This window comes from Acinetobacter lwoffii, assembly GCF_024129355.1.
Classification (GTDB): domain Bacteria; phylum Pseudomonadota; class Gammaproteobacteria; order Pseudomonadales; family Moraxellaceae; genus Acinetobacter; species Acinetobacter lwoffii_I.
Genome location: NZ_JAMXXP010000023.1, coordinates 1 through 49,471, shown reverse-complemented (window position 1 = coordinate 49,471; position 49,471 = coordinate 1). Strand labels below are relative to the sequence as shown.

50 protein-coding genes and 2 tRNA genes are annotated in these 49,471 nt (G+C 42.3%); 24 read left to right on the top strand and 28 right to left on the bottom strand.

The genetic code is table 11. From position 1 onward, the window contains the following. Nucleotides 1-215 precede the first annotated feature (215 nt). The 6 genes from NI468_RS11325 to NI468_RS11300 form a co-directional block, all read right to left on the bottom strand. Entirely contained in the window at nucleotides 216-1,133 is a 918-nt protein-coding gene (locus NI468_RS11325) for a hypothetical protein (RefSeq protein ID WP_253101936.1), read from the bottom strand. Nucleotides 1,134-1,170: 37 nt separating this feature from the next. Then, complete coding sequence (locus tag NI468_RS11320) at nucleotides 1,171-2,304, bottom strand: toxic anion resistance protein (protein ID WP_129716469.1); 1,134 nt, start codon at nucleotides 2,302-2,304, stop codon at nucleotides 1,171-1,173. Between the two features lie 16 nt (nucleotides 2,305-2,320). Beyond that, on the bottom strand, nucleotides 2,321-3,112 hold the full coding sequence (locus NI468_RS11315; RefSeq protein ID WP_004279021.1) for a hypothetical protein: 792 nt from the start codon (nucleotides 3,110-3,112) through the stop codon (nucleotides 2,321-2,323). 341 nt (nucleotides 3,113-3,453) lie between these two features. Continuing rightward, nucleotides 3,454-3,858 carry a nucleoside diphosphate kinase regulator gene (gene rnk, locus NI468_RS11310; protein WP_004279022.1) on the bottom strand — a complete coding sequence of 135 codons (405 nt, stop codon included), beginning with the start codon at nucleotides 3,856-3,858 and terminating at the stop codon, nucleotides 3,454-3,456. A gap of 505 nt (nucleotides 3,859-4,363) precedes the next feature. Further along, nucleotides 4,364-5,614, bottom strand: a complete 1,251-nt coding sequence (glyA, locus tag NI468_RS11305) for a serine hydroxymethyltransferase (protein ID WP_005103619.1) — start codon at nucleotides 5,612-5,614, stop codon at nucleotides 4,364-4,366. Nucleotides 5,615-5,768: 154 nt separating this feature from the next. Further along, on the bottom strand, nucleotides 5,769-7,016 hold the full coding sequence (locus NI468_RS11300; protein ID WP_253101933.1) for an alpha/beta hydrolase: 1,248 nt from the start codon (nucleotides 7,014-7,016) through the stop codon (nucleotides 5,769-5,771). A 335-nt stretch (nucleotides 7,017-7,351) separates the two neighbouring features. On the opposite strand from NI468_RS11300, the gene NI468_RS11295 reads away from it, so the two are divergent. From NI468_RS11295 to NI468_RS11285, 3 genes are all read left to right on the top strand, one after another. Further along, complete coding sequence (locus NI468_RS11295) at nucleotides 7,352-8,050, top strand: DUF3820 family protein (protein ID WP_004645595.1); 699 nt, start codon at nucleotides 7,352-7,354, stop codon at nucleotides 8,048-8,050. Nucleotides 8,051-8,151: 101 nt separating this feature from the next. Further along, complete coding sequence (locus tag NI468_RS11290) at nucleotides 8,152-8,817, top strand: hypothetical protein (RefSeq protein WP_243474642.1); 666 nt, start codon at nucleotides 8,152-8,154, stop codon at nucleotides 8,815-8,817. 200 nt (nucleotides 8,818-9,017) lie between these two features. Beyond that, on the top strand, nucleotides 9,018-9,368 hold the full coding sequence (locus NI468_RS11285) for a hypothetical protein (RefSeq protein WP_164543105.1): 351 nt from the start codon (nucleotides 9,018-9,020) through the stop codon (nucleotides 9,366-9,368). Between the two features lie 252 nt (nucleotides 9,369-9,620). Here NI468_RS11285 and NI468_RS11280 read toward each other — a convergent pair whose 3' ends face one another. Beyond that, the gene (locus tag NI468_RS11280; protein WP_180038768.1) at nucleotides 9,621-9,839 is read right to left on the bottom strand and encodes a hypothetical protein; all 219 of its coding nucleotides are present in this window, start codon (nucleotides 9,837-9,839) and stop codon (nucleotides 9,621-9,623) included. 987 nt (nucleotides 9,840-10,826) lie between these two features. Between NI468_RS11280 and NI468_RS11275 the strand changes: the two genes are divergently transcribed. Continuing rightward, the gene (locus NI468_RS11275) at nucleotides 10,827-12,398 is read left to right on the top strand and encodes a sensor domain-containing diguanylate cyclase (protein WP_253101929.1); all 1,572 of its coding nucleotides are present in this window, start codon (nucleotides 10,827-10,829) and stop codon (nucleotides 12,396-12,398) included. 35 nt (nucleotides 12,399-12,433) lie between these two features. Here the strand turns inward: NI468_RS11275 and NI468_RS11270 are convergent. Then, nucleotides 12,434-12,509: transfer RNA gene (locus NI468_RS11270), tRNA-Arg, on the bottom strand. Between the two features lie 190 nt (nucleotides 12,510-12,699). On the opposite strand from NI468_RS11270, the gene NI468_RS11265 reads away from it, so the two are divergent. From NI468_RS11265 to NI468_RS11235, 7 genes are all read left to right on the top strand, one after another. Further along, nucleotides 12,700-13,635 (top strand): ABC transporter ATP-binding protein, encoded by a 936-nt coding sequence (locus NI468_RS11265; protein ID WP_253101927.1) that lies wholly within the window; start codon nucleotides 12,700-12,702, stop codon nucleotides 13,633-13,635. Then, nucleotides 13,632-14,405 carry an ABC transporter permease gene (locus tag NI468_RS11260; RefSeq protein ID WP_253101924.1) on the top strand — a complete coding sequence of 258 codons (774 nt, stop codon included), beginning with the start codon at nucleotides 13,632-13,634 and terminating at the stop codon, nucleotides 14,403-14,405. Before NI468_RS11265 ends, NI468_RS11260 begins: the two co-directional genes overlap by 4 nt. Beyond that, nucleotides 14,405-15,220 (top strand): NADPH-dependent 7-cyano-7-deazaguanine reductase QueF, encoded by an 816-nt coding sequence (queF, locus tag NI468_RS11255; protein WP_253101921.1) that lies wholly within the window; start codon nucleotides 14,405-14,407, stop codon nucleotides 15,218-15,220. Before NI468_RS11260 ends, queF begins: the two co-directional genes overlap by 1 nt. Before the next feature lie 19 nt (nucleotides 15,221-15,239). Then, entirely contained in the window at nucleotides 15,240-15,893 is a 654-nt protein-coding gene (locus NI468_RS11250; RefSeq protein ID WP_253101918.1) for a hypothetical protein, read from the top strand. 305 nt (nucleotides 15,894-16,198) lie between these two features. Beyond that, nucleotides 16,199-17,200, top strand: a complete 1,002-nt coding sequence (mltB, locus tag NI468_RS11245; RefSeq protein ID WP_004731648.1) for a lytic murein transglycosylase B — start codon at nucleotides 16,199-16,201, stop codon at nucleotides 17,198-17,200. Nucleotides 17,201-17,488: 288 nt separating this feature from the next. After that, nucleotides 17,489-18,103, top strand: a complete 615-nt coding sequence (locus NI468_RS11240; RefSeq protein ID WP_004279046.1) for a septal ring lytic transglycosylase RlpA family protein — start codon at nucleotides 17,489-17,491, stop codon at nucleotides 18,101-18,103. Between the two features lie 241 nt (nucleotides 18,104-18,344). After that, nucleotides 18,345-18,800 carry an Mpo1 family 2-hydroxy fatty acid dioxygenase gene (locus NI468_RS11235; protein WP_005106461.1) on the top strand — a complete coding sequence of 152 codons (456 nt, stop codon included), beginning with the start codon at nucleotides 18,345-18,347 and terminating at the stop codon, nucleotides 18,798-18,800. Nucleotides 18,801-18,833: 33 nt separating this feature from the next. Here NI468_RS11235 and NI468_RS11230 read toward each other — a convergent pair whose 3' ends face one another. The 3 genes from NI468_RS11230 to rpsB all read right to left on the bottom strand — a co-directional run bounded on the left by NI468_RS11230 (nucleotide 18,834) and on the right by rpsB (nucleotide 21,245). Further along, nucleotides 18,834-19,334: a DUF3465 domain-containing protein gene (locus tag NI468_RS11230; protein WP_253101913.1), complete on the bottom strand. Its 501-nt coding sequence runs from the start codon at nucleotides 19,332-19,334 to the stop codon at nucleotides 18,834-18,836. A 146-nt stretch (nucleotides 19,335-19,480) separates the two neighbouring features. Then, on the bottom strand, nucleotides 19,481-20,356 hold the full coding sequence (gene tsf / locus NI468_RS11225) for a translation elongation factor Ts (protein WP_004645608.1): 876 nt from the start codon (nucleotides 20,354-20,356) through the stop codon (nucleotides 19,481-19,483). 142 nt (nucleotides 20,357-20,498) lie between these two features. After that, entirely contained in the window at nucleotides 20,499-21,245 is a 747-nt protein-coding gene (gene rpsB / locus NI468_RS11220; protein ID WP_004279050.1) for a 30S ribosomal protein S2, read from the bottom strand. A 207-nt stretch (nucleotides 21,246-21,452) separates the two neighbouring features. Here rpsB and map point away from each other — a divergent pair, with 207 nt between their 5' ends. Both map and NI468_RS11210 read left to right on the top strand, forming a co-directional pair. Next, nucleotides 21,453-22,280: a type I methionyl aminopeptidase gene (gene map, locus NI468_RS11215; RefSeq protein ID WP_004279051.1), complete on the top strand. Its 828-nt coding sequence runs from the start codon at nucleotides 21,453-21,455 to the stop codon at nucleotides 22,278-22,280. Between the two features lie 254 nt (nucleotides 22,281-22,534). Beyond that, nucleotides 22,535-23,770: a pyridoxal phosphate-dependent aminotransferase gene (locus tag NI468_RS11210; RefSeq protein WP_005103791.1), complete on the top strand. Its 1,236-nt coding sequence runs from the start codon at nucleotides 22,535-22,537 to the stop codon at nucleotides 23,768-23,770. Between the two features lie 63 nt (nucleotides 23,771-23,833). Here NI468_RS11210 and NI468_RS11205 read toward each other — a convergent pair whose 3' ends face one another. After that, the gene (locus tag NI468_RS11205) at nucleotides 23,834-25,180 is read right to left on the bottom strand and encodes an MATE family efflux transporter (protein WP_253101910.1); all 1,347 of its coding nucleotides are present in this window, start codon (nucleotides 25,178-25,180) and stop codon (nucleotides 23,834-23,836) included. A 264-nt stretch (nucleotides 25,181-25,444) separates the two neighbouring features. Here NI468_RS11205 and NI468_RS11200 point away from each other — a divergent pair, with 264 nt between their 5' ends. Then, nucleotides 25,445-25,882, top strand: a complete 438-nt coding sequence (locus NI468_RS11200; RefSeq protein ID WP_253101907.1) for a PaaI family thioesterase — start codon at nucleotides 25,445-25,447, stop codon at nucleotides 25,880-25,882. A 35-nt stretch (nucleotides 25,883-25,917) separates the two neighbouring features. On the opposite strand, the gene NI468_RS11195 is transcribed toward NI468_RS11200, so the two are convergent. Then, nucleotides 25,918-26,373 (bottom strand): hypothetical protein, encoded by a 456-nt coding sequence (locus tag NI468_RS11195; protein WP_005103793.1) that lies wholly within the window; start codon nucleotides 26,371-26,373, stop codon nucleotides 25,918-25,920. Between the two features lie 236 nt (nucleotides 26,374-26,609). On the opposite strand from NI468_RS11195, the gene NI468_RS11190 reads away from it, so the two are divergent. After that, nucleotides 26,610-26,685 (top strand) — tRNA-Asn (locus tag NI468_RS11190). 195 nt (nucleotides 26,686-26,880) lie between these two features. Here the strand turns inward: NI468_RS11190 and NI468_RS11185 are convergent. From NI468_RS11185 to NI468_RS11135, 11 genes are all read right to left on the bottom strand, one after another. Next, nucleotides 26,881-27,534 carry a MiaE family protein gene (locus NI468_RS11185; protein ID WP_253101905.1) on the bottom strand — a complete coding sequence of 218 codons (654 nt, stop codon included), beginning with the start codon at nucleotides 27,532-27,534 and terminating at the stop codon, nucleotides 26,881-26,883. 13 nt (nucleotides 27,535-27,547) lie between these two features. Beyond that, nucleotides 27,548-28,273, bottom strand: a complete 726-nt coding sequence (gene pdxJ / locus NI468_RS11180) for a pyridoxine 5'-phosphate synthase (RefSeq protein WP_253101902.1) — start codon at nucleotides 28,271-28,273, stop codon at nucleotides 27,548-27,550. Nucleotides 28,274-28,286: 13 nt separating this feature from the next. After that, entirely contained in the window at nucleotides 28,287-28,997 is a 711-nt protein-coding gene (gene recO, locus NI468_RS11175) for a DNA repair protein RecO (protein WP_153566590.1), read from the bottom strand. Between the two features lie 11 nt (nucleotides 28,998-29,008). Further along, a complete protein-coding gene (locus NI468_RS11170) occupies nucleotides 29,009-29,206 on the bottom strand; it encodes an NF038104 family lipoprotein (RefSeq protein WP_004645619.1) in 198 nt (65 codons plus the stop codon). Nucleotides 29,207-29,242: 36 nt separating this feature from the next. Then, on the bottom strand, nucleotides 29,243-30,271 hold the full coding sequence (gene era, locus NI468_RS11165; RefSeq protein WP_004279061.1) for a GTPase Era: 1,029 nt from the start codon (nucleotides 30,269-30,271) through the stop codon (nucleotides 29,243-29,245). Beyond that, on the bottom strand, nucleotides 30,271-30,969 hold the full coding sequence (gene rnc / locus NI468_RS11160; RefSeq protein WP_004279062.1) for a ribonuclease III: 699 nt from the start codon (nucleotides 30,967-30,969) through the stop codon (nucleotides 30,271-30,273). The genes era and rnc overlap by 1 nt, the downstream gene beginning before the upstream one ends. Then, nucleotides 30,941-31,312: a DUF4845 domain-containing protein gene (locus tag NI468_RS11155; protein ID WP_253101899.1), complete on the bottom strand. Its 372-nt coding sequence runs from the start codon at nucleotides 31,310-31,312 to the stop codon at nucleotides 30,941-30,943. The genes rnc and NI468_RS11155 overlap by 29 nt, the downstream gene beginning before the upstream one ends. A gap of 23 nt (nucleotides 31,313-31,335) precedes the next feature. Then, nucleotides 31,336-32,163, bottom strand: coding sequence for a signal peptidase I (lepB, locus tag NI468_RS11150; RefSeq protein WP_253101897.1), 828 nt, complete (start codon nucleotides 32,161-32,163; stop codon nucleotides 31,336-31,338). 20 nt (nucleotides 32,164-32,183) lie between these two features. Next, the gene (gene lepA / locus NI468_RS11145) at nucleotides 32,184-34,001 is read right to left on the bottom strand and encodes a translation elongation factor 4 (RefSeq protein WP_253101894.1); all 1,818 of its coding nucleotides are present in this window, start codon (nucleotides 33,999-34,001) and stop codon (nucleotides 32,184-32,186) included. A gap of 249 nt (nucleotides 34,002-34,250) precedes the next feature. After that, nucleotides 34,251-34,703 carry an acyl-CoA thioesterase gene (locus tag NI468_RS11140; RefSeq protein ID WP_253101891.1) on the bottom strand — a complete coding sequence of 151 codons (453 nt, stop codon included), beginning with the start codon at nucleotides 34,701-34,703 and terminating at the stop codon, nucleotides 34,251-34,253. A gap of 120 nt (nucleotides 34,704-34,823) precedes the next feature. After that, nucleotides 34,824-36,209: a Do family serine endopeptidase gene (locus NI468_RS11135; protein ID WP_005247518.1), complete on the bottom strand. Its 1,386-nt coding sequence runs from the start codon at nucleotides 36,207-36,209 to the stop codon at nucleotides 34,824-34,826. 229 nt (nucleotides 36,210-36,438) lie between these two features. On the opposite strand from NI468_RS11135, the gene nadB reads away from it, so the two are divergent. Beyond that, the gene (gene nadB, locus NI468_RS11130) at nucleotides 36,439-38,073 is read left to right on the top strand and encodes an L-aspartate oxidase (protein ID WP_162131574.1); all 1,635 of its coding nucleotides are present in this window, start codon (nucleotides 36,439-36,441) and stop codon (nucleotides 38,071-38,073) included. Nucleotides 38,074-38,181: 108 nt separating this feature from the next. On the opposite strand, the gene NI468_RS11125 is transcribed toward nadB, so the two are convergent. The 4 genes from NI468_RS11125 to pabC form a co-directional block, all read right to left on the bottom strand. Further along, nucleotides 38,182-38,598 (bottom strand): PaaI family thioesterase, encoded by a 417-nt coding sequence (locus tag NI468_RS11125; RefSeq protein ID WP_004645626.1) that lies wholly within the window; start codon nucleotides 38,596-38,598, stop codon nucleotides 38,182-38,184. Between the two features lie 96 nt (nucleotides 38,599-38,694). Then, nucleotides 38,695-39,294, bottom strand: a complete 600-nt coding sequence (gene tmk / locus NI468_RS11120) for a dTMP kinase (protein WP_004645627.1) — start codon at nucleotides 39,292-39,294, stop codon at nucleotides 38,695-38,697. A 2-nt stretch (nucleotides 39,295-39,296) separates the two neighbouring features. Then, nucleotides 39,297-40,355: an endolytic transglycosylase MltG gene (gene mltG, locus NI468_RS11115; protein ID WP_247143437.1), complete on the bottom strand. Its 1,059-nt coding sequence runs from the start codon at nucleotides 40,353-40,355 to the stop codon at nucleotides 39,297-39,299. Between the two features lies 1 nt (nucleotide 40,356). Next, nucleotides 40,357-41,169 (bottom strand): aminodeoxychorismate lyase, encoded by an 813-nt coding sequence (pabC, locus tag NI468_RS11110; RefSeq protein WP_253101888.1) that lies wholly within the window; start codon nucleotides 41,167-41,169, stop codon nucleotides 40,357-40,359. Nucleotides 41,170-41,328: 159 nt separating this feature from the next. On the opposite strand from pabC, the gene NI468_RS11105 reads away from it, so the two are divergent. The 8 genes from NI468_RS11105 (at nucleotide 41,329) to NI468_RS11070 (ending at nucleotide 49,346) form a co-directional block, all read left to right on the top strand. Then, on the top strand, nucleotides 41,329-42,336 hold the full coding sequence (locus NI468_RS11105; protein ID WP_004645630.1) for a sulfate ABC transporter substrate-binding protein: 1,008 nt from the start codon (nucleotides 41,329-41,331) through the stop codon (nucleotides 42,334-42,336). A gap of 175 nt (nucleotides 42,337-42,511) precedes the next feature. After that, nucleotides 42,512-43,525: a sulfate ABC transporter substrate-binding protein gene (locus NI468_RS11100; protein ID WP_253101885.1), complete on the top strand. Its 1,014-nt coding sequence runs from the start codon at nucleotides 42,512-42,514 to the stop codon at nucleotides 43,523-43,525. Between the two features lie 32 nt (nucleotides 43,526-43,557). Continuing rightward, entirely contained in the window at nucleotides 43,558-44,163 is a 606-nt protein-coding gene (locus NI468_RS11095) for an RBBP9/YdeN family alpha/beta hydrolase (protein ID WP_253101882.1), read from the top strand. Between the two features lie 86 nt (nucleotides 44,164-44,249). Then, nucleotides 44,250-45,083: a sulfate ABC transporter permease subunit CysT gene (cysT, locus tag NI468_RS11090; RefSeq protein WP_004279076.1), complete on the top strand. Its 834-nt coding sequence runs from the start codon at nucleotides 44,250-44,252 to the stop codon at nucleotides 45,081-45,083. After that, on the top strand, nucleotides 45,080-45,973 hold the full coding sequence (gene cysW / locus NI468_RS11085) for a sulfate ABC transporter permease subunit CysW (protein WP_004279077.1): 894 nt from the start codon (nucleotides 45,080-45,082) through the stop codon (nucleotides 45,971-45,973). Before cysT ends, cysW begins: the two co-directional genes overlap by 4 nt. A gap of 11 nt (nucleotides 45,974-45,984) precedes the next feature. Further along, nucleotides 45,985-47,046, top strand: coding sequence for a sulfate/molybdate ABC transporter ATP-binding protein (locus tag NI468_RS11080; RefSeq protein WP_004645633.1), 1,062 nt, complete (start codon nucleotides 45,985-45,987; stop codon nucleotides 47,044-47,046). Nucleotides 47,047-47,099: 53 nt separating this feature from the next. Continuing rightward, a complete protein-coding gene (locus tag NI468_RS11075; protein WP_253101879.1) occupies nucleotides 47,100-48,023 on the top strand; it encodes a CysB family HTH-type transcriptional regulator in 924 nt (307 codons plus the stop codon). 93 nt (nucleotides 48,024-48,116) lie between these two features. Further along, a complete protein-coding gene (locus NI468_RS11070) occupies nucleotides 48,117-49,346 on the top strand; it encodes an outer membrane protein transport protein (protein WP_253101939.1) in 1,230 nt (409 codons plus the stop codon). Nucleotides 49,347-49,471: the final 125 nt, after the last annotated feature.

Here is a 49,471-nt window from a genome sequence, read left to right as displayed (position 1 = left end):
AAATTATCAAAGTTCTGTTGCTTTAGCCTGTATATTTTTATGGCTACCTTTATAGGGTTAATTATGAACAGTAAATGTCAACAGACCCTAAACCTAGTTTTTTTACTGCCTTATTTAAATTTTTGAACTGTGTTAAGCAAGTTGAATAGGTTATCTTAAAAATAGCGTTGAAATTTCATCAAAAAATGCTCCCTATTCAGGAGCATTATGGGAAATTAATGAATCCGCTGTTCGATACGCAGGGAACGACCCTTGATTGAGTTGGCCAAGAAAAACAAGATTAAGCTGAGTAGCGCCGATAAAATAGCGACACCAATAATGACCAGCTTCGTGATCTGACTTAACTGATCCGCCTGTTGTACCTGCGTATTTACACTCTTGGCGACTGGTGTCATGGCTTGACCATAGACCTGTTGCTGCATAGTCCAGATTTGTTCAGGCTTGAAACCATATTGTTCAAATTTAGGATCCTGTTTTTCTGCCTCAACCAAGTTTAAAACATAGGGTTTTGCGGCAGATAAATCCTGCGGCTTATGCAGCAATGCCGTTTGCGCCAGTAAATAAGACTTTACTGGTGCAGCAATCTCTGAATCGGCCAGATAACGGGCAATTTCACTGTCATTGATATTGCTGTCGTAATACACCACTTGCTGATAAGCATCATCCCGATCATTACGTAGATCATGCTGCCAGTAGGTTAATCCCGACCAGATCACGATAAAAGCAATCAGCCAGGCGACAAATTTCAGCACAAAAGACTGAAAGCGCACATAAAAGAAACGCAACTTTTTCAGTAAGCCAATCACAAAAAATGCGCCGATAAAAGAGGCAAAAATTTTAATAATCAGCCAGCCAAACCAGCTCAGTAAACTAAAAAAATAATCCGGACTATCACCAATGCTGGCCAGTGTGGCATCTACACTGACCGGTAAATGCAACTGCTGAACTTCAGTACTCAGGCCAAAAAAGCCATAGACCAGTTCCTGCTGGAAAAATAGGCTAATGATTGAAGCTATAAATATAGTAGAGGTAGTCAAACCCAATAGCATCAAATTGCGTTGACGTTTCTTGAGTGCAACTACCCCCTGCTTGATGTCCTGAGGCTTAACGGCGTATTCATCTAAGGGCGGCAATCTCTACTCCTTCTTTCAGATTTTGGCCCCACCTGATTTAGTTGGGCTTGGATCCACTGGTACTTGATTCAATCACCAAATGATTCAGATTATCCTGCAAAGCTTTCAAACGCACGGTTGCTTCTGTGCGTTTTTGTACACCTTCTTTCTGGATCTGAATCACATCATTTACAGTTTTAATGAGGGTGTTTTGCACATGTTCAAGCGTTTCGATGTCAATCACTGAACGCTGGTTGGCTTTAGCCGTATCAACCGAGTTCTGATGTAACAGGTCAGCATTACGGCGCAGCAGCTCGTTGGTAGCATCATCAATGGTATTGGCCAGCTGTACACTGTTCTTCTGTTCACTCAACGAAATCGCCAGACTGATCTGGTTTTTCCACGCCGGTAAAGTAATGTTTTTAATCGCATAGAACTTGTCGACCAACATCAGGTTATTCGACTGGATAATCCGGATCATTGGCAAGGTCTGCATCGCAGATTGCTGCAATACCTGTAAATCACTGACACGTTTTTCCAGATTATTGGCCAGATGGTTCAGGTCATAAATTTTCTGGGTGGTGCTCTGATCTTGCGGCAAGGCGGTTAAAGCGGAAATTTCCTGTTGCAGCTCCTGTTCGCGTAAACGTCCTGCGGCGATATGCACCCCGAGCTGTTTATATTCATCCTGTACCCCGTCAAACATTTTATCCAGGGTATCAACACGTGCTTTCAAACCGGATTGCGAGGTTTCAATCTCTTTCACCAGTACATCTAACTGCTCTTTAGTGGTATTGAAATGCGCATCAAAGTTATCTTTCGCACCTTTGAATTTACTGATGATATTGCCAAAAAAACCCGAGCTTTTCTTTTTATTGAGAATACTGCTGGTATTTAGCTGCTGCGCCACCTGTACCACCTGATTCAGCTTCTGTCCTGTCGCATCCAGATCTCTATTTTGCACCAGATTCAGTAATTCATCGGTATAGGTCGAAGTTTTGGTCGCAATATTTTTACCATACTCAGCCACGCTGTTATGACTCATGTTCTGCAACTCTTTACGTGCAGCCAGCACCTCCTGAAAGTCAGCAGGCTGCAAGCCCAGTTCTTTCAGGTCCATTTGCTGGAATTTTTGTTCGACCAGTTCATTCGAGCTTTCAACAGGTAAATTTACTAAATCAGACTTGGTCATAGTTCACCTTATATTGTTATGTTTTCGAGGGTTTCTCGAGGGATTTTTTTAACGTTTTAATCAGACTCTCACGGCTATTATCAAGTTTTTCCAGATCACTTGTCGAGTGTTTCGTCTGGCTTTGTTTGACATGATATTGCCAGGCCGGAATCAAGACCTGCTGTGCTTCCTTAAAGCGATCCAGCAGGCTAAAGGAAAGCTGCTGCGAAAGCTGCATCTGGGTAATGGCGATGTCATTACTGCTTTGCAAGGTACGTAAGGTATTAATTTTCTTGGAGAGGCGTTCTGAAAAATTATCCAAGGGATGCTGGTTTTTGACGAATAGCGGATATTCAGACAGAAACTCGTCTGCTGCGACAATGTGCTTGGCCATCTGTTCGCGCAACCCCAAAAGCTGCTGAAAACGTGACTGCGATTTCTGAATTTCAATCTGCAATTTACGGCTTAAGTGATCGGCCTGATCGAGCAAACGGTCTAGCCGTTGATAATATTCCACCTGACTTGAGCCATAATCCAGATCGATGCCTAGCCATTTCTGTAGGGCATTAAATTTACGTTTTTTCAGATATTTTTTAGATTCTGCCAAAGCCTGAATCAATTGCTCAATGGTATGGCTTAACTGTTGGGTCAAGTGCGGGTCTACACCATTCAGTAGAACGGACTGTGCCTGAATCAAAGCATCTGCATAATGATTCAGCCCATATTGATTATCCAGTACAGGCACAAGCTCATTACGCTTAATCGCCAGAATTTCCTCACGATCAAGCATCATGTCAGTCAAGGCAGGTAGAGCTTCAAAGCGCGACATGGTTGAGGCGATATCCTTTAAAAAAAGTGAAACAAAGAAGTCTAGAACATCTTCGAATGTAGCAAAAAAACAGACTGCGTTGTGTATATTTATCCAGAAATTCGTTACATCACTTTAACTAAATCCATGTTTTATCTTTATTTTAATTATGATTTTGGCAAGACAATCCAATTACAGAGATAAATGGCTACGTAGCATCTTGAGAATTGTTTAACTTTAAGCATTTAGAACTTTAAAATGTATTCAATCTGATCTAAATGCTTACAACACCAGGTTTTACTTAAAATCCATATACAAAAAAGCCATATTGCTATGGCTTTCAAGGATGATCCAACGCTGGCTTAAAGATAATCCCCTTCGCTCTCCGGCTGAAACAGCACTTTTTCAATGGTCACTTTCATGGTATTACCATCCGGTTGTGGCCATTCAATGGTTTGACCTTCTGCTAAGCCCAAAATGGCTGCACCTATCGGTGCGATGACATTGACCTGCCCCTTTTCACCTTTAAATTCGTGTGGGTAAACTAGTGTCACCTCAACAGCTTCCGTAGAAGGTGCAATGGTCAACAACACACGGGAATGCATGGTTACGATATTGCTTGCGATCGCTTGCGGCTCGACCACTTCGGCACGTGCCAATTCATCCTCTAAGCGGATCATGGTTTCGCTCAGCTTGCTCTGATTCTCCAGCATCGTTTCCAGACGATGTAAATCTTGCTCAGATAAAATAATGTTGGGTTTAGTCATCCTTATTACCTTGTTTAATGCATAAATGAAAAATTAATCAATCAACCGCCAGCAGCATTTTTAAATACAGGATTTACCCATATTCAAATGATACCGATCCATATAACGTTTAAATAAAAAGAATGATGTCATTCACGGCGCTTATATCAGCACCACCTTACAGTAACATGGGATTCACTCAAGCGCTTCATCTACCATGATCTTCAGCTCAATAACCTATTATTTTTAAAGTGTCAGGTTCTGAAAATAATTCCTGTAAATAATTTCAAGCAAAGCATGCAACGAATGCATTCATTCTTTTAAAGCATTTAAAAATACAAATAGTTGATAAAAGACTTTAAGCCAGATTGAGAAAAACTCAATATGATTTTATTGATGACTCAATCTCTTACGGCATGGAAATTGATCTATATAAGCCCGATCAAGTCTAAACATCTTTTACATCGTTATTTTTACAGCTATAAAAAAAGCTCCCGGTTGGGAGCTCCTTTCCGTTTATAAGCGATTATGCATAAACTGGGAATTTAGCACATACCGCTGCAACTTTCTCTTTCACCGCGTTGATAACAGCTTCATCGCCTTTAGCATCTAGGATGTCAGCGATCCAGCCTGCAAGTTCACGCACTTCAGCTTCGCCAAAACCGCGAGTTGTTACTGCAGGTGTACCGATACGGATACCTGAAGTGACGAACGGAGAGCGTGGATCGTTTGGTACAGAGTTTTTGTTCACAGTAATGTGAGCAGCACCTAACCAAGCGTCAGCTTCTTTACCTGTGATGTCTTGTTTGATTAAAGACAACAAGAACAAGTGGTTTTCAGTACCACCAGAAACTACGTCATAACCACGAGCGATTAATACTTCAGCCATTGCTTTCGCATTCACAACTACTTGTTGCTGATAAGCTTTGTATTCAGGTGCCATTGCTTCTTTGAAGCAGATTGCTTTCGCAGCAATCGCGTGAACCAAAGGACCACCCTGGTTGCCTGGGAATACAGCCGATTGAAGTTTCTTCTCGATTTCTTCGTTTGCTTTCGCAAGGATCAGACCTGAACGTGGACCACGAAGTGTTTTGTGAGTCGTAGTCGTAGTAACGTCAGCGATTTGCACCGGGCTTGGGTAAACGCCAGCGGCAACCAGACCTGCAACGTGAGCCATATCAACAAATAGGTAAGCGCCAACTTTGTCCGCGATGTCACGGAAACGCTGCCAGTCAACGATTTGGCTGTATGCAGAGAAACCAGCAACGATCATGCGTGGCTTGTGCTCAAGCGCCAAACGCTCAACTTCTTCGTAATCGATCTCGCCAGTTTCAGGGTTTAAACCGTACTGAATCGCATTATATGTTTTACCAGAGAAACTTACTTTTGCACCGTGCGTCAAGTGACCACCGTGAGCAAGGCTCATACCCAGAACTGTATCGCCCGGGTTAAGAAGCGCTAAGTAAACTGCTGAGTTTGCTTGTGAACCAGCATGTGGCTGAACGTTAGCATAATCAGCACCAAAGAGTTCTTTAGCACGGTCAATCGCCAATTGTTCGATAACGTCTACATACTCGCAACCGCCATAGTAGCGTTTACCTGGGTAGCCTTCCGCATATTTGTTAGTAAGTTTTGAACCTTGAGCTTCCATAACTGCTGGTGAGCAGTAGTTTTCAGAAGCGATTAGCTCAATATGAGCTTCTTGGCGAGCATCTTCATTCGAGATTGCTTGAGCTAATTCTGGATCAAATTCAGCGATAGAGATATTGGCAAACATTAGCGAGGTCCTATTGATTTAGGGCTTTTAAGCCGTGCTAAGATTGGCGCGTATTGTAGCATGAAGTTTTAAATTTTCGATCATGAACTTTATTCAGTTTGCAATAAAAATGGCTCATGTCTAAAAAAACATGAGCCATTCAGATAAAAATAAGTTATTGAATTGGCATTAGAGATTTTACATCTGAAATAATATTAGGAATATTCAGTGCATAGACACTACCATGATCCCATTTAGTTACATTTGACTCATCCGTAATATAACGTACTGAAGTTTGTTTCTGATTGGCGAGTGCAACTAAAACATCTGTTGCTGCTTTGGGAACGGTACTATCTGCTGAACCCTGATAAATAATCACTGGCGTAGAAACTTTAACAAGTAAAGGCTGAGAATATTTTTCTAAGAAGCTCTTTACGACTGGAATACTCATAAAGTTAGTTTGAGTACGAGGATAATTATTTACTGAGTTATTATTTGATTGTGCATAAGCATACATTGCAGTACCAAATTTCTGGCCTAATACATCATAACAGTCAGTTTCTGCATTTTTTGCGATTTCATCGGTTGGCGTTTTAAAAATCTGACTATATTGCAAATTTGGGTTCGGGTTACGCAAACCAGCAACAATCAGTGCAGTAAAGGTATCTAAAGATGCTAAAGTTCCAATTTTTTTATCCAGATTTGTTTCTTGTCCCGCCTGTTGTTCACCTCCTGTCAAAATCAGATTGAAATTTGAAGCCGGTGCTAAAGCTACCGTACCTTTATAGGTCATCTTAGAAGCACGTGCTGCATATTGCGCAGCGCCTAAAGCTGCTTGGCCACCTTGAGAATGCCCTACTGCAACCCATTGATTAGACGCTTGTGAACCTAAATAGTTTCGTGCAGCCACGACTGCATCAGTAATAGAATAAGCTTCGCTTTTCAGATGCAAGAAAGGATGAAGTTCTTTTCCACTCGGCTCTCCTAAACCTTCATAGTCAGGTGCCACTACAATATAGCCAGCTTGGAGAAACCCGCCAATCATGGCTTTAATATAATCATTCAGCGCTTTTCGACTCGGTGCACACTGATCAGCTACCCCGGTAGTTCCATGTGCCCATGCCACAATTGGCCAGCCTGTAGCTGGAGGTGTTCCCTCGGGTGTGAAAACTAATGCAGTAGCTTGTGTTTCCTTACCATTAATTCCTAACATCTTATAAGTCATGATCACACTTTCGTCAGCGATCCCGGAGAGATCCGTTTGAGTATAGGCTACAGGTGTTGCCACGACTGGATTATCGATATTATTTACTGGAACAGCAGGTTTGGACTCGTAAAAACGATCATTATCACTATCATCGTTACAAGCAGTTAAGGCTACACTTAATGTGAGAAGAGTACAGGTCAATACTTGACGTTTCATCGATCTTATCCTTATCTTATTTATTATCATCTCTAATGAGTTTTTCTGGTTTTATCTTTAACAAACGATAAAACCATATGTAATTTCCCAATTTATCTAAACAATATCAAGAAAAGAATGCGTTATTTTTTTGCTAAATTCGCACTGGTTTAGATTTATTATGAAATCAGCATGCAAACTTAAGAATAGAGAGGTTTCTGTCTCCAGAACTATACAAATAGTCGTCATACGTTAAAAAGCCGGTAATTAATACAGAAATAAAGCAATTCAATTGTCAGTTGCAAAATAATAATGTTAGATTTTACTCTCCTCTCTTTTTCAGGCACATTTCCGACATGCAGGCCATTATTCTTGATACCGAAACGCATACTTTAAATGGTCAACCCATCGAAATTGCTTATGCGCCTGTCGAAATTGTAGAACATAAAATAAGTCTGGATAAAAGTCGCCTGTTTGATCAGCTCTACTCATGTGACGAAGCCATTTCTTTTGCTGCCATGGCCGTGCATCATATTCTGGAATCCGATCTGGAAGGTCAGCCGCATTACAGTACCTTTCGCCTGCCTGATGAAACCGTCTACATGATCGGCCATAATATTGATTATGACGTCCGTGCCATCGAAAAATGTGGTGTAGATACTTCAAAAATCAAGGCGATTTGTACACTGGCTTTAGCACGTCGGGTCTGGCCAGATGCGGAAGCACACAATATTTCTGCCCTGATTTATATGATCACCAAAGGCAGCGAAAGAGCGCGTGAAATGATCCGTAAAGCGCATCGTGCCGATATGGATATTATTTTAACGGCCAATATTTTAATGCATATTGTGCATCATTTAAAAATCAACAGTATGCAGGAATTATTCGATGCTTCTGAAGATGCCCGAATTCCACGTACGATTAATTTTGGTAAACATCGCGGCACCGCTATTGCAGAGCTACCTGCTGACTATGTGCAATGGTTGTTGCGTCAAGATGAGCTAGATCCTTATTTACGTAAGGCACTTGAAAATACGGCGATCACGACATTATAGTTTTTATCAAAATAAACCTCTGTATTTTAATAAATACTTCATATTAATGTAATTTTCACAGACTATGCTCTAGCTGAATTTAAGCAACCATCTATTCAGTTATGATGCATTTTTATAAAACTCAACGTGGGATCGAGGTGCTACAGGATCGCTCCATCCCACTGACCGCACGCCAACGCCGCTTATTGGTTCTGATCGGCAGCCAGGATTTCAACTTATTAAATGATGGCTTAAAGCAGCAGCTTGCTCCTGCCGAACTCTTAGATCAACTTTATGCCATGGATCTAATCGTTCCGGCTGAAACTGGCGAGGTAGCCTTCAGTCAAAAGCAAGCAGACGCGAGAACAGATACAAAAGTTGACCTGGCACACTCCGAGATTCACCGTTCGTTGAATTCCTCGATAGCAGCGGATTCTGCAACAAAAGATTTCACCCCCGAGATGGAGCCCATAAAAATATTGCAGAACACTCCATCTGCTGAAACAGATTCAAGCCATGAACAAAAGCTGCCTGAACTCAAACTCATGTCTTTTGAAGACCTCAAATATATGATGATGGAAAGCTTACAAAAATATTGTGGCTTGATGGCCAAACAGCAAATTCACCATATTTTACAGGCACCGGATGTGCGCAGTTTGAAACTTTGTCAAATGCAATGGATCACATCACTTCAGGAAAGTCGCATTGCGCCTCAAAAATTGAATCACATTCTAAAGCAGATTAATTTTGCTTTAGACCACTTGCAGCAAAATGAAGCGCCTGAATAAGAATATCTTAGTCTTTTAAACTCTTAAATAAGCGAGTTTAACAATGAGGCAGCTTTAATTATTTAAGATAACTAATTGGTTATTTGGTATATTTATATTTAAGCGAAATTTAAAGCTCGAAATATCCGACTTAATCGTGATAGAAAAAGAATTACAATCCCGCCATATAGTGAGCATAGACATCCGATTGGATCATGTATATGTCACATTATTTAGAATTCGATGCGTTCGATAATCCCATGCAACTGAGTAAAGTTGGCAACTGGGTGATCACCTTTTTAAGTCCGGTTGAAGAACTGCAATTTGTGCAACTGGCGATTACCTATGTGCTTCCCCGCCAGATCAGTGACAGCTTGCAACCGCGCCGTGTGTTGATTCAAAAAAGTCCCATTGAGCATCATTGGCTGATCCAGGCCATTGAATGTTTTGACAGCACGACTCGTCAGGAAATTTCTTTAAGCCCTGAGCATACAATCGCACAGCAAACTTTAGTGCAGATTCTAAAAGATTTTGAAAAATATGATGTGAATGTGCAGCTTAAACAGATTTAAATATTTGCTCACTCCAGCGAGCTTTTTTATTGTTATGGGATATTCCTTCGGCCAATTAAAGCCCATTATCACGTTGTCTTCTCTTAGATATTGAATCAGAAGCTGATTATAGCTGCATACAGTAGTATCCAAGCTAGCAAACACCAAAGTATAAAAAACTCACCTAAATGGTGAGTTTTTTAACTGCTGAATCGGTGATTTCGGATAAATAAGTTCAATTTTTTTCTACCTATCTGAAGTTCACTGATTAAATTATTCGACAACGCGATAAATATTTGAAGATTGTTGGCTTTCAAATAATAGCTCAATACTCGGCAGAATCGTTTCACCATCTACCACGATATGTTCAATTTTTTTGACCAACTCAGCTGCATGATGAATGTTGTGCTCTGCAAAGGAACGCAGCATCGCTTTCGCTTCAGTCACTTGACTAAATTGATCTTTTACCTTGATATCAATCATTTTTGACATTTTTCCTTCCTCTCTCATTATCCAATTTGCAGTTTTTTATACCATAATTAGCCAAGCGATTAGTCTTCAAGATGTTAGCGAATTTGGCAGTGTAAACTTTTTTATCTGGATGGATTATAAGAAAAAGAATATTAAACTGAATGAATTGCGCAGACATTAAAAAAGCTCGCATTTCTGCGAGCTCTGTGTTGGATGGCTAGTGCTAGATTTATTGTCTGGTAATAAACATCAAACTCAACTAACTGTCATTGATCCGTCCAACTTATCGGTAGCGTCTTATTGGTTTTACGACCTACCATGAGTTGAATATAACAGTATTTTTTTAACCGACAATACTCTTTTACACTTCTAAAAGAAGACTTATACAAGATTTTAATTGTCATTTTTTTAAAGCAGATTAGAATATTTCTGGCTTGTCTTACGAAGAATTTTGCATTCATATCGTCTTTATTTAATTCATTGATTTCTAGAAAAATACCTTATTAAGGCATACAACTTCCGGTTAAATAGCGGCTCATCTCGTTCATAACATCAATAAGCGCTTCAAAATTTAAACTGGAATATGATTTTTTATAAAAAATACTTCCGGGAAAGTAGCAATATTCAAAGAAACTACTGTCATAGAATCTATACTACTAATTTTCAAAAGGTTATCTTTAAAAAATTAACGACAATTTAATCTCCCATTAAGTTCAATTAACCATATTTTTGTCTGAGTACTTCATCATTTGGATGGACAGATCGAAATTATTGAATAGATTTTCTGAACGTTAAATACCATATTTTTATTTGTAGCATAATCAAATATTCAGAACCTTACTCAGCTTTTCAAAGCTACCCTATTTACAGCCAAGCGATCTATAAACTCTAAATTTGATCGAAATAAAAACTCCCACTTAATGGAAATTTAATTTTATAGCAACCTTAAACATTGAATATAAATGCAATACAATGCTCATAAATACATCGAGATATATATAACTTTTTATGTCAGCTAATAATTTTAGGAAACACCTTGATCTCAATTTAAGGCAGTTAATACTTTTATTAGCTATTTTCAGTGTGTCTAGCCTTTTTATTATTTCTCTCATTATTAGCTATCAGATCGTAAAAAATCAGTTAATCGACAATTCTCTTGCCTTAAATGCTGACCATACCCATAAAATTGCATTAAGTACAGACAACCATTTTAGAAATATGCTTCTTGAACTGGACTATAGTGCCAAAATATTAAGTCAAGACTTTAACAACAATGAACTTAGAGAAGCCGAGGTCAATAAATTAAAATATCAGTCTGAACACTATAACAGTGTCGTGATCAGTGATACCCAAGGCAGACTAATAAACTTTTCGCCTAATATTTTGCATATTGATAAAAGCAAAATACAACATACTCAAGGGATTATTGACTCTCTCCATAAAAAATCGACTTATATATCTTCACCCTATTTTTCTGTACAAAAAAATATGATCGTGTTTATTTCTCAACCTATTTTTGACAAGTCAAATCACTATCAGGGCTTCATCGGTGCAGCGATTTATTTAAAAGAAAAAAATGTAATTAATCAGCTTCTAACCACTTATAAAAATTATAAGAATAGTTATATGTATGTGATTAACAATGAAAATAAAATTATTTTTCATCCGGATCGTGAAAGAATTGGGCAATGGGCCAGCAATAATACTGGTCTGAAATATATGCATGCGCATAAAAATGGTCAAATTCGTTTAATCAACAGCCAGGGCGTTGATAATCTGGCAGGTTTTTCTCATATTCCGACTTCAAACTGGATCGTGGTTTCCCAGCAACCTACCCATGATTTACTTAAACAGGCAAATTCTATCCTTTATAAATTAGCCGCAGGATTCTTTTTATTTTATCTGCTTGTTTTTTATATTGTATGGCGGCTGTCTGATTCTATCTCGGCCCCGTTGAACCAACTGGCAGATATGGCGAGTTTACTGAATCAGGCAGAAATTGGCTCAAAAATTAAGAATATCCAGCCCTGGTACTATGAGGTCACAAAATTCAAGTTAGCTCTACTGCTTAGTGTTCGCAAATTTTCACAACAAATGAGCAAAATGGATCATCATATTAATACAGATCCTTTAACCGGCTTGATGAATCGTCGTGGTTTGAATTATGTCATGACTCAAAACATGAAAATGAACATCCCTTTTTCAGTGCTTCTGATGGATGTGGATCATTTTAAAAACATTAATGACAATTACGGTCATGATCAAGGTGATGTTGTCTTAAAGCATATTGCCAAGACGATGCAGCAAAAATTTCGTAAAGATGATATTTGCTGCCGCTACGGTGGTGAAGAATTTATCATTATTATACCGAATAGCAATCTTACTGAAGTGTATGAAAGTGCAGAAAGGTTTAGAAAAGAGATTGCAGGGAAAGAGATTCAGGACATAGGTCACATTAGCATTTCGATTGGTATTGCTTCTTGGCCAGACAGTTCTAAAAATATTCTAGACGTTTTGAAAATTGCCGATAACAATCTTTATCGGGCGAAAGATGATGGCCGCAACTGTGTGCGTTACTAATTTGATTTATTTTTCAGTTTTATAGCTTAAATAAATGGTGCGCTCAGCGGGACTCGAACCCACGCCACAGGCTTCGGAGACCTGTACTCTATCCAGTTGAGCTATGAGCGCATCTTTTTTGGATCGCGCACATCATAACAAAAAAAAGCATAAGGTAAAGCAACTATCTCTAACTTCATCATTTTTATGCTTAAGCTTTATACAATGTTCCAAAACAGCAACACAGAATTGCGTGTGAATCACTTGGCTTATTTTGCGAGATCACTCACAATATCTCAACTTTTCACCATTTGAGATATTCATGACTGATGCACTGATCTTAAGGGATGTGTCAAAGACCTATCGCAATGGCTTTCAGGCATTGAAAGGAATTAACTTAAATGTACCAGAAGGTGAATTTTATGCGCTATTGGGTCCTAATGGCGCAGGAAAATCTACTACCATCGGTATTATCAGCTCATTAACAAAAAAAACCTCCGGTACAGTCGAAATTTTTGGTCATAATCTGGATACCCACCCCTCTCAGGCCAAACAGTGCCTAGGCGTAGTGCCTCAGGAATTCAACTTTGCCCAGTTTGAAAAAACCTTTGATATTTTGGTGACTCAGGCAGGCTATTACGGCATTCCTAAAAAAATTGCACAGGAACGGGCGGAGCTTTATCTGACCAAACTGGGTTTATGGGAAAAACGTTCCACTCAGGCCCGCATGTTATCCGGCGGGATGAAACGTCGCCTGATGATTGCGCGCGCCATGATGCACGAACCGAAACTGCTAATTCTGGATGAACCGACGGCAGGCGTTGATATCGAGTTGCGTCGTTCGATGTGGGAATTTTTAAACGAGATGAATGAAAAAGGCACCTCTATCATTCTGACCACGCATTATCTAGAAGAAGCGGAAATGCTGTGTCGCCGCATTGCGATTATCGATCGCGGTGTGATTAAAGAAGACACCACCATGAAAAGCTTCCTAAGTCAGCTCAATGAAGAATCGTTTATTTTTGATCTGGCCGAACCGATTGAACCCTTGCATCTGGAGATTATCGGGGTACGTTTTAATTTAATCGACCCGATGACCCTGGAAATTACCATGGATAAGGCACACAGTATGAATGATCTGTTCCAGTTGCTGGAATCGCAGAATATTCAGGTGCGCAGTATGCGTAACAAGTCCAATCGCCTGGAAGAACTTTTTGTGAAAATGGTCGAGAAAAATCTGGATGGAGCTGCGCAATGAACATTAATCAACTCGGCGTTGCTTTATATACCATCGTTTATAAAGAAGTGCGTCGTTTTATGCGCATCTGGCCACAGACCCTGTTGCCACCTGCCATTACCATGAGCCTGTACTTTGTGATCTTCGGTAATCTGATCGGTTCACGGATTGGAGAAATGGGCGGCTATAGTTATATGGAGTTCATTGTGCCCGGTCTGATTATGATGGCTGTGATCACCAACAGCTATGCCAACGTCTCATCTAGTTTCTTCAGCTCAAAATTTCAAAAAAGCATTGAAGAACTGATTATGAGTCCTGTACCGATGCATGCCATTTTATGGGGTCATGTATTGGGTGGTGTGATTCGTGGCATATTAGTTGCGATTATTGTCAGTGCCGTGAGCTTATTTTTTGCCGATTTATACATCACCAACTGGTTTGTGACTATATATACAGTCTTGATTACTTCCCTGCTGTTTTCCTTGGGTGGTTTTATCAATGCCGTCTATGCCAAATCTTTCGATGATATCTCGATCATCCCGACTTTTGTTTTAACACCACTGACCTATTTAGGTGGTGTGTTTTATGCTATTTCGAGCTTAAGCCCATTCTGGCAAAATTTATCTTTAATTAATCCTGTCGTGTATATGGTCAATGCGTTCCGCTATGGCATTTTAGGACATAGCGATGTCAATGTTGCCATTTCACTGACAGTGATTACCTTATGTTGCGCCGTGCTGTATGCAGTGGCCTATCATTTACTCTCCCGTGGTTCAGGAATGCGTGAATAATGAGTGTAGAACAATCTCTCCTTGGTAAAGACACCAATTACCCGACAGAATATCAGCCTGATGTTCTGTTTCCGATTTCGCGCGCGCCTGCCCGTGAACAATACGCACATGTCGAAGCGATTCAGCAAGGTGCAGACTGGTGGCATGTATTTGAAATTTCCTGGTTAAATTCAACCGGTGTGCCGCAAGTGGCTATTGGCCGCATTAGCTTGCCAGCGTCTTCGCCGAATCTGATTGAATCCAAATCCTTAAAACTGTATTTCAATAGCCTGAATTTTGCCAAGTTTGAATCTCAAGATGCCTTTATCACGACGGTCGAAAAAGATTTATCTGCTGCGGCTGAAGCTGAAGTTAAACTGCAACTGTTTCAGATCGATGAGCTAGAGATTAGCAAGCCGGAAGGTATCTGTATTGATGAGCTTACACCTGAGCGTCTGGAAAATCATCCAGATGCCAGTTTATTGGCTTTGGATGCGGATGATGTAGCAGAAGGCGAAATCCAGTTATATTCACATTTACTCAGAAGTAACTGCCCAGTCACTGGCCAGCCAGACTGGGGAACAGTTTTTATACGTTATCAGGGTAAAAAACCTTGTTATAAGAGTATTTTAGCTTATATTATTTCCTACCGTCAGCATAATGGTTTCCACGAACAATGTGTGGAGCAGATGTTTGCCGATATCTGGCAGCAACTGAAACCAGAAAAGCTGATGGTCTACGCAACCTATACACGCCGTGGTGGATTGGATATCAACCCTTGCCGTGTATCGGATTTAACATGGATGCCTCGCCCTATTCGTTTAGCGCGACAATAAAAAACATTGAGGTTGAACAATGCCATTTTTTGGGTTTATTCCTTCTGCAGAGCTTTTAAATACAATTCAGACTGCACAAAAAAACAAAAATTCAAGTGAGCCGCTTTACCCATTGCGTGATAAAACCGCATTGATGATTAATGATGAAATTATTGATGCGATTCTCACCGAGCTGGTGCGTCGCTTTCCTGCCAGCGATAAACGTGATACTGCGGAAAAACTGGCTGGCTATATCAAGTCGACTGTTGCGGTTTTGCTGAAGCAGTTATTGAGTAAAGCTCCGAACGATGTGGTCAGAGAGTCAATTGCATTCTCTGAGCGCAGTCTGTTTAAAGATCCTGATGGAAATTTCCGCATTGGTGAGTCACTGGATGCCAATTTGGTGACGAATTTAAAACATCATTATGCAGAACTTAAAGCCGGTCAGACTATTGATAAACAAGCGTTCAGTAACCTGTACAAACAATTTGGTGAAGCAACAGTCCGACATTTTATGGTCGACTTTAATAAAACCCTGGATCTTGGCATGATCAAACGTAAGGCAGCAGATATTGGCGCATCTGCAGTGATCAAGGCCATCAATATGGCAGCAGATAAAATCATTCTGAATTTGAATAAAGATGAGCTGCGTGCCATGGCTGAATATCACGATACTTTGTTCTATACAGAATAGTTTTGGATAGCATGGTTTCAAGATTTTCTACAAATCTTGAGGAATTAGCCTGACTTCGGTCAGGCTTTTTTATGATCAGTGAAATAGCTTGTTACAGATAAGCGACTCTATAAGACAAACTGCCGTAAAAATAGCCAATCCATCGCTATTTTTGTATAAGCGGCTAGGTCTCTTATTCATCCGAATGTTATCTTTAATCTGGCACTTTAAGCCTCACGATTGAAAAAATTTTATCAATCTTTTTCATGGCATGATTCAAATGACATCGCCAGCAACTCATCAAAAAAACTGGAAATCGTAGCAAGATGTTGAAATCGGATTTTTATAAAAAGTTTAAGCAGCTTTCAATCGCACTTACCGCATTTGGTCTCAGCAGTTTGAGTCTGGCCAACGATTTCCAATATCACCCTTCTTATGCCGCTTTTAAGCAGAATGCCATGCAGAGCTATGGGCTAAGTGCCCAGCAAGTAGATTCCGCCATGAGCGGGACGCGTAACCTGCCCAATATCATCAATATCATGAATCGCCCAGGCGAAAGTAAGCCGTGGTATTCATATAAGACTAACTTTCTGGCTGAATCTACCATTCAGCGTGGCGTACGCTTTAAACAGCAATATGCAGAGACGCTTAACCGTGCTGAACAGCAGTTTGGTGTGCCACAGGCGATCATTCTGGGCATTTTAGGCGTAGAAACCGGTTTTGGCAGCAACAAGGGCTCTTTTGTCACCCGTGATGCTCTGGCAACCTTAGGGTTTGGCTATGAACGTCGTGCCCAGTATTTTCAGGATGAACTGGCTGCTTTAATTGCCTGGTCGTATAGAGATGGTGTTGCCACCTCTTCTGTGGTGGGTTCGTATGCCGGCGCTGTTGGCTATCCGCAGTTTATGCCGAGCAACATTCCAAAATTCGGCGTGGACTACGATGGCAATGGTCATATTGACCTGCGTAACTCAGCGGTAGATGCGATTGGTTCGATTGCCAACTATCTGGCACAGCATGGCTGGCAGCGTAATCAGCCAATTGCCTTTCCGGCACGTTATACCGGTTCAAATCCAGATACCGTGATTGCCAAGGATCTGACTCAACCTACCCCCTATGGTGTGTTAAAAACGCAAGGCATCAGCCCAATGAATCCAATCGTAAAAATTGACGATCTGGATCTGGTTAATGTAATTCAATTACAAGAAAATTATGGCTCGATTTACTACATCACTTATCCAAATTTTCAAGTGATTACCACCTATAATCGCAGCCGTATGTATGCCACTGCTTTGTGGTTATTAGGTACCGAAATTACCAGCCGTTAACACTAAAAATTAATACAAATTATGAAAGTCAACATTTTTATGGGTTAATTTGTGCGTATTTTAAGCAATTTTAATATTATGTTACAATATTGGTTATTTTTTGATCAATCATTGTTTATTTTGCGTTCTTTTTTTAACTATTTTAATTAAATACTAGACAGGGTATTGCCGGCATGAATATTATCCATTTCGTTAAATGTAGTTGCATAAGTTAAATATCAGGCATGTTTACATGGTTTTTCAGCCATTTATGAACAACCAATAGATATGCTGTTAGGAGTTGATTCGATGCATTCTTCAATTTTGAAGTCTTTTATGGCCATTGCCACGATCGTCACGCTGACGCAATCGCAGGCAGATATGGTTCCGTCATCTTCATTCACCAATGAAAATGACAATTCGCGTCTTGCCACGCGAGTACTCAATAAAGAAGCTCAAAGCTTCAATTCAAATTTCACAAATTTGAACAGCCTTTCAATCACTGAGCGTTCTGGCGATAAAGTTCGCCGTGAAACCATTGCAGCGAAAATTGAACTTCCTGCAGAAGAGCCTTCAGTGATTGAAAAACTGAATACAGTGGCTTCTAATACTGTACGTAAATTCAGTCAGACAGGTACAGCGTCTTGGTATGGTCGTCAATTCCACGGCCGTAAAACTGCAAGCGGTGAAACCTTTGACATGAACGCAATGACAGCTGCTCATCGTAGCCTGCCATTGAACTGCTATATTCGCGTAACCAACCGTAATAACGGCAAGAGCGTCGTGGTTAAAGTAAATGACCGCGGTCCTTTCCATGGTAACCGTGTTGTTGATTTATCTTACGGTGCTGCGAAACAGTTAGGTATTACCAGTGCTGGTACTGCAAAAGTCAGTATTGAACGTGTCGCTGGTCCAAATTCTTAAGATTTGACCTGCAACACATTTAACAAAGGCCACAGCAATGTGGCTTTTTTATTGTGCTCATTTTTCCAGAAGAATATAAACGCCCCTGCTCAGCACTATCTTAAAGTTCTTTCAATAAAATTTTGGTAGGCTCATCCTGCCTAATAAAATCCCTTCACCTGCATGATTAACTTTTGACCATATCCGGATTCTGCTTTATATTTCCACATAAGCAAAACATGTTCATGGAATGGAGCGAAGAATGAAAACAATATCTGAATGGTTCGATGAATATAGTGACAGCCATCAAAATAAAACCAATAAGCTGATTCACTGGGTCTGCGTACCAACCATCTATTTTTCGATTATTGGCATTCTGGCGCATTTCAGCGCTTTGCTAACTACCCTGCTACTGGTTTTGGCTTTTATCTTCTATGCACGTCTGGATCTTGTTTTGGCAGTAGCGATGGCTGTATTAACGTTGGTGATGGCTTGGCTCATCTGGATTCTGCCAGTTGGTACCGGTTTCTTTATTGCACTGTTTGTTTTAGCCTGGATTGGCCAATTTTATGGGCACAAAGTGGAAGGTAAAAAGCCTTCATTCTTCAAAGACCTCCAATTCCTCCTCATTGGCCCAATTTGGTGCATGGATGCCTATTTAGGTAAAATCCTACCGAACTGGAAATCACGCCATAACAGCGCAATTATGAGCGTTTAAACGCTATATTCGATTTATTCAATTAGAAGAACCTTATTGATAGGTTCTTCCTTGATGTTTTAACCACCCATCAACATGTTTTCGCGCCGGGTCATGATGCGTCCAGTGAATCACCCCTCCCTTGTCACTGTATTCATATTCTCCATAAAACTCGACCTGATCCTGTTTTTGAATACTCTGAATACGCGGTGCCAGATCGATATTATGTGCAACCAGTACAGTTTGGCCATTTGGTAATTCGAGGATAAACTTTTGATGGCGCGATCCTTCATGATCATCTGGCAAAACGGCAATCACCTGCCCGCTTGAACGTACTTGTAGATCACTCTGGCGCTGTTGAAACGCCCGTGCAATTCGGTCCAGATCATCAGTGGCTTGAGAAGGTTCTAAGTTAGGCTCTGAATGAAGCGTTTCAGTTGTAGTATCAGATGCGGATGGAATAAGTGGTTGGGATTGCTGTTGATCCAGGCCCAGATAAGCAGCAATCAACAATGCAATGACTGCACCGATGCCCAGATTGGTTTTATTTGGCATTTTTTATAACTTTTTTATTAAATGATGAATACATGATCTAAGCTCTATCACTAGACCCAAATCCTGCTCTTGAATTGCTGATGAAGAATAGACCAGCATAAAAAAGCCCCATCAATCAGATAGGGCTTTTTCTAATTCCTAAGGAATTATTTTGCAGCAGCTTGAGCAGCAGCAACTTCTTCAGCGAAGCTCATTTCTGCTTTTTTCTCAATGCCTTCACCAACTTCGAAACGAACGAAGTTTGCAACTGTAGTACCAGTTGCTTTAAGAACGTCTGCAACTTTCTTGTCGTTGTCGATTACGTACATTTGACGCTCAAGCACAACTTCATTCAAGTATTTCTCAACAGAACCTACAACCATCTTCTCAACGATGTTTGCTGGCTTGCCAGATTCAAGTGCTTTCGCTTCAGCAATTTCTTTCTCTTTCGCGATAAGCTCAGCAGAAACGCCTTCAGCATTTACAGCAACTGGGTTGAACGCAGCAACGTGCATTGCCAAGCCTTTACCTGTAGCTTCATCACCAGTGTAAGAAACAACAACACCGATTTTAAGACCGTGTTTGTAAACTGCAAGGTTTTCGCCTTCAACAATTTTCGCACGACGTACTTGGATGTTTTCACCGATTTTTTGAACAAGAGCGATACGCGCTTCTTCAACAGTCGTACCATCTTCTAGTTTCAATTCAGCGATTTGAGCAGGATCAGTTACGTTTGCAGCAAGTGCAGCAGCAGCAACTTTCGCAGAGAAACCAGCAAAGTTTTCGTCTTTTGCAACGAAGTCAGTTTGACAGTTAACTTCTAGAAGAAGTGCTTTGTTGCCGTCTTGAGCAATTGTGATCGCGCCGTCAGCAGCAATGTTACCTGCTTTTTTAGCAGCTTTAGCTTGACCAGATTTACGTAGGTTGTCGATCGCCAGTTCAACGTCGCCGCCCGCTTCTGTCAAAGCTTTTTTACATTCCATCATTGCAAGACCAGTACGATCGCGCAATTCTTTAACCATGCTTGCTGTAACTGCAGTCATGTTTATCTCCTAAATTCGGTAGAAAATGAATTCTTTTTAGAACAGAAACGGCCCAGAGGAGTTCTCATGGGCCGCCTGCATACATAACGCTTACTTTGCCACCATCACATGTCGCAAAAATGACAAGCTAGCGTCAAACGCATTAAGCCTCAGAAGCTGGAGCTTCTTCTGCTTTAGCTTGTGCATTTGCTTGTGATTGAGCATATTCTTTACCAGCAAGAATCGCATCAGCCATAGCAGAAGCATAAAGTGTTACTGCACGGATCGCATCATCGTTACCCGGGATAACGTAGTCTACGTTGTCTGGGTTAGAGTTTGTATCAACGATACCGATTACAGGAATACCAAGGTTCTTAGCTTCTTTGATTGCAATCGCTTCGTGATCAACGTCGATTACGAATAATGCGTCAGGTAAACCACCCATGTTTTTAACGCCGCCTAAGCCACGCTCAAGTTTTTCCATCTCACGAGTACGCTCTAGAGCTTCACGTTTAGTCAGCTTAGCAAAAGTACCGTCTTGAGATTGAGTTTGAAGGTCTTTTAAACGGTTGATAGATTGGCGAAGTGTTTTCCAGTTCGTCAACATACCACCTAACCAGCGGTGATCTACATATGGTTGACCAGCGCGTTGAGCTTGTTCACGGATGATCGCAGAAGCTGCACGTTTAGTACCAACGAACAAAACTTTGTTCTTTTTGCTAGCCAAGTTGTTAGCAAAGTTCAAAGCATCATTTAACGCAGGAACAGTGTGCTCAAGGTTGATGATGTGAATTTTGTTACGCGCACCAAAGATGTAATCACGCATCTTTGGATTCCAGAAACGAGTTTGGTGACCAAAGTGCGCGCCAGCTTGAAGAAGGTCGCGCATGCTTACGTTGTAATCTGCCATTTTCTTTACCTTAAAGTTTGGGTTAGGCCTCCATATACCCGCATTCTCCACCCTAAAGGGCACCCAGAGTAATGTGTCGATATATGTGCGGATTTTTTTGCCTCATCGCACAAAGCCCGTGAAATTTATTCACGAAAAAGCATTTGATAAAATGGGCGGCTATTTATACCATAGTCACACACAAATTTCCAAAAGTTTTTAGAGATCATGAACAACACTTATCAAGCTCCACGTCGACTCATCAAAACCCCTGACGAAATTGAAAAAATGCGTGTGGCAGGGCGACTGGCGGCAGAAGTTTTGGATATGATCAAACCGCATATTGTTCCAGGTGTCACCACTCTGGAACTTGATACGATTTGTCATGACTATATTGTCAATCAACAACAGGCAATTCCTGCATGCTTAGGCTATGGCGCTGCACCGGGTCGACCTGCCTTCCAACATACTATTTGTACTTCTGTAAACCATGTGGTGTGTCACGGCATTCCATCAGACAGTAAAAAATTGAAAAAAGGCGACATCCTGAACATTGATGTGACCGTGATTAAAGATGGCTACCATGGTGACACCAACATGATGTATATCGTGGGTGGTGAAACTTCAATTCTTGCCAACCGTCTATGTAAGGTAGCGCAAGAAGCCATGTACCGGGGTATTGAAACTGTAAAACCGGGTTCAACTATTGGCGATATTGGTCATGCCATTCAGCAGTATGTTGAATCTGAGCGTTTTGGCGTGGTACGTGAATATTGTGGTCACGGTATTGGTACGACTTTCCATGACGAACCGCAAGTGCTGCATTATGGTCAACCAGATACTGGCATGGTGCTTGAAGAAGGCATGACCTTTACCATTGAGCCAATGGTCAATGGCGGCGACTGGAAAACCAAATTACTCGGTGATAAATGGACAGTGGTCACCAAAGATCACTCATTGTCGGCACAATATGAACATACAATTCTGGTGACTAAAACCGGCGCGGAAATTTTAACAGCACGCCCGGACGAAGATTTGTCACGCTTTAGTGCGTAACCACAACATCAACAACACAAAATGGTCACTTTAAAGTGGCCATTTTTATTTTATATTTCATGCATCAATATGCATGACCGAGATGTAAAAAGTCTCCCCTTGCCTGCTTCCAGCGCATCGAAATTCAAGATAAAGTTCGGCCAATACACCATTTTTTCCTTAAAGTTTTCCAAATTCTTTTGCCCTATCTGCACCATTTTAGGCTAAGATAATGTGCTTTTTATTTTTTAATCCCTATAAGAAGGAATACTGCCGTGGACGTACGTCTCTCTGATCGTGTGAATGCCATCAAACCGTCCCCTACGCTTGCTGTGACCAACAAAGCTGCTGAATTAAAAGCTGCAGGTCACAACGTGATTGGTTTGGGCGCAGGTGAACCAGATTTTGATACCCCTCAACACATCAAAGATGCAGCAATTGCAGCGATTAACAACGGTTTCACCAAATACACCGCTGTTGACGGTACGCCAGGTCTTAAAAAAGCCATTATTGCTAAATTCAAACGCGACAATAACCTAGACTATGCAGCAAACCAGATTCTGGTTTCTTGTGGTGGTAAGCAATCATTCTTTAACTTGGCCCTTGCTTTGTTAAACAAAGGTGATGAAGTCATCATCCCTGCACCATTCTGGGTAAGCTACCCGGATATGGTGATCATCGCTGAAGGTGTTCCTGTTATTGTGAAATGTGGTGAAGAACAACGTTTCAAAATCACCCCTGAACAATTAGAAGCTGCAATCACTGACAAAACACGTCTAGTAGTATTAAACAGCCCGTCTAACCCAACAGGCATGATCTACACTAAAGCTGAGCTTGAAGCGCTCGCTGACGTACTGCGTAAATACCCAGAAGTATTTATCGCATCTGATGACATGTACGAACCAATCCGTTGGGATGACGAGTTCTACAACATCGCAACAGTTGCACCAGACCTTTATGACCGTACGATTGTGTTAAACGGTGTGTCTAAAGCTTATGCAATGACTGGCTGGCGTATCGGCTACGCAGCGGGCCCTGCTAAACTGATTGGTGCAATGAAAAAGATCCAATCTCAATCGACTTCAAACCCAACTTCTATTTCGCAAGTTGCTGCTGAAGCTGCATTGAATGGTCCTCAAGACGTTCTTGAGCCAATGATTGAAGCATTCAAACGTCGCCATGACTTGGTTGTGAAAGGCTTGAATGATATTCACGGTATTTCTTGCCTGCCTGCTGATGGTGCATTCTATGCATATGCCAACATCAAACCGTTGATTCGTGCCAAAGGTCTTAAATCTTGCACAGAATTCTCTGCATGGTTACTGGAAGAAACTGGTGTTGCAGTGGTTCCGGGTGATGCCTTCGGTTTAGGTGGTTTCATGCGTATCTCTTACGCAACGGCTGACGAAGTACTTGTTGATGCACTTGCACGTATCAAAAAAGCTGCTGATTCTATCGAAGGCGTTGATGCTGCGATTGCTTCAATCGAAGCTGAAAAAGCTGCAAAATAATCTAGCTTGCTAGATAAAAAAACCCGCGAATTTCGCGGGTTTTTTTATGTTCTTCAACATGTATTAAACAATGAGCCGTATTCGCTTATAGCTCAAGTATTTCATGAGTAAACAAACAAAACATAGACTTGCTGCAATCGTGTACGCAATACTCAACATCCACCAAAAACCATGAATCCCCAATGCATTGCTTTGCCAATTGAACAGTGTCATTGGATGATACGCCACATACCAACCACCACCTAAGCCCACGACCAGCACCGTACTGATAAAAATAAACATTGGTCTGACAATTTCTCGCCAGCAACGTAGCATTGCCAAACTAATCACCAGTAGCGCATCAAAGATATGCATCCAACACATTAACAAGATCAATGCCAAGGCTAATGCAATCACCTGCGCATCATTGCTAAATAACCCCACAATCCAACTATCTAAGCCCCAAATAGTCAACACGACAACGATAGCTATTAGCATCACAGCCATCAGTGCCCGCTTACTGAGTTGCCATGCAGCATCAATCTGCTCCGCACCGATTTTAGTCGACACCAAAATACCGAAGGCGGATGCCATCGACATCGGCAACATAAACATCAGGCCCAATAAACCAAGCATCACCTGATGTGCATTCACTACAATGTCACCCGAAGGCAAGATCAGCAAAGCAATCGCGCTGATGGCAAATACATCCACAAAAGTCACCACCGCATTGGGCAATCCAATTTTTAAAATTTTCCACAAAGTCTGCCAGTGAAAGAAAACACCAGACCACTGGATCTTTAACTTCCGCTCAAGGAAGAAAAAATAGTAAACAAACAACAGTACCCACTGCACAATCAAATGTGCCATGAATGCACCTTCAACCCCATAGCTTGTAACATAACCTTCAATGCCATAAATCAAGACATAAGCCAAAGCCACTTTGAGCAGTAAATAGATCATATTGGCGTAGAACACGCGCTTAGCCTGCCCACAGGCTTGGGTTAAAATATATAAAATGCGCAACAATAAATGCGCTGGAATCGTCCAAGCCAACAGCCACAGACATGACACAATCAATGCCTGTAAGGCCGCATCTGCCTTTAAAAAATGAAGTAAAGGAGTTGCATGATTAAGCAGGTACATCGCAACAGCAGAAATCACCAGTACAATCAAAATACTTTGCTTCACAATACGCTGTATATCCGCATAATCCTGACGTCCATTGGCTTCTGCCAGCTCTTGCATCATGCCCTGTAACACCCCAATACCCGTTACAAAGCACAAAGAATAAACAGACAAACAGACTGCCAATGCAGCCACATGCTGAGGTGAAAAATGTGATAGAAAAATCACGTCGAACAAACTACTGAGCATAATAATGGCATTACTGAGAAAAATAGGCACCCAAAGATGCAGAAACTGTTTCATTACCCTATCACTCGATTTTTAATTCTTTTATAAGATTCGTTTTTTGTCAGATTATTTAGATCTGAGATATTTCATTAGAAATGTATACCAGTATCGTGCCATAAATTATTCTATTTCTTATTTTTTATAAAAATGACTTTACTCAGGTGCAGGCAATGCACTTCTTACAAAATAATCCGCCATTCCTATACCAGATTGCTATTATCGATGTCACAATTTTGAATTAAACCTCAACCACTCAAGAATAATGACAGGAAAAGCATAATGAACCTAAAAGAAATGAGCGGTTTAGCATTATTGGAAGCGATGCGTGATGGAAAAATCCCGACCCCGAGTATTAGTGAAACCATGTCGATGCAACCAGCAGTGATTGAAAGCGGACGTGTAGAATTTAAGGTCAAAGCTGATCATCGACATTTAAATCCGCTTGGTGGCGTCCATGGTGGTTTTGCTGCAACTGTTTTGGATACCGTGACAGGCTGCGCGATTCATACTTTACTTGAAGCAGGTGTCGGTTATGGCACCATTGATCTGAATGTAAAGATGTGCCGCCCTATACCTCAGAATGAGCCACTGAAAGCCGTAGGAAAATCAATTAATCTCAGTAAAAATTTAGGTATTTCTGAAGGTCAGATTCTGGATGAAGAAGGTCGCCTGTATGCTCATGCCACTGCGATCTGTATGATTATTCGGACTGAATGAAATTGCTAGCCTGCACAACTCATCAGGTAATTCATTTAAATAATACTGCTTTTCGCCTGCCCCGCTTCAACAAATGACAAGCGTGGTCGAGTTAAGCCTTGAAACTCAAAATAATGCTTGGAAACATTGGCTAATTCCACATCTTGTGTTTGTGTTATTGAGGCTTGCCACGCTTTAGACTGATTGGTTCCCGTCAAAAGATTCCCAGAAATGGCATAGATATAAAGATCTTTGTCTTGCTCTTTCAGATAGTCTGCATTCAGGAAAACTTCAAAGTTAAATTGACGTTCAGTTTCTACCAACCATTTTTCTGCAAACCATAATTGCAGCAAATCACCTAAATAAAGTGATTTTTGCGCCAAGGGCCATAGCGTGATATGAGCGTCTTTAACCGGGATATAATACTGTGCAGGATCAGCAATAATTTGCAGATAGTTTTCTTGATAATAAGCCAGTTGAGAGAAAATTTGAGGGATGCTGAGCGTATTCATTCGCTGTCTCCGGTTTAGCCATTTTTGTGCTGGCAAGTAGGTTTAAATCCACACTGTTTGACCATTTGGTCAAACGACTTTATGGTTTTAATCTAGCAAGTGAAATTTATTCTGACAAGTATTTTTCGTGAAATTTATGCAATTGCCTAAATTAAAAACAGACAAGCTGTATTTATAATAAATATGATAATTTTTGCTTGACCCCTGTCAAAATCTCTCTATAATCGCTTTCAGATTCTCCAATAGCTCAGTCGGTAGAGCGACGGACTGTTAATCCGCAGGTCCCTGGTTCGAGCCCAGGTTGGAGAGCCAAATTCAAGAAAGCCCACTCATCATGAAGTGGGCTTTTTTATTACTTAAAATTTGACGGCTTGTTATTTTCAACTATTTAAAATGAATAATTATTTTCAATCCCTCATAAAACTCGATATATAAATACCCCTCTTTTAAAATTTCGAGATATAAAAAATCCCCCATAGATGGAGGATTTTTAAGCTGTCACCGAGATTAAGCCGCTTGAGCCGGAACACCGCTATGAAAACGGAAAGTTTCATCAGGCGTGAGAATTAGCTGTTTTTCAACTTCACGAATATGCAGGATTCGCTCCTGAAGATCCTCTTTCGGATTTTTCAGTTTCGCTGTGGTAGCCACATCCATCGCCAAAGCCAGATAGTCTTCAAAATGGCGAGATTCGGACTTGAGCAGGTAGCGGTAGTAACGTGCCAATTCATCATCAACACGCGAAGCAAGCGCGTAAAAACGCTCACAGGAACGCGCTTCTACAAAGGCACCAATCACCAAGACATCAATCAAGGCTTCAGGTTCAAAAGTCCGGATTTCCTTACGCAAACCACCGGCATAACGCCCTGCACTCAAGTTTTGCCAAGCCTGACCGCGCTTGTTCATCAATTCAAGCACTTGCTCATAATGCAGCATTTCTTCACGCACCAGCTGTGCAAGCTTCACCTGTAGATCAACAAAATAGCTATAGCGAAACATCAGGTTCATGGCCGTGCTGGCTGCTTTTTTTTCACAGTTGGCATGATCTTGCATCAAGATTTCAAGATTTTCGACCGCCATATCCAGCCATGCTTGCGGTGTTTCACAACCGAGGAAAGCAATCACCGGCTGCATCAGTTCATCATAATTAATATTCGACATAATTACTCTAATCTTAACGCGCTGACTTAATCACGGCTTTCATTTGCTGAACCGCTTGTGCCAGACCAACAAATACCGCATCCGCAATTAAAGAATGACCGATATTGAGCTCATGAATCTGTGGAATCGCAGCAATCGGCGTCACGTTATCCAAATTTAAGCCATGGCCCGCATTTACCACCAAACCTTTAGATGCAGCATATTCAGCACCTTTCACAATGCGTTCCAGTTCCGCTTGTTGCGCTTCTGGAGTTTCTGCATCGGCATAGGCGCCTGTGTGAATCTCAATCGTCGGTGCACCACAAGCAACTGCTGCATCAATTTGTGCAAAATCGGCATCAATAAATAAAGATATATCACAACCAATGGCTTCCAGCTCTTGAGTCGCGGCTTTTACAGCATCAAAATTACCCACGACATCCAGACCACCTTCAGTGGTCACTTCCTGACGTTTTTCAGGAACAAAACAAACATGCTGTGGCTTGATTTCCTTGGCAAAGGCGATCATTTCATCTGTTACCGCCAACTCAAGGTTCATACGGGTTTTTAACGCAGGACGCATACGACGCACATCGTCATCCTGAATGTGACGACGGTCTTCACGCAAGTGCAAGGTAATGCCTTCTGCCCCTGCCTGTTCGCAGATCAATGCAGCATTGACTGGGTCTGGGTACGTCGTACCACGTGCTTGTCTTAATGTTGCGACATGGTCAATATTGACACCAAGTAATGCAGCCATAATCTTTTCCTAACTACGATTGAGATTGAGAGTTTTGAATCCAGAGTTGTCGACTTTTTAATGGTCGATCACCAAGCAAGGCCGTGATCGCCTGTCGATACAGTTTCGTCAGTAATTGTAACTGTTCCGGATTAAAATCCCCACCATTTTCATACGTCAACATGCTTAAAATCTGTTGACCGGATAGGGTGGAGCGTAAGGCTTTGGCCGATGGCATAAAGCCGGCATTGAGCTGAAAATAATAGTGCTGTTGTGGATCAATCTGCGCCTGATTGGCATCTACCGAAAAATCCAGACCATAACCGAGTTCTTCCAGCAAAACATGCTCAAACTGGCGCAAGATCTGTTTTAAATATAAATTTGGATTAGATTGTACGGATAATTGCTGTAATGCAGTTAAGGTCTCAGCATATTTGGCAAAAGTTTGCGGCATTTCGACTTCTAAAGGACATAACCGCAACAGGATTTCATTCAGATAAAAACCCGAAAAAAAGGCATCGCCAAAAAAGAAAATCGGCTGATTGACAATTTCCAGTTTAGTAAAATTTTTGAGTTCGGATTTACCTGAAGCTTGCAAACGAATGGGCTGATATTGCGGTGGTGGCATTTGCCTGAGAATGCCGTCTACCCTGCCATATTCTTGGGTAAATAAATGCACAATATGACTGCGTTCACGGTACTTACGATGATGAATCAGATAGCCATGCAGTACTTCGTTACGCATAAGCGGGTACTTTAATCCTTATCTTTTTTTGATTTTTTATCATCTTCTTCGTCATCCCCATCCGGGATCACTGCGCCCACAACAGCCGCTGTACCTTTCACTGCGACTTTTGTGGTTTTATAAGCCACCTTGACAGGAACCGTGACCACTTTATGAATACAGCCTTGCAGAAATAAAACACATGCAACCACTGCCAACACTTTCATCATCACAGATTCCTCGAAGGGTCTTATCAAGTTTATCGCTTAGATATCACTATAACCTAAGCTTTTTAATGCACGTTCATCATCAGACCAGCCACCTTTGACTTTCACCCAAAGGGTTAACATGATTTTTTGCTCGAACATTTTTTCCATGTCGAGACGCGCATCCATACCGATTTTCTTCAGTTTGACACCTTTCTCGCCAATCACAATGGCTTTTTGGCTCGGACGATCGACAAAAATCGTGGCATCAATATAGGTACAGGCAGCTTTCATACGACCCGTTTTTTCATTCAAGACCGGCTCTTCAGTTTTGAATGATTCGATCTGAACGGTCAAATCGTATGGAAGCTCTTCACCCAGCTGACGCATGATCTTTTCACGGATAATTTCAGACGCCAGGAAACGCTCTGAACGATCGGTCAGTTGATCCAGTGAGTATAGTGGTGGCTGGAACGGAAGATACTTGGCAATCGTGTCACGTAAATGTTCAAGATTGGCACCACGAAGCGCAGATACCGGTACGATTTCCGCAAAGTTCATCAGCTTTTCGCGTTCACGAATCAGCGGCAAAGCTTCGTTCTTGTTTTCAAAAGTATCGAGCTTGTTGATCACCAGAATCACTGGCATTTCAGCATTTTTCAGCTTTTCCAGAACCAGGTCATCATTTGGCGTCCACTTTTGTGCATCCACTACGAATAAAACCAGGTTCACATCGCGTAAAGCCGAATGTGCCGCACGGTTCATCATTTTATTGATGGCACGGACTTCTTTTTTATGCATCCCCGGTGTATCGACAAATACCGCCTGAGATTTTTCACGTGAATCAATCCCCACGATTTTATGACGTGTAGTTTGTGGTTTACGTGAGGTAATCGAAAGTTTTTGACCCAGAATATGGTTCATTAAGGTAGATTTACCCACATTCGGGCGACCTACAATGGCAACAAAACCACTACGATAATCCGATGGGATCTCGGTGCCTTGTGCACTAAAAAATTGACTAATAAGGTCGTGACTGTCGCTTTGCGACTCGTGATCAGCATCAATGTGATCGGAATGAGTAGTCATTAAGACTTATGCTCCAAAAGTTTCAAAATATCCGCCGCAACGGCTTGTTCAGCAAAACGCCGGCTCGCGCCTTCGCCTTGCATGGTCGGCAATCCCGCAATCTGGCATTCCACTTTAAAATGCTGATTGGGTGCATCACCTTGAATATCTACAACCTCGTAAACTGGGAGAGGTTTCTTACGTGCTTGTAAATACTCTTGTAAGCGAGATTTAGGATCTTTAAGCTGATCTGTCGGCTCAATATGATCTAAATAGGGCTCGTACCATTTTAACACAATCGGTTCTAGCACAGTGAGATCACCGCAGTCGACATAGATTGCGCCAATAATGGCTTCTACTGTATCTGCCAGTATAGACTCACGATGATGACCACCAGATTTCAATTCACCGGTACTGAGAATTAAATTCTGGCTCAGTTTTAAATCATTGGCGATTTTTCCTAATGCTTCCTGACGAACCAGGGTTGCACGCATACGCGTTAACCGGCCTTCATTTTCGCTTGGATAGGCATTAAAAAGATAATTCGCAATGATCATCCCTAAAAGAGAATCGCCCAGAAATTCCAGGCGCTCGTAGTTGTGTTTATGACTGACTGAACGATGAGTCAATGCCAGTTTCAGCAAATCAGCCTGTTTAAACTGATAGCCGATCCGTTTGGCAAGACGTTCATCATTTAGCTTTGACTGTGCTTTGATCAAACTCTTTCTCAAACTTCATCACTAAATCGATATTCATTATGAAATTTTTACGAATTTCATAATTCTTGTGCACCTGTAAACCATCGGTATTGGTAACTTTGGCAATTTCGTCAAAATTTAGATCACGAATATTATTCATGTCTAAACGCTGACTCATCTGTTGACGGAATTTTTCTGGCGTTATATTGGCTGGAGCGCTTTTTAACAGCGCCTCAATCTCACCATCTACCATACGATCATCAAAGTATGGCCCCCACACCACAATCGCCACTTTTGCAAGAAATGCAAAGCCCACGATTGCAAATAAAACCCCAATATAAGAAGCACCTTGTTGATGTCTCATTTTTATTTTCCTGATTGAAACAATTAATCGATTGTTCCGTTTCGACCAAACGATGGCAATTTAAAGCCAGGTTCTTTATGCATCCAGATATAGAAGGCACGACCTGTTAAGTTTTCTTCCGGAATAAGCCCCCAGAAACGACTGTCAGCACTCTGATCGCGATTATCCCCCATCGCAAAGTAATGACCTTCTGGCACTTTCACTTCCCAATATAAACCATTTTCACCTGAATATTTACCATTTTCCAAATAGTTAATAAAAGGTGCCTGACGAGCGACATTCACGCCTTCCAGCTCACGCATGGTAAAGGTATGCTCACCCAGGGTTTCTTTATGATAAATAGCATTCGGGGTATCTAAGCGGTCTTTTTCGCGGCTAAATTCTACTGGAACTTTCGCTACTTTTTCACCATTAATGCTCAACTGGCCATGATCATAAACAATATGATCGCCTGGCAAGCCGACAATACGCTTGATATAACTGATGGTCGGTTGCGGTGGATAACGGAATACCGCCACATCACCACGTTCCGGACTGCCGGTATCAATAATTTTGGTATTGACCATAGGCAGTTTGATGCCATAGTCAAATTTATTCACCAGAATAAAATCACCAGTTTCCAGCGTCGGCACCATCGAATCGGATGGAATATTAAAAGGTTCATATAAAAACGAACGCAGTACCAGCACAATGGTCAGTACCGGCCAAAAGTCATAAGCCCAGGTGATAATGAAATTCTCATGGCCCTTACCTCGGGTTTGTCTTTGTTTCAAGACAAACTTGTCTAGCAACCACACTGCGACAAAAAACAGGGTCGCAGGCACAAGAATCAAATTAAAATCAAAATCCATGGGCTTATATCCTTATTATTTTAGCGTTCGACTTTTAATACGGCTAAGAACGCTTCTTGCGGGATTTCTACGCTACCCACCTGTTTCATGCGTTTCTTACCTTCTTTCTGTTTAGACAGAAGTTTTTTCTTACGTGACACGTCACCACCATAACACTTCGCCAATACGTTTTTACGCATCGCTTTCACAGTCGAACGTGCAATGATTTGCGCACCAATTGCCGCCTGAATCGCGACATCAAACATTTGACGTGGAATCAGGTCTTTCATTTTTTCAACCAGTGCAATACCACGATGACGTGCATCATTACGGTGACAGACCATCGCCAAGGCATCGACTTTTTCCCCATTGATCAAGACATCTACTTTGACTAAAGATGAGCTTTCAAAACGGACAAAGTTATAGTCCAGTGATGCAAAACCACGTGAACAAGACTTCAATTTATCAAAGAAGTCCATGACCACTTCGGCCATTGGAATTTCGAAAGTAATAGAAACCTGATTCGCCATAAACTTCATGTCTTTTTGCACACCACGGCGCTCAACACACAATGTCATGACGTTACCCAGGTATTCTTGCGGCACAAGAATATGACATTCAGCAATCGGTTCACGCAGATCTTCAACGGTTGAACCATCCGGCATTTTGGATGGACTGTCGATATAAATCGTCTGACCATTCTTCATCACCGCTTCATAAATTACAGTTGGCGCAGAAGAAATCAGGTCAAGATCGTATTCGCGTTCCAGACGTTCTTGTACGATCTCCATGTGCAGCATGCCCAAGAAGCCACAGCGGAAACCAAACCCGAGTGCATCTGAACTTTCAGGTTCAAAGAACAAGGCCGAGTCATTAATTTGTAGCTTATGCAATGCTTCACGGAAAGGTTCAAAATCGCTGGCATCAATTGGGAATAAACCGGCATAAACCTGCGGTTTCACCTTTTTAAAGCCCGGTAATGTTGCCACTTCAGGTGTCGCTGCCAGAGTAATCGTATCACCGACCGGTGCACCGAAAATATCTTTAATACCTGCAATCACAAAGCCAACTTCACCCGCTTCCAGCATACCGGTTTCAGTATGTTTCGGGTTAAAGATACCCACAGAAGTAATGATGTGCGTTTGACCTGTTGATTTAATCAACATTTTGTCGCCTTTACGCACACGACCTTGCTTGACCCGAACCAGAGAAACCACACCCAGGTAGTTATCAAACCAAGAATCCACAATCAGCGCTTGTAACGGCGCTTCGCGATCCCCCTCAGGTGCAGGAATTACATTGACCAGTGTTTCAAGCACACCTTCAATACCTAAACCTGTTTTTGCAGAACAGGTCGGCGCTTCTGTGGCTTCAATCCCGATGATGTCTTCAATTTCCTGAATCACACGTTCAGGTTCGGCTTGCGGCAAGTCAATCTTGTTTAGTACCGGAAGTACTTCCAGACCTTGTTCAATTGCGGTATAGCAATTGGCAACAGACTGTGCTTCTACGCCCTGCGCTGCATCTACCACCAGCAAGGCACCTTCACAGGCAGCAAGCGAGCGTGATACTTCATACGAGAAGTCGACGTGTCCCGGCGTATCAATAAAGTTCAATTGATACTCTTGACCATTGGGATGAGTATAGTACAAGGTTACCGAAGTGGCTTTAATGGTAATCCCACGTTCGCGCTCAAGCTCCATTGAGTCAAGGACTTGAGCCTGCATTTCACGATCTTGCAAACCGCCACAAGTTTGAATAAAGCGATCCGCTAGGGTCGATTTACCGTGATCAATGTGCGCAATAATCGAGAAGTTACGAATGTTTTTAATATCAACAGATTTTTTAGCTTGCGCCATGGGTTACCTTGAGAAAAACGCGCTATGTAATTTAAAAATATTACATAACAAAAGCCGAATAGAAATTGCGAAGGATTATAGCAGAATGGTGATCTAGAAAAAGAATTATATTTTTTCCTTTATCCTTGGTGTCGCGTACACGTCAGTCAGATGGAATCTGGGTTACTACGAGTAGAAGATAACTCTCAAATCACATTTCTTCCTCAATATTATCCAGATGTACTGAACAAACTGGAAAATATTGTCTCATTAATCCAGATATAAAATGGAAAAATCAAAAGGATTTACATGCTCTGAAAGTGGCTGATAAGCTTGAGTAAAAGTTGGTGACATGCGTTTTGGGCGCCCTGTGGCCATTTCAATACAGGCCCATTGCGTACTTCCGGTAAATAACACGGTCTGATCCTGTGGTCGATAAAATGCGTATTGTCTAAAGGAATACAGGGCATTGATATCATTCAGCCAGGTGCGCAGAATAATCTCGTCCCCCTCAAAAGCTGCCTTGCGATATTGCACCTGATGCTCAACCGCGACCATGGCATGTTTCAGTTCCACATATTGCTTGAGCCCCAGGCCCAGTTTTTCAATATGAGCTGATGCGACATCCTGCATCCATTGCATATAGACCACATTGTTCACATGACCCAAACCATCAATATGTTTGGCTTGTACCTTTAAAGAAAGATCAAAAATACCACTCACTTTGCTGTTATCCTTTCCATGATTTTAAGGCTATAGAGTCTACCGAATTTATCGCTGGGGTAAATTGCAAAAAATAAAAAACCGCTTATACAAGCGGTCTTTCACAAAAATCTAGCAATTTTATGAGATACGCATCCCGACCACCGCAAGCTGCCCCTGACGAATCAAGGTCACGCGCGCGATGCTACCCTTTTTCAGTTCAGACACCTCCTGCACAAACTGATTTGAATTCAGTACTGTCTGGTTATTAATTTGAGTGATCACATCATTCGGCATGATTCGTGCCTGTGCTGCAATACCACCCGGACGTACATCCTGAATCACCACACCGCCTTTGATTTCCAGACTCGCCAACTCTGCTGGACTTAAGTCACGAATTGAAACCCCGATCACTGGTCCTTTGTTTGGTTGAGCCTGTGTGCCTGCTTTTGCCGGGGTATCATCTGGTGCCGCACTTAAAGTCGCTGCAATACTACGACGTTTATCATCACGCAAGATTTCAAGTTGTACCTGCTGCTGAGGTGCAGTACGGTTCAGATAGTTCAACAGTTCACTGGTACGTGAAATTGGGGTACCGTTGTATTTCAAGATGACATCACTGGCACGCAGACCTGCACGTGCAGCCGGAGAGTTTGGTGCAACCTGAGTTACCAGAGAACCTTCTGGTTTAGGCAGGTTATAAGATTCGGCCAGGTTACGGTCGATATCCTGTAAACTTACGCCCAGATAAGAGCGGGTCACTTTACCATTCTTCTTCAGTTGATCTGCAACTTCCATTGCCACATCAATCGGAATCGAGAAGGACAAACCCATATACCCACCGGTTCCACTAAAGATCCGTGAGTTCACTCCAACCACTTCACCACGCTGGTTAAACAGAGGGCCACCGGAATTACCTGGGTTTAGAGCCACATCGGTCTGGATAAAAGGGACTGCAGTTTCACCCATCATGTTGCGCATTTTGGCACTGACAATTCCAGCAGAAGCAGAATAATCAAAGCCAAATGGCGAACCAATGGCAAGAACAGGCTCACCAACACGTAAGCGTCCGACATCTCCTGTGCGTAATTCTGGAAAATTCGAGCCATTAACTTTAAGCAAAGCTACGTCAGTTCGTGCATCACTCCCTACAACAGTGGCATCAATTTCACGACGGTCATTCAGGGTAATGGTAACTTTGGAAGCATCCTCAACCACATGATGATTGGTCAGCAGATAACCATCCTTGCTGATAAAAAATGCACTACCATAACCCGTCTTTTCCTGTGGCATACGCTGCTGCGGAATAATCACCTGATTGCCAAAAAAGCGACGCAGAATTTCCGGGACTTGTTGTTGTAAGAGCTCTTCTTCGCTCATTTTTTTAACGACATTGACACTGACTACAGCAGGACTGACCTGCTCAACCAGATTTGAAAAATCAACCGGCGTGACCGCCTGCAACTGTGCAGCACTCATGGTCAGGGTCGCTGCAAATAATCCTTTTTTTAAGTCTAGAATTTTCATATAAATTATTCACTCAAATTATTGATAAATTTATGTAAATAGGTTTTATCACAAACACTGTAAAGTTTAAGTAATAATATGTTTCAATACTTTATTCTGGGCAATATCTCATTATTAAAGCATTAAGTTAAGGCTTTGATTAATTTTTTTCATCAATAAATGAGCACTTCAACGCTTGCCTTTTGTACAAAAAAGCGCTGTTATTACCAAACTTTTTTAAAATTAGCTGATGGACATGTCTAATTTATCCCTTACCCATCAATTTGACGTCATTATTGTGGGCAGTGGCGGTGCTGGTTTAAGTTTAGCCTTATCGCTCCCAGATCATTTTAATATTGCAGTCTTAGCGAAATCCACCCTGACAGATGCCAGTACCTTTTATGCTCAAGGCGGCGTGGCCGCAGTATTGGATGAAATGGACTCAATTGAACAGCATATTGATGACACGATGATTGCAGGCGCACAGCTATGTGAAATGGATGCGGTTAAACAGACGGTAGAAGGTGGCAAACCTTCAGTTGATTTCCTGCTGAAACACGGCGTGCAATTTACTCTGGATGAACAGGAACAGTTACATCTCACCCGTGAAGGTGGTCATTCACAGCGCCGAATTATTCATGCGGCCGATGCGACTGGTCGTGCCATTTCCACCACCTTGGTACAACGGGCCCAAGAAAAACAGAATATTAAAATCTTTGAAAATTATATTGCGATTGACCTGATCTGTTCACAAAAGCTCGGTTTAGACGGCGATAATCGTGCGCTGGGTTTATATGCCCTGGATGAAACAACTGAAAAAGTGCATACCTTCTTGGCTCCATTTACCGCCCTTGCCTGTGGCGGTGCTATGAAAGCTTATCTTTACACCTCAAATCCCGACATTGCCACGGGTGATGGTATTGCCATGGCTTATCGTGCCGGCTGCCGGGTCGCCAACATGGAATTTAACCAGTTTCACCCGACCTGCCTTTATCATCCACAAGCACGTTCTTTCCTAATTACTGAAGCAATGCGTGGCGAAGGCGCTTATCTGCGCCTGCCTGATGGTGAACGCTTTATGCTGCGTTTTGACGAACGCGCCGAACTCGCACCGCGTGATATTGTGGCACGTGCCATCGACTATGAAATCAAGCGTCTCGGTATTCGTCATGTCTGGCTGGACATTACCCATAAAGATGAAAGCTTTGTCAAAGAGCATTTCCCGACTCTGTATGCCCGTTTGCTTGAACTAGGGATCGATATTACCAAAGACATGATTCCAGTCGTTCCGGCAGCCCATTACACTTGCGGTGGCGTCGTGGTCGATGAAAACAGTCAGACTGATATTGCTGGACTCTATGCAATTGGGGAAACCTCTTATACTGGCCTGCATGGTGCTAACCGTATGGCCAGTAACTCACTTTTAGAATGTTTTGTCTATGGAATGAGTGCAGCCAAGCACATTCAGGAAAATTTCAAGGCCGATCAGCCAGCTCCTGCAGTCCCAGCTTGGGATGATTCTCAGGTGACCAACCCGGATGAGGATGTGGTGATTCTGCAAAACTGGGATGAACTGCGTCAAACCATGTGGAACTATGTCGGAATCGTACGCACGACGAAGCGTCTGGAACGTGCATTACATCGTATTGAAATGCTGAAAAAAGAAATTACCGAGTATTATCAGGATTACCAGGTCAGCAAAAATCTGATTGAGTTACGTAATCTGGTGCTGGTGTCCGAGATGATTGTACGCTGTGCCATGCACCGCAAAGAATCTCGCGGTCTGCATTTCACCCTGGATTATCCAGAGCTGCTACCAGAACTACGCAAAACAGTCCTCGTCCCACCAAATTTTGAAGTGGAAACACCTTTGGTGAATTGTTAAAAGTCGATGGAGATAACATCCTTGGATGATATCTCCTTTTCTTTTTAGATTTTTATTTGCTCAAAGTCAGCTTAGGCTATTTATAGCCAGTCTTCTAATTTCAAATATTTAACGTTGTGGTGGAATTGAATATGTTCCGGTCACATGCGCCACAGGTTCTTCATGATCTATCGAATAAATCCAGACTTCTCCCACGATCAGTGCCTTGCCGACCTTGATCAGCTTACATTCTCCCCGTATATCCGTTCCACCAGAAGGTTTACGTAAGAAGTTGATATTCAGATTGGTCGTGACAGCCAAACCGACCAATCCAATTTCACCCAGAATGGCGACATAAAGAGCAAAATCCGCCAAGGTCATCATGGTTGGGCCAGAAACTGTGCCGCCTGGACGCAATTCCTCTGATCTCACCTGATAAAGCAGAGTGGCTCCACGCGGCGAAACCTCCTCAATTCGGCACTTCTCCAGGCTTTGTGGAAATTCTTGTTGTAAAAATTGTTCTATCTCTGTTTTGGTCGTTTTCATCTTATTAAAAAAATCTTCTATATCAGCCTTAATATAGAAGATTCTTCATAGATAAACCTAGAGAAAAATTAAATAAAAAGTATTTTAATTCCAAGCTTATTTTAAATAACTTAAGGCCTGCTCAAATACCTGCTCAGGCGTTTGAGTTGCATCCAGACGTTTGATCCGTTCAGGATGACGTTGCCATAAAGTTTCATATCCCGCTCTCACTTTCTCAAAGAAAGTGACTTTTTCCTGTTCAAAGCGATCCAGCGCACCACGTTCACGTGCTCGGTTCATCCCCAATTCAATAGGCGCTTCTAACCAGAAAGTAATGTCCGGCATGCGTGCGACAAAGTGGTCATTGAGTAATTGCAACTTTGTTTCACTGAGACCCCGACCTGCACATTGATAGGCAAAGCTGGCATCGCTAAAACGGTCACACAGGACAATTTTCCCGGCTGCTAATGCAGGCAGAATCACTTGTGCCAGATGCTGGGCACGCGCTGCATACATCAATAACAGCTCGGTATCATGCGCCATGGCTTCTTCATGGTTTACAGCCAGCAACAGCGAGCGAATCTGCTCGGCCATTGGTGTTCCCCCCGGTTCGCGAGTCAAAATAACATCTTTGCCCTGGGCGATAAAATCTTCATAGATCGAACGAATGAGCGTGGTTTTACCTACACCTTCTGTGCCTTCAAAGCTAATAAACATACTCATTCCTTATTTTTCGAGCGTAAAATCGTCAGATATTCCTGTACGGCTTTATTGTGGTCATTCAGATTGCTCGTGAATTTATGTCCACCATTGCCGGTAGCAACAAAATACAGATTGTCAGAATTATCTGGATGCATGGCTGCTTCAATGGCTTTCTTGCTTGGCAAGGCAATTGGCGTTGGCGGCAAACCTGAAATGGTATAGGTGTTATACGGCGTCGGTGTGCGTAAATCCTTGCGGGTAATATTGCCGTTATAGCTGTCACCCATTCCATAAATCACTGTTGGATCGGTCTGTAAACGCATGCCAATTTTTAAACGGCGTACAAATACCCCAGAAACCTGTTCCAATTCACGATCTACACTGGTCTCTTTTTCAATAATCGATGCCATAATCAGCGCGTCATATTTATTCTGATATGGCAGATCAGTTGCACGTTTCGCCCACGCCTCATCCAGTGCTTTCATCTGTCGCTGATAAAGATTGGTCAGAATTTTACGGTCAGTTTCACCTTTGGCAAAGAAATAAGTATCCGGTGCAAACAGCCCTTCAGGATGTGAAAACGGAATATTCAGTTCTTTGAGTAATTGCTCAGTAGGCAGATGCAGCACTTCTTTGGTGACCAGATCATTTTTCTTCAGGGCATCAATCAGTTGCTTAAAAGTCGTTCCTTCAATCACCAGAATCCGGCTCATCTGGGCATTGTCTGCATCGGAAATCATCTCCAAGACCTGACGGATGCTCATGCCCTGGCGCACTTCATACACGCCCGCTTTCATGCTGTCATGAATCATGATGCGCTGATACAGCTTGAGAATGATCGGAAAACTCACCTGATTTTCTTTGGCCAGACGATCAATAAAACCGGAATAGGTTTGACCAGATTCAATCGCGAGCAGCTGTTTTTTTCCTTCGACAGGATACTCCTTCCACAAACTGCTTTTCAGGATCAACGCCAAGATCAAAGCAATCCCCATCAGGACCAAGGCAATTCCTTTGAAAGATGAGGAGAATCTCGCTTTATTTTTCTTTTTGGCTTTAGGTTTGGAAGCTGACATATTAAGACATCTGGTTCAATCGAAGACGGTTAAAAATTTCAATACAAGCATCGCCATCCAAGGTTCGCTGCTCAAATTGCGTGACAATTTTCATCGGGCTGAGTGCATTGCAGAAAAACAGGCTTTGAATATGGTTGATTTCATCCATATCAATACAGCGTTGCTGACAGCTAATTCCCTGATCTTGCATACGTTGTAGAATTTCTGCACGCATGACACCGAAGACGCCATTATAACGAAGTTCCGGCGTAATCCATGTATTGTTTATACGAATAAAACAATTACTGCTTACCCCTTCGACAACACCGCCCTGTACATCTGTCACCAGGGCCTCAGGCCAGCCGCTTTGATCTGCTTCCTGTTTCAGCAAAACCTGCTCTAGACGGTTTAAGGTTTTTAGCCCTACCAGACTCGGCATCGTCAGTCCTAATGCCTGCTGTAAAATGCCACTTTGAATCTGCTCAAACTTAAAATCCTGTACGGTTTGAGGATAATAAAATAGCCAGAGATCTGCGGGATGATCCGGCAAACTATAACCGCGCTGACCCACTCCACGACTGAGCACAATCTTTAATGTCCCGTTCAGCTTACCCTCTGATTCCCCGAGAAGCTGTAAACTTTCCGTGATCAGATCGAGATTGGCATTCAGGCTTAAGCTCTGATTGCTGTTTTGCAAACGTGTCAAATGACGATCATACAATTCAATCCGGTTATGTCGAATCCGGGCCGTAGTAAAACAACCATCACCATAATGAAAGCCACGATCCAGCACCTCTATATGACTGACACGTTGGGCATTTTTTAAATACAGCATATTTTTACGGTCTCTAAAATATAAATTGAACAGTAATATCCAGGCTTCACCTATATATCTCTTTTACTCACATCCAATTCTTTTTTAATTATTTTTTATGCAAAAAAACTCAAGCTATTCTTGCCTCATCTAACAAAAGCTAAAAAACTTGAGGAAAAAATGAGCATTCGTAAATTAAAAATTGGGGTATTGGCAGCACTGGTATCAGCAAGCGCTTTTAGTGTCTCTGCAAAAGATTTCCTAAACGTTTCATATGACCCGACTCGTGAATTATATGACAATTTCAATAAGGAATTCAGCGCATACTGGAAAAAAACCACCGGTCAGGATATTAACTATAAACAGTCACATGGCGGTTCAGGCAAACAGGCACGTGCCGTGATTGACGGACTGGATGCCGATGTTGTAACACTGGCACTGGCAGCAGATATTGATGAAATTGCAGAACGTGGTTTGCTGCCTAAAGACTGGCAAAAGAAATTCCCGCAGAATTCGACACCCTATACTTCAACCATCGTTTTTCTTGTACGTAAAGGCAATCCAAAAGGAATCAAAGACTGGGGAGATCTGGTTAAACCAGGCGTAGACATTATTACCCCGAACCCAAAAACTTCAGGTGGTGCACGCTGGAATTATCTGGCTGCCTGGGCGTGGGCCAAACACCAGAAAGGTGGCAATGATGCCAAAGCACAAGACTTTGTCCGTCAAATCTACAAACAAACCAAAGTACTGGATTCGGGTGCACGTGGTGCTACCACGACTTTCGCTGAACGCGGGATTGGGGATGTATTACTGGCTTGGGAAAATGAAGCACATTTGGCCGTCCGCGAACAGCCGGGAAAATTTGAAATCATTACTCCTTCTCTGTCTATTCTGGCTGAACCACCCGTGGCAATCGTAGAAAAAAATGCCAAGAAAGATGGTAATGAACATCTGGCCAAAGCCTATTTAAATTACCTCTATTCACCTGCTGGACAGACTGTGGCGGCGAAAAACTTTTACCGTCCACGTAATGCGAATGTATTAAAGCAATACAGTACCGTATTCAAGTCCTTAAAACTGGTCACCATTGATAAAGAATTTGGTGGCTGGACCAAGGTTCAGAAACAGCATTTTGACAATGGCGGTGTGTTTGATCAGATTGTCAAAGCCAATCACGCAAAATAATACTTTAAATGCAGTTCATTATGGCCTTTATTCATAAGGCCATTCTTATTTCAAACACTTAAGAGCTTATTTATCTCTTTTTTTCATATAAAATTCATTTTTAATTATTTTTTATGCATAAAGAATAAGTTTATTCTGCGCTTATGTTACAGAACATATCAGAGATTCAGTCCAGATGAGCATTTCAAACACATTAAAACTTGGGGTTTTAGCAGCTGTTATCTCGGCAACCTCATTTGGTGCAGCAGCACGTGATTTTCTCAATGTATCCTATGATCCGACCCGTGAACTGTATGAAGATGTAAATAAGAATTTTGGCAAATATTGGGAAAGCCGTACCGGTCAAAAAATCAATTTCAAGCAATCGCATGGCGGTTCAGGCAAACAGGCACGTGCCGTGATTGATGGTCTGGATGCAGATATCGTAACGTTAGCATTGGCTGCCGATATTGATGTGCTGGCAGAAAAAGCTAAACTGTTACCTGCGGACTGGCAGAAGAAATTGCCGCAAAACTCGACGCCTTATACTTCAACCATCGTGTTCCTGGTGCGTAAAGGCAATCCGAAAGAGATTAAGGACTGGGGTGATCTGGTCAAACCGGGCGTAGCAATCATTACCCCAAACCCGAAAACTTCAGGCGGTGCACGCTGGAATTATCTGGCGGCTTGGGCTTGGGCCAAACATCAGGCGGGCGGCAACGATAAGACTGCGCAAGAATTTGTTCGTAAAATTTATAAAAATACCAAAGTTCTGGATTCCGGGGCACGTGGTTCAACCACGACCTTTGCTGAACGTGGCATTGGGGATGTTTTACTCGCATGGGAAAACGAAGCGCATTTAGCCCTTCGCGAACAGCCGGGCAAGTTTGAAATTATTACCCCTTCTCTGTCGATTCTGGCTGAGCCACCGGTGGCGATTGTAGAAAAAAATGCCAAGAAAAAAGGCAACCAGCACTTGGCTCAAGGTTATTTGAACTTCCTGTATTCGCCATTGGGTCAAGACCTGGCAGGTAAACATTATTATCGTCCACGTAATGCCAAAGTACTGGCCAAATACAGCCAAGTATTTAAGCCATTAAAACTGGTGACGGTTGATCAGGAATTTGGCGGCTGGAACAAAGTACAAAAGGCTCACTTTGAAAATGGTGGTGTATTTGACCAGATCTTTAAAGCCAACAGCGCGAAATAATTTTCCAAGCTGATTGATATAGGAGCATCGACATGATTCATACGCTTATCGTTCCTGGTGTAGGTGGCAGTGAATACAACCACTGGCAAACCTGCTTACAGCACCGGCTGATTCGATGCTCCCGTGTGCAGCAAAAGGACTGGAATCATCCGGTACTGGATATCTGGGTAGCAGAATTTGTCAAAACTCTGCAAGCCATTCCAGCAGAGGTTCAGATTGTCGCACACAGCTTTGGCTGTCTGACCAGTATTGCGGCCCTTGCCCAACATCCCGAACTCAATGCAAAAGTAAAAAATCTGCTATTGGTGGCACCAGCTAATCCGGCACGATTTGGGGAAAATGGTTTTTCGCGCGACAGTCAGACTGACTACAGCACCTATTTTCAACAGCTCAAGCTTCAGGTGCCCACCACGTTATTGATCAGTGAAAATGATCCCTGGTTAAGTTTTGAAGATGCCCACATACTGGCCCAAACCTGGAAAATCAAACCAATTAATCTGGGTGCAGTCGGTCATGTCAATGTCGCTTCTGGTTTTGGCCCTTTTCCTGAAATTGAACACTATTTGATTTCAGAAAACACTATGCCCCATATCAACAAAGTTGATGAGAGCAAGTGTTATTTTAAATTTGCATTTTAGTCGCTGCAAATTATGCTTGTGCCCAAATTGTTTTTTTATTTTAGCTGATTGACTTCAATCAGCTTTCTCTCTTCTGAGGAGTAATCATGTCGCAGCGATCCCGAGTGCTGCCAGGATTTGGTCTTTCTCTAGGCTTTACCCTAGCGTATTTGTCATTAATCGTTTTGATCCCGCTGTCAGCTGTTTTTATTAAATCACTGGGCATTGGCTGGGATGGCTTATGGGAAATCCTGAGCTCTGAACGTATCTTGAAATCATTGCAGTTAAGTTTCACCGCGGCCATTGTCGCTGCACTGGTCAATGTAGTGTTTGGCCTGTTACTGGCGTGGTGTCTGGTACGTTACAGCTTTCCGGGCAAACGTATTGTCGATGCCCTGGTAGATTTGCCTTTTGCCTTACCCACTGCGGTTGCGGGTATTGCCTTGACCTCTTTATATGCACCGACCGGCTGGATTGGTCAATATTTAGAACCGATTGGCATTCAAGTCGCTTATACCCCGATTGGTATTACACTGGCATTGATCTTTATTGGTCTGCCTTTTGTAGTGCGTACGGTTCAGCCAGTCCTTAGCGATCTGGAAACCGAACTGGAAGAAGCTGCATCTGCATTGGGTGCCAACCGTTTTCAGATTGTGACCAAAGTGATTTTCCCAATTCTGCTGCCTGCGCTGATCACTGGCTTCGCTTTAGCCTTTGCCCGTGGTGTCGGTGAATATGGTTCAGTGATCTTTATTGCTGGTAACCAGCCTTTTGAAACGGAAATTGCACCCTTAATGATTATTTCTCGCCTAGAAGAATATGACTATGCCGGTGCAACCACGATTGCTGTCGTCATGCTACTGATTTCCTTCGTGATGCTATTCCTGATTAACTTATTACAGGCATGGGCTAGCCGTCGTACCGGGAGAACTGCGCGATGAGTTTAAATACCAACAGCAATGCGCTGGCTGAAAAGTTGCAATCCCGTGATGCAACCCGTGAGCCAACTTGGGTACGCTATACGCTGCTCACTATTGCGCTGATTTTCTTTTTAAGCTGCTTGATTCTGCCCTTGATTCTGGTTTTTGTTGAAGCCTTTAAACAAGGGGTTGGCGTTTATACCCAAGCGCTGGTGCATCCGGATACTCTGTCGGCAGTAAAACTTACCTTGCTGACGGCTGCAATCGCAGTACCGCTCAACGTCGTATTTGGTGTTGCGGCAGCCTGGTCTGTAGCGAAGTTCAACTTTCCGGGGAAATCATTCCTGACCACCATTATTGATCTCCCTTTCTCGGTTTCACCTGTGATCGCGGGTATGATGCTGGTGCTGATTTTCGGTACCCAAGGCTGGATGGGTTCTTGGCTGATGGATCACGATATCAAGATCCTTTATGCAGTGCCTGCGATTGTCCTAGCGACTATCTTTATTACGGTACCTTTTGTTGCGCGTGAGCTAATTCCGTTAATGGAAGCACAGGGGACCGAAGAAGAAGAAGCTGCGATTGTACTCGGTGCATCTGGCTGGCAGACTTTCTGGAAAGTGACCCTGCCCAATATCAAATGGGGTCTGATCTACGGCGTGATTCTGTGTAATGCGCGGGCTATGGGTGAATTTGGTGCGGTGTCGGTGGTTTCTGGCCATATCCGTGGTGAAACCAACACCTTACCGCTACACGTCGAAATTCTTTATAACGAATATACCTTTAGTGCTGCGTTTGCCGTGTCTTCGCTTCTGGCTCTCCTCGCAATTGTGACCCTGATTTTAAAAACATGGGTGGAACTGCGCCAGGAAAAACAAGACAAACGTAATGAAGATTCAACAGTTTCTTAAGGAATGCCCACATGAGTATTCAAGTACAAAATATTGAAAAACACTTTGGTGCATTCCATGCACTTAAAAATATCTCGCTGGATTTCCCAGATGGTCAACTGGTCGCACTTCTTGGTCCATCCGGCTGTGGTAAAACCACTTTGCTACGGATTATTGCCGGTCTGGAATCTGCGGATGGCGGTCAGGTGATTTTAGAAGGTCAGGATGCCACCAATGTACATGTGCGTGAGCGTGAAGTTGGCTTCGTATTCCAGCACTATGCCCTGTTCCGTCATATGACGGTATTTGACAACATCGCCTTTGGCCTGCGTGTACGTCCACGTAAAACTCGTCCATCCGAAGCGGAAATTAAAAAACGTGTGACACGTTTACTCGACTTGGTTCAGCTTGGTTTCCTGGCTGACCGATATCCAGCTCAACTTTCTGGTGGTCAGCGTCAGCGTATTGCCCTTGCACGTGCTCTGGCCGTTGAACCACGTGTATTATTACTAGATGAACCTTTCGGTGCACTGGATGCCAAAGTGCGTAAGGAACTGCGTCGCTGGTTACGTACCCTGCATGACGAATTGCATATTACTTCGATCTTCGTGACTCATGATCAGGAAGAAGCACTTGAAGTTGCAGATCAGATCGTAGTAATGAACAAAGGCAATGTAGAGCAGATCGGTTCACCGCGTGAGGTCTATGAAACCCCGAAAACTCCATTTGTATTCGACTTTTTGGGTCAGGCGAACCGTTTTGAAGGTCAGAACAATGCAGGCATCATCCAGCTCGGTGAAGACCGCATTCAATTTGAGGGTGCAAAAAATGCCGCTCAAGGTGAAGTGATTTTATTCGCACGTCCAGATGAACTACGCATCCATGCACAGCCACACGACAATGCCATTCAAGCGACTTTCATTCGTGAATTATGGATCGCGGGTAAAGTCGTTGCAGAGCTAAATGACCGTCAAGGCAATCTGATTGAAATTTTACTGACGCCTGATGAAGCGAGAGCGCATCAATTCCGCCCAAATCAAACTGTTTGGTTAAGTGCGGTGAATTTGCATTTATTTGAAAACCAGGTCGCTTAAGATCAAAAGATGGGGCTTTAAAATGCCCCATCCTCTTCTAGGGTAAGAGAATTATGAATTTCCAACAATTAAGAATTATACGAGAAACGGTTAGACAAAACTTTAATTTAACTGAAGCTTCTGCTGCGCTTTATACTTCACAGTCCGGGGTAAGTAAGCATATTAAAGATCTGGAAGATGAACTGGGGGTGCAGTTATTTATCCGTAAAGGTAAACGTCTACTGGGCTTAACCGAACCAGGTCAGGCACTTTTAGGCATTGTGGAACGCATGCTGGTCGATGCCGACAATATCAAACGTCTGGCCGATGATTTCAATAAAGTCGATGAAGGCACATTGACGATTGCCACGACGCATACCCAGGCGCGTTATGTGTTGCCACCAATTGTCAGCCAATTCAAAAAAGAATTCCCTAAAGTACATTTGATTTTGCAACAGGCCAGCCCGGTTGAAATCACGGAAATGCTGCTGCAAGGTCAAGCCGATATCGGTATTGCGACCGAAGCACTCACCACTGAAGATAATCTGGCCAGCGTACCTTATTATAACTGGCAGCATAGTATTATTACCCCGCAGAATCATCCACTGGCAAGCAAAGAGCACGTGCGTATTGAAGATCTGGCGCATTACCCGATTATCACTTATCACGGTGGTTTTACCGGTCGCTCCAAGATTGATACCGCCTTTGAAGAAGCTGGTTTTGATGTGGATATTGTGATGTCCGCACTTGATGCCGATGTCATCAAGACCTATGTAGAAATGAATATGGGTGTCGGCATTGTCAACGATGTGGCCTATGACCCGGAGCGTGATTACCGCTTAAAGCAGATTAAAACCGATATTTTCGGCATAAATACCACTTGGATTGCAGTGCGTAAAGGTCATTTACTGCGAGGTTATGGCTACGAGTTTATTTCACTCTGTTCCCCAGACGCAGATATTAAGGCACTGAAAAAAGTGGCTTATCCAGACGAATAAAGTGCAATATTTTAAGTTTTTAATCAAAGAGGCTACATGGCCTCTTTTTTATTTTTTGAGTGGATAAAGAATATAAATATCAAGCATAATCACGTGCATAATAAATTCAATTATACCAAGATGATCAATAATAAATTTGCTCTTTTCTCCATGGGCTTGTTTTTCTCCGGGTCAGGTTATGCAGCAGCGTTTGAACAATCTAACCAAAGCATTCAATCGTTTTTTGAAAAAAATCATTATGCTGAAGTTTCATTGGCCTGGGTTCGCCCTGATATCAGCGGTCAGGTACAACATACCGAAGAGCTGCAACAATTAGGCATCACCGATTTTTCTACAGGAAATCTTGCCCATAACCAATTGATCTCAAATGCCGCATTAAAATTCCAGTTGCATCCTCAAGTGTCGTGGGGACTGATTTATGATCAGTCTTATTCTATAGATATCGCTTATCATTATGATCCTGTTTTTGCAGGTGCAGCACTTCCAATTGAGGCTGCTACCATTCAATTTGAGAGCCATAATTTGACCTCATTAATTGGCTTTCAACCAAACGATAACTGGAATTTTTATACAGGGCTAAGTTATCAAAGCTTAGAGGGAAATTTATATTTATCCGGGCAGACATTTTATATATTCAATGGTTATCGAGCCACATTTGAACAAGATCCCGCTTGGGGTTGGCTTGCTGGAATCAGTTATCAGATTCCTGAATATTTTTTTAGAACCGCACTGACCTATCGTTCTGCAATTACTCATCACAATAAAACCACTGAATCCATTATTGTAGGTACAAATCCAGCACCTTATACAGAAATTCAAACTCCACAGTCTGTGAACTTGGATTTTCAGACAGCTTTAACTGATCAAAATGCGCTCTATGGCACGCTGCGTTGGTCAAACTGGCAAAATTTCGTGATCCAGCCGCCTAAATTTGGCGCTGTAATTGACTATGCGGCCTTACAGTTCCCTGAAGTAAAATCTTTTAGAATGATTGATTATCGTAAGGATCAATGGTCTGGAAAAATCGGACTTGTTCATCAATGGCCATCTTTTGGCATAAATTCGATCGAAATTTTATGGGATTCTGGTACAGGAAATCCGGCTTCAACATTGAATCCGAGTGATGGCTATTGGGGCATCGGACTAGCTCATCTTTATAAGATTCAACAGACTTGGGATATTGCGACAGGCCTATATTATTTAAAGTTTCAAAAACCTGAAATTTCCTCATCCGAACCTATTACGCCACAGATTGCAGGTTTATCTGCAGTTTCTGAAAATAGTGCTTTAATCCTAGGTTTGAAACTGGGTTATCACTTTTAAAATTGTTCTAAAAAAATAAAAAATGGGCCGAAGCCCACTGCTGTCCCATAGTTTGCTTTAAATAAAAAAACCTGAGTCCTAACAGTTAAAATATGAGTGCAAACAAACACTTTAACGACCAGGAT

Coding starts and splice junctions, on each gene's coding strand:
- queF (WP_253101921.1), top strand. CDS start 14,405: ATGAGTGTAGAACAATCTCTCCTTGGTAAAGACACCAATTACCCGACA.
- tsf (WP_004645608.1), bottom strand. CDS start 20,356: ATGACTGCAGTTACAGCAAGCATGGTTAAAGAATTGCGCGATCGTACT.
- NI468_RS11280 (WP_180038768.1), bottom strand. CDS start 9,839: ATGTCAAAAATGATTGATATCAAGGTAAAAGATCAATTTAGTCAAGTG.
- pdxJ (WP_253101902.1), bottom strand. CDS start 28,273: ATGGCTGCATTACTTGGTGTCAATATTGACCATGTCGCAACATTAAGA.
- NI468_RS11075 (WP_253101879.1), top strand. CDS start 47,100: ATGAATTTCCAACAATTAAGAATTATACGAGAAACGGTTAGACAAAAC.
- NI468_RS11200 (WP_253101907.1), top strand. CDS start 25,445: ATGAACCTAAAAGAAATGAGCGGTTTAGCATTATTGGAAGCGATGCGT.
- NI468_RS11320 (WP_129716469.1), bottom strand. CDS start 2,304: ATGACCAAGTCTGATTTAGTAAATTTACCTGTTGAAAGCTCGAATGAA.
- NI468_RS11080 (WP_004645633.1), top strand. CDS start 45,985: ATGAGTATTCAAGTACAAAATATTGAAAAACACTTTGGTGCATTCCAT.
- rnk (WP_004279022.1), bottom strand. CDS start 3,858: ATGACTAAACCCAACATTATTTTATCTGAGCAAGATTTACATCGTCTG.
- cysW (WP_004279077.1), top strand. CDS start 45,080: ATGAGTTTAAATACCAACAGCAATGCGCTGGCTGAAAAGTTGCAATCC.
- NI468_RS11205 (WP_253101910.1), bottom strand. CDS start 25,180: ATGAAACAGTTTCTGCATCTTTGGGTGCCTATTTTTCTCAGTAATGCC.
- mltB (WP_004731648.1), top strand. CDS start 16,199: ATGTTGAAATCGGATTTTTATAAAAAGTTTAAGCAGCTTTCAATCGCA.
- map (WP_004279051.1), top strand. CDS start 21,453: ATGAACAACACTTATCAAGCTCCACGTCGACTCATCAAAACCCCTGAC.
- NI468_RS11265 (WP_253101927.1), top strand. CDS start 12,700: ATGACTGATGCACTGATCTTAAGGGATGTGTCAAAGACCTATCGCAAT.
- tmk (WP_004645627.1), bottom strand. CDS start 39,294: ATGTTTATTAGCTTTGAAGGCACAGAAGGTGTAGGTAAAACCACGCTC.
- NI468_RS11315 (WP_004279021.1), bottom strand. CDS start 3,112: ATGTCGCGCTTTGAAGCTCTACCTGCCTTGACTGACATGATGCTTGAT.
- NI468_RS11135 (WP_005247518.1), bottom strand. CDS start 36,209: ATGAAAATTCTAGACTTAAAAAAAGGATTATTTGCAGCGACCCTGACC.
- glyA (WP_005103619.1), bottom strand. CDS start 5,614: ATGTTTGCCAATATCTCTATCGCTGAATTTGATCCAGAATTAGCTCAA.
- nadB (WP_162131574.1), top strand. CDS start 36,439: ATGGACATGTCTAATTTATCCCTTACCCATCAATTTGACGTCATTATT.
- NI468_RS11275 (WP_253101929.1), top strand. CDS start 10,827: ATGTCAGCTAATAATTTTAGGAAACACCTTGATCTCAATTTAAGGCAG.
- NI468_RS11230 (WP_253101913.1), bottom strand. CDS start 19,334: ATGCCAAATAAAACCAATCTGGGCATCGGTGCAGTCATTGCATTGTTG.
- NI468_RS11155 (WP_253101899.1), bottom strand. CDS start 31,312: ATGAGACATCAACAAGGTGCTTCTTATATTGGGGTTTTATTTGCAATC.
- NI468_RS11125 (WP_004645626.1), bottom strand. CDS start 38,598: ATGAAAACGACCAAAACAGAGATAGAACAATTTTTACAACAAGAATTT.
- NI468_RS11235 (WP_005106461.1), top strand. CDS start 18,345: ATGAAAACAATATCTGAATGGTTCGATGAATATAGTGACAGCCATCAA.
- rpsB (WP_004279050.1), bottom strand. CDS start 21,245: ATGGCAGATTACAACGTAAGCATGCGCGACCTTCTTCAAGCTGGCGCG.
- NI468_RS11105 (WP_004645630.1), top strand. CDS start 41,329: ATGAGCATTCGTAAATTAAAAATTGGGGTATTGGCAGCACTGGTATCA.
- NI468_RS11095 (WP_253101882.1), top strand. CDS start 43,558: ATGATTCATACGCTTATCGTTCCTGGTGTAGGTGGCAGTGAATACAAC.
- lepB (WP_253101897.1), bottom strand. CDS start 32,163: ATGGATTTTGATTTTAATTTGATTCTTGTGCCTGCGACCCTGTTTTTT.
- cysT (WP_004279076.1), top strand. CDS start 44,250: ATGTCGCAGCGATCCCGAGTGCTGCCAGGATTTGGTCTTTCTCTAGGC.
- NI468_RS11290 (WP_243474642.1), top strand. CDS start 8,152: ATGATGCATTTTTATAAAACTCAACGTGGGATCGAGGTGCTACAGGAT.
- NI468_RS11170 (WP_004645619.1), bottom strand. CDS start 29,206: ATGATGAAAGTGTTGGCAGTGGTTGCATGTGTTTTATTTCTGCAAGGC.
- NI468_RS11285 (WP_164543105.1), top strand. CDS start 9,018: ATGTCACATTATTTAGAATTCGATGCGTTCGATAATCCCATGCAACTG.
- era (WP_004279061.1), bottom strand. CDS start 30,271: ATGACTACTCATTCCGATCACATTGATGCTGATCACGAGTCGCAAAGC.
- NI468_RS11300 (WP_253101933.1), bottom strand. CDS start 7,016: ATGAAACGTCAAGTATTGACCTGTACTCTTCTCACATTAAGTGTAGCC.
- NI468_RS11185 (WP_253101905.1), bottom strand. CDS start 27,534: ATGTCGAATATTAATTATGATGAACTGATGCAGCCGGTGATTGCTTTC.
- pabC (WP_253101888.1), bottom strand. CDS start 41,169: ATGCTGTATTTAAAAAATGCCCAACGTGTCAGTCATATAGAGGTGCTG.
- recO (WP_153566590.1), bottom strand. CDS start 28,997: ATGCGTAACGAAGTACTGCATGGCTATCTGATTCATCATCGTAAGTAC.
- NI468_RS11295 (WP_004645595.1), top strand. CDS start 7,352: ATGCAGGCCATTATTCTTGATACCGAAACGCATACTTTAAATGGTCAA.
- NI468_RS11250 (WP_253101918.1), top strand. CDS start 15,240: ATGCCATTTTTTGGGTTTATTCCTTCTGCAGAGCTTTTAAATACAATT.
- NI468_RS11260 (WP_253101924.1), top strand. CDS start 13,632: ATGAACATTAATCAACTCGGCGTTGCTTTATATACCATCGTTTATAAA.
- mltG (WP_247143437.1), bottom strand. CDS start 40,355: ATGTCAGCTTCCAAACCTAAAGCCAAAAAGAAAAATAAAGCGAGATTC.
- NI468_RS11240 (WP_004279046.1), top strand. CDS start 17,489: ATGCATTCTTCAATTTTGAAGTCTTTTATGGCCATTGCCACGATCGTC.
- lepA (WP_253101894.1), bottom strand. CDS start 34,001: ATGGCGCAAGCTAAAAAATCTGTTGATATTAAAAACATTCGTAACTTC.
- NI468_RS11100 (WP_253101885.1), top strand. CDS start 42,512: ATGAGCATTTCAAACACATTAAAACTTGGGGTTTTAGCAGCTGTTATC.
- NI468_RS11195 (WP_005103793.1), bottom strand. CDS start 26,373: ATGAATACGCTCAGCATCCCTCAAATTTTCTCTCAACTGGCTTATTAT.